The organism is Phytopseudomonas argentinensis, assembly GCF_900113905.1.
GTDB classification, from domain to species: domain Bacteria; phylum Pseudomonadota; class Gammaproteobacteria; order Pseudomonadales; family Pseudomonadaceae; genus Aquipseudomonas; species Aquipseudomonas argentinensis.
Window position 1 is genome coordinate 572,957 of record NZ_FORC01000003.1, and the last position, 57,671, is coordinate 630,627.

Consider the following 57,671-nt stretch of genomic DNA (forward strand, 5'->3'; position numbering starts at 1 on the left):
GACTGCGTGAATGGCCGGCGCTACCCACCAGCCCGTGCCCGGCGACCCTGGTGGATATCGAATGCGCGCCGATCCGCCTGGGCCGCGCCGTGCAGCTGGCCGACGAACTGGGCGCTGATTACAAGCATGTCGATGATCTGGCAGCCTGCTTGCCGCGGTCTGCCTGGCGAAGCGGGTGACAGCTCCGGCAGTGGCGATCGGCTCTGGCTGTCGCGGTCGATGAAACGCCAACCCGTCGCGTCATCTGCCATAGCTGCAGGTGCCAAGGGCCGTTAGCGGTCTGGCGGGCTGTAATCTGCAAAGCGAATGGGCGCATTGCGTGTCGCGGTCGTGACCTGATGGGCATCCATGACCAATGCCTCGGCATCAGGGTCCTCGCTGTCATTCGGAACCCAGTTCTCGAAGATGCGCTTGTGAAATACCCAGTCCTTCAGCTTGGTGTCGTAGCGGAAGGTGATGTAGTCAGTCCAGTGCTGACCGCAAGCGACACCGTTTTCGATGGTGAAGTAGCGCTTGTTGATGACCAGCCCCCTGCCGTCGTCGCCGTAGGGATCGCACTGGCCGCCTTCGTCGACTCTGAACACCACTTGGTCATTGCGTTTGCTGAGCGCGTAAGAGCCATCGGTGCGCTGTGTGAACAGCAGTAGTGGCCTCGCTGGCGCAGGCTGCTCGCTGCTCAGGGTTGCCTCTTGCGATTTGTGCACCACGACCAGGTAATCGGCCAACGCGTCATCATTCAATTCGCCGGACGCATGACGCAGAACCGAATAACCCTCGGGTATCTGTTCGAGAATGCTCGCCGGAAGCTCATGGGCACTGGCCAGGGAGGTGATCAGCAGCAAGCTGTAGACAAGGTTCTTCATGTTGGAGGTAGCTTCCTTGACGGTCTGCAGTCGCCTGTTCAGCTCGCCCCTGCAGCGATAGGGTGATGGACTGCAACAGCATACCCTGGCGAAACATTGCGTACACTGGCGCGCTAACTCCGCAACAAGGCCACTCCTCGATGCATACCCTCGACCAATTGCGTTCCGGCCAGCTCAAGGGCATCACCCGTCTGGATCTGTCCGCTTCGCTGGAGCGATTTCCCGAGGAAATCTTCACCCTGGCCGACAGCCTGGAAGTGCTCAACCTGAGCGGTAACCAGCTGAGCGACCTGCCCGAGGACCTGCATCGGCTGCATCGCCTGCAGGTGCTGTTCTGTTCTGAAAACCAGTTCGAGCACGTGCCGGAGTCGGTGGGCCGCTGCGAGGCGCTGCGCATGGTCGGCTTCAAGTCCAACCGCATTCGCGAGCTGTCCGCCAAGGCCCTGCCGCCGCGGCTGCGCTGGCTGATCCTGACCGACAATTGCATGCAAACCTTGCCCGACGAGCTGGGTGCCTGCACTGATCTGCAAAAGCTGATGCTCGCCGGTAATCGCTTGCGTGAGTTGCCGGCGACTCTGGCGCATCTGGAGAAACTGGAGCTGCTGCGCATCGCTGCCAATCAGCTACCCGCCTTGCCGGATTTCCTGCTGCAGCTGCCCAGCCTGGCGTGGCTGGCCCATGGGGGTAATCCCCTCGATGCCGACGCGCCGGCGTCACGCACGCCCGATGTGCGCTGGGCTGATCTGCAAATCGGTGAGGTGCTGGGGCAGGGGGCATCGGGGATCATTCACCGCGCGGATTGGCAACGGCCCGATGGCCAGCGCGAGGCCGTGGCCCTGAAGCTGTTCAAGGGGCAGATGACCAGCGATGGCACGCCGCAGAGCGAAATGGCCGCGTGCCTGACCGTTGGGCAGCATCCCAACCTGATCGGCGCGATTGGTCGCGTGGTCGAGCACCCGCAGGGTGAGCAGGGCCTGTTGCTGAGTCTGGTCGAGCCGCGTTTCAGCATTCTGGCCGGGCCACCGAGCCTGCAAAGCTGCAGCCGCGATAGCTACCCGAGCGAGTGGCGTCTGCCGTTCGCCCAGGCCCTGCGGGTGGCCAGCGGGATCGCCTCGGCGCTGCGCCACCTGCATGCCCGCGGCGTGACCCATGGCGACCTCTATGGCCACAACATCCTGATCGACACGGCCGGCAAGGCGCTGCTCGGCGACTTTGGTGCGGCGTCCTTCCTGCCCGCTGCCGCGCCATCTCAGCATGGGTTGCTGCAACGTATTGAGGTACGGGCGTTCGGCATCCTGCTCGAGGAGTTACTGCAGCGCTGTGAGGTGCCGGCTGAGCATGTCGCGCAATTGGCCGAGCTGGTGCGGCGCTGCCAGCAACCCCCGGTCAGCGCCCGCCCGGATTTCAGCGAGATCGATGCGGCGTTGGCAGGCCTGCTCTGACAACGCGCCTGCGCTACTCGGTATAGCGCAGCACCAGCAGCTCGCGTTCCAGGCTCGCGTTGAACAGCTCGCGAACCTGGGATTGGTTGCCGTCGCGGGCATACAGGCGCACGAGCAGGTCGAGTAGCGCCGCGGCCTGCTGCGCATCCAGAGCGCGTGTGCGGCGGAAGGCGATCAGGCTGGCACCAAGGCCGAGCAGGCGGTAGCCGTAGTGATCTTCCAGATGCTCGGCCAGGCGGAAGTTCTCCATGGGCGACAGGTCGCAGGAAAAGTAGCCATTGGCGAAACCGTAGAGCGATTCGCAGGGCCGCTGCACCGGGATGCGCAGCAGGTAGCACTCGCCATCGAGCTGCGAAACCAGGTCTGCGTTGGCTGCCGTCAGCTCCGCCAGGCTGTCTTCGTCGAGGCGCAGATCCTTGGCGAAGATGCTGTCGAACGAGGTTTGCGCTAACAGGCGCCCGAAGCCCAGGCGGCGAATGTGCAGGCGCTGCGCCACGGACAGGTCTTCACGCGGGTAGCCGTCTTCCAGCCAGCCTGGGTCGATGCCAGCGGCGAGTAGCCAGTCGCCGCTGTCGAGGTCGTGATAGTGGCTGGCGTGCATCGAGGTATAGAGCGCCTGGCCGAGATCCTCCAGGGTCAACAGGTGCTGATGGCCGGTTGGCGCCTCGTCGTAGGCCTTGAGCAGATCAGCCGTGCTGAACGGGCCGTGAACCCGGTAGCACTGGCCGAGCAGGCGGTCATCGGATTGGGGATCGAGTTCGAGACGCATGGCAGGCCCACCAAGATTGAGTGGGCGCATCATAACGTGGCTGTTACTTCATCGGCTCATCCAGCGAGCGCTTCGACGACTCCGGCAGCGACAGGCCGCCAGCCAGGGCCAGCAGGGCGATGGCGATCAGGTAGTAGGCCGGCGACATGCGGTTGCCGGTCACCTCGATCAGCCAGGTGGCGACCAGTGGCGCAGTGCCGCCGAACACCGTGTAGGCCAGGTTGTAAGTAAACGCCGAGGCGGTGTAGCGCACCCGGGTGGGGAACTGCTCGGAGAGCAGCACCGCCGTCACCACGCCGCAGATCACGGCACCGATGGCCAGTAATATCGCACCGACCGCCGAGGCCCACAGGGTGCCGGAGGCGGCCAGGGTAAAGGCGGGATACACCGCCACGATCAGCGCGATACCGGCAGTGAGGATGGTACGCCGGCGGCCGACACGGTCCGAGTAACGGCCCACCAACGGACATAGCAGCGCCGCGAAGAACAGCGCCACCAGGCTGGCGAGTAGCGCCGTCGGCCGTGCCGCACCGCCGACCACCTGCATGTAGGTGGTCAGGTAGGTGGTGAACATGTAGAACGACAGCGCCGTGGCGGAGATGAACGCCGACAGGCACAGCACGGTGCCGCCGTGTTCGCGCAGGGTTTCGCGCAGCGGCGAATGTTCGGGGTGGGCTTGCGCGGCCAGGGCCTGGAAGGCCGGCGACTCGTCCAGGCGCAGGCGCATGTACAGGCCCACCAGGCCCAGCGGTGCGGCGATCAGGAACGGCAGGCGCCAGCCCCAGGCCTGCATTTGCGCTTCGTCCAGCCAGACGCCCATGCCGAACACCAGCCCGGCCGCGCAGGCGAAGGCCGCGAAGGTGGACACCGGCACGAAGCTGCCATAGCGGGCTTTCTGCTCGGTGGGCGCATGCTCCATCACGAAGGCGCAGGCGCCGGCATATTCGCCACCGGCGGAGAAGCCCTGCAGGCAGCGCGCCAGGGCCAGCAGCAGCGGGGCGAGCAGGCCGATGCTGGCATAGGTGGGCAGCAGGCCGATCAGGGTGGTGGCGCCGGCCATCAGCAGCACGGTGATCGACAGCACGCGTTTGCGGCCGATACGGTCGCCGAGAATGCCGAAGACGATGCCGCCCAGCGGGCGCAGGGCGAAGGATACGGCGAACACCGCGAAGGTTTGCAGCAGCGCCAGTGTCGGGTTGCCTGGTGGGAAGAACAGCGAGGCGATGGTCACGGCGAGAAAGCCGTAGACAGCGAAGTCGAACCACTCGACGAAGTTGCCGATGGCCGACGCGGCAATCACCTTGCGCAAGGTGCGCAGATCGACCGGCACAGCCGGTTGTGGATAAGTCGTGATGCTCATGGCGGCCTCCGCGCGATTACTCCAACGTGCGGACGCGCCTGGCGTGGGCCTTGGCGTCCATCTGTGGATAACCTACGTGGCTGGCCGGCTGTGGCGGGATTCGAGTGCGACCTGGGTGTAGTCGTGAGCGACAGGGGTTGGGCGTAAGCGCTTTAGGGCTGTCGAGATAATTGATCTCGCGGCGTGGCCACTGGTGGATAAGCTTCGCGTTATCCGCCCTACGAGCTGGCACCATCATCTTGTGGGAGCGCGCCATGCGCGCGAATCGCGGGCATGGACTGGGCGTCCCCGCCCGCTCCCACACGAGATAGGTTCGGAACATCGTAGCCCCGGTTCGAGCGCATCGACATGAAAACGCCGCCCATAAAAAAGCCGACCCTGAGGTCGGCTTTCTAGCAACGCAGCGGGCGCTTACAACGCGTCGCGGCTGCTGGCACCATCTACCAGGCGGGCGATCTGCAGCGGGTTGGCGTTCTTCAACGCGTCCGGCAGCAGCGCATCCGGGCAGTTCTGGTAGCACACCGGGCGCAGGAAGCGGTCGATGGCCAGGGTGCCGACGGAGGTGCCACGGGCGTCGGAGGTCGCCGGGTACGGGCCGCCGTGAACCATGGAATCGCAGACTTCCACGCCGGTCGGGTAGCCGTTGAACAGCACGCGACCTACCTTCTGCTCGAGCAGTGCGAACAGCTCTTCGCTACCGGCCAGATCGCCCGGCTCGGTGAGCAGGGTGGCGGTCAGCTGACCGTGCAGGCCATTGATGGCCTTCAGCAGCTCGGCCTTGTCAGCCACTTCGACGACGATGGTGGTCGGGCCGAAGACTTCTTCCTGCAGCAGTTCGTCGCCATTGAGCAGCAGGCTGACGTCGGCCTTGAACAGTTGCGGATGCGCCTGGTTGCCTTCCTGCTTGGCACCGGTCAGGTGGGTAATGCCGGAGTGTGCGTTGAGCGCTTCCAGACCTTTCACGTAGCTCTTCAGGGTGCCGGCGTTGAGCATGGTTTGCGGCTGCTGCTCGGCCATCTTGGCGGTGAAGCTTTCCAGGAAGGCGCTGAACTCCGGCGAGCGAATACCGATCACCAGACCGGGGTTGGTGCAGAACTGGCCGCAGCCCATGACCACCGAGCCCGCCAGCTCGCCGGCGATTTTCTCGCCACGGGCCTTGATGGCTTCCGGCAGCAGAATGACCGGGTTGATGCTGCTCATCTCGGCGAATACCGGGATCGGCTGCGGGCGCGCCGCGGCCATGTCGCACAGGGCACGACCACCTTTGAGCGAACCGGTGAAGCCGACGGCCTGGATGGCCGGGTGCTTGACCAGTGCCTCGCCAACGCCCGAACCGTAGATCATGTTGAACACGCCCTTGGGCATGCCGGTTTTCTCGGCGGCGCGCAGGATGGCTTCACCGACGTGGGCGGCGGTGGTCATGTGGCCGCTGTGGGCCTTGAATACCACCGGGCAACCGGCGGCCAGGGCGGCGGCGGTGTCACCGCCGGCGGTGGAGAAAGCCAGCGGGAAGTTGCTGGCGCCGAACACGGCAACCGGGCCGAGGCCGATACGGTACTGGCGCAGATCCGGGCGCGGCAGCGGCTGGCGATCCGGCAGGGCACGGTCGATGCGCGCGCCGTAGAAGTCACCGCGGCGCAGCACCTTGGCGAACAGGCGCATCTGGCCGCTGGTACGGCCACGCTCACCCTGGATACGGGCGGTCGGCAAAGCGGTTTCGCGGGTTACGGTGGCGACGAATTCGTCGCCCAGGGCGTCCAGCTCATCGGCGATGGCGTCGAGGAACTCGGCGCGCTTGGCGGCGGGCAGGCTGCGGTAAGTCGGGTGGGCAGCGGCAGCTGCTTTGGCCGCGGCGTCGACTTCTTCAGGCGTGGCCTGGATGAAGTCGTAGGGCAGGGCTTCGCCGGTGGTGGCGTCATGACTCTTGTGAACGACGGAGCCGGCTGCGCTGAACGCGCCGCCGATGATGTTGTGGCCGATGGTAGCGGGCATTGTTAGCTCCTGTTGGGGACGTATGACACGTACGGAAAGGCTTTGATTGTACGATGTCTGATAAGTTGCGCAAGTCTGCTGGTGCAACTTGGCTGAGCAGGTAGTGGCTTGCCGGGGATTGGAGAGGCGCCTCAGGGGGAGCAGCTACCCGCGCTCGCAACGCCGGTAGCTGGCTGTCGCCGTGCTGTCAAAGCCCGACATCCGGCAGCGACGGCCGGCTGGCCAGCGCCTTGGCCATGATCGCTTCGACATGGGCACGATCCTCACCGCGCAGCGGCAGGCGTGGCGGGCGGGTCAGTTCGCGGCCACGACCGGCAATGGCCTCGCAGAGCTTGATGCACTGCACCAGGTCGGCACGGGCATCGAGGTGCAGGATCGGCATCAGCCACTCGTAGATCGGCATGGCTTCGGCGAAGCGGCCGGCCCGGCACAGGCGGAAGATGGTCTCGCCCTCTTTCGGAAACACGTTGCTCATTCCCGACACCCAGCCTTGCGCACCCACGGCCAGGCTTTCCAGCACCACGTCGTCGAGGCCGGCAAACAGCACGAAGCGGTCGCCGACCTGGTTGCGCACGTCGATGAAGCGTCGGGTATCGCCGGAGCTGTCCTTGAAGCAGACCACATTATCGCAATCGGCCAGGGAGATGAGGATGTCCGGCGTCACGTCGTTCTTGTAGATGGGCGGGTTGTTGTAGACCATCAACGGCACATCGGCATGCCGGGCCACATAGCGGAAGTGCTCGGCAGTCTCATGGGGCTTGGCGCCGTAGACCAGCGCGGGCATCAGCATCACCCCGTCGACACCGGCCTGGCGCACCAGGTTGGCGGTTTTCGCGGCGGTGACGCTGGTGAATTCGGCGACCCCGCAGATCACCGGCACGCGGCCCCTGGCGGCGTCCACCGCCACCTCGGTAACGGCGATCTTCTCGTCGGCACTCAGCGAGGTGTTCTCGCCCACCGAGCCGCACACCACCAGCCCGGATACGCCATCGCGAATCACGTTGGAAATCACTTGGTGGGTTTCTTCCAGATTGATCGAGAAATCGTCATTGAATTGTGTGGTAACGGCCGGAAAGACGCCGCTCCAGTTGACTGCTCTGTTCATGCCTTGCTCCAGTCCGCTCCATATTCGCAGCAAGCAATTGCCGCTTTTGTATTTCGTATACGATTTTCCAGCAATGTCCGTGCCTGCTCGATTTTTTCTCGCTGGCGCAGGTACTTAGGGGCTGCAGGTGGCACGTTCGATCCGCCGAGCTACACGCCGGTGTTACCCAAGGGAGCGTGGCACCCATGGCTGCACCTTGCTGGCGCGTAGCTCAACGCTGGTGGGAGAGGCGAAACTGGCTCGGGGTAAGCCCGGTAAGTGCGCGGAATTGCCGACTGAAGGCGCTGTGGTCGGTGTAACCGCAGCGCAGGGCGATTTCGGTAATCGGCAAATCATGCAGTAGCAGGCGACTGGCCTCGCCAAGACGTGCCTTGTGGATCATCTGGCGCGGGGTGAGCTGGAAGATGCGTTTGCAGTGACGCTCCAGTTGCGCCACTGACAATCCGGCCAGCTCGGTGAGCTCGGCCAGGCTGATCGGCCGGGCGAAGTGCTCACGGATATAGGCATCCACCGCGGCAAGCTTCGGGTAAGCCGGGTGGCCCGATTGCGGCAGCTGTACATCCCGGGAGATGCCGGCCAGGCCGATGATGTCTCCAGAGCGATTGCGCAGGGCCAGCTTGTGGGTCAGGCACCAGACCGGCTGGTTGCCGTAATAAAGGTGCAGCTCCAACTGGTCATCGAGCTGGCTACCCTCATCCAGTACGCGCCGATCCTGCGCGGTATAGGAAGGCCCGAAGTTGGCCGGGAACACCTGTTCGGCGGTCATCCCCACCAGCTTGTCTTTGCTCTTGAAGCCCAGCCGCTGGGCCAGGGTCTGGTTGACCAGGGCGTAGCGGGTCTGCGTGTCCTTGATGAAGAACACCACCTCGGGCATGGCATCGAGCAGCGGCTCGATCTGCATGAGGGTGCTGATCAATGTCGGCAGGTCCGGATGAGGAGAGTTCGGTAGCAGGCTGTGCATGGCTGGCTGCAGACAGTTTGAATAGCTGCAGAGCCTAGCGCGTTATCGCGAGGCGGGCAGCTATTGAGCCCGTGGGCCTGCAAGGATTTGTGGTGCGAGGGGAGGCGGCTGACGCGAACGCCAGAAAGCAGAAAGGGGAGCCGAGGCTCCCCTAAATCTTGTTCGAATCATCGTTCTTGTTAGTGCTAACGGCCTATTGTTCTTGTTTTAGCCGAGGCCTCCAAAGGAGGCCAAGAGCGAACGGATTTGTTTGGACGCTGATGTTGCCGTGATCCGTAGATCCAACCCGTCTGTCGCTGCCTTGCAAAGCAGTTTTATTGTTCTCGACCCGGTTGCGGTACAAGCCCGAGGGCGGTCCTCTCCAAAGAAATCAGTTAGCTGCGTCTCTGCGTTTTTGTCTTTCTTATGCTAGAGCCGTTGTCTTGTTCTTGTTATGGGGTGTGTCTTGTTATTTTTGTTGTGCGGGAGATAGAGCATAACCTGTGCCAATTTTGGAATATCTCTATTTATCAATGACTTAGATTTTTCAGCGTTTTTCTGCCTGTGCTGCGGAGCACAAAAGCGTTACCGCGCTACCCGTTTTGTTACCGTTTGAGGTGTGCGGCTCACTCGCGCTTGAAAGTGGCTGCACGTTCACGGCGAACTGCTCTGGGCCGCCTCTTCCAGCTGCATGAGGGTGCCGATTCGGGTTGGTGTGAAGGGCGGGCGGGGCGCGGCAGGCTGCCAATCGAACAGGTATTGCGTGGCACCGCCGCATATCCGTCCCTGGCAGGCACCCATTCCGCAGCGCGTCGCCAGCTTCGCTTCGCGCCAGTTGCGGTGTGCGGCCACGGCGGCGTAGGGGACGTCTTCGCAGCGGCATAGCAGGGTGTCTGGTTGCGCCAGGCGTTTGAGTGCGGGGTCCAGCGCGAAGTGTTTGTTCAGCGCATCGGCAAAGCGTTGCCAGCGGGCACGGGTTGCCCACACCCGCTGCGCGGCCTTGCGGTTGCCGGCGGCGGCGTGGCCGGCAATGCGGCCTTCGGCCAGGGCCAGTTCGCTGCCGCCGAAACCGGTACATTCGCCCGCCGCGTAGATGCCGGCCATATCGGTCGCCTGCCAGGCGTCGACCTTGATGGCAGCGCTGCCCAGCGCACAGCCGAGCGCCTGCCCTAGCTGCATGTTGGGGATCAGGCCGAAACCGCAGGCAAGGCGCGCGCACTCCAGCTCTTCGAGCTTGCCGTCACGCTGCAGGCGCACGCCTTCCAGGCGATCCTGCCCCAGTGCGGCGACGATGCGTGTACCAGGGCGATAACCGCCATCGAGCAGGCCGAAGGACTGCAACAGCTTGTGCGGCCAGCGCGGCAGTTGCAGGGCGAAGGCCGCGACTGCGCCTGTCGATGCCTGCTCGGCAATGCGTAACACCTGAGCGCCGGCCTGTTTCGCGGTGCTCGCGCTGGCCAGCAGCAACGGGCCGCTGCCGGCAACCACGATGCGTTCACCGGCCACCGGCAAGCCGCCCTTGATCAGCGCCTGCAGGCCGCCGGCACCGGTTACACCGGGCAACGTCCAGCCGGGAAACGGCAGTAACAACTCGCGTGCCCCGGTGCACAGGATCAGCTTGTGATAGGCGATCACCCAGCCGCGTTCGGCATCTTCCACCAACAGCCCATGGCTTCCGGCGCGGGCCACCACCCGGGTGGCGGCGTAACGCTGGATACTGGCGTGGTTATCCACAGCATCGCGCAGTCGGCGCGCCTGTGCAGGCACCTGCGCTCCTGCGCCATCGCGCCAGATCTGCCCGCCGGGCAATGGATTGTCGTCGAGCAGCACCACCTGCATACCGTCGCCTGCAGCGGCCAGCGCGGCGGACAGGCCGGCCGGGCCGGCGCCGATGATCAGTACGTCAGCCTGTTCGCTCATGGCCGTGTCTCCACCTGCATGCCATCGCGGCACAGGGTCTGGCAGGCCAGGCGGCGCAGGCCGTCGACGGTTACCCGGCATTCCTGGCAGATGCCCATGCCGCACAGCGGTGCCCGGCGCTGGCCGCTGACCGAGGTACGTGCGCTGCCGTCGCCGCCCAGGGCGAGCGCGGCAGCGACCGTGGTGCCCGGCGCTACGCTGAGCGGGCGCCCATCGAGGTACAGGTCAGGCATGGGCGGTTTCTCCAAGGTAACGCCGGGGCGCATAGGCGGCGGCCGGAATGGGTTCGGCCTCGTCCCACAGCAGCGCCGCGAGCAGGTCGGCGGTAGCCGGCGCCGCGGTAACACCCAGCCCCTCATGGCCGACCGCCAGCCATAAGCCGGGCTGTTGCGGGTGTTCACCAATTAGCGGCATGCCGTCTGGTGTGGCGGCGCGAAAGCCGGCCCAGGCGCGGATGCCGTTGAGTTGCGCCAGGCCCGGCGCATAGCCCGCGGCATGCCTGAGCATGCGCGCCAGCAACCAGCCGTCGACCTCGGGGTCGAGGGTGTCGAACTGCCGCGAGGTGCCGATGAACAGCTGGCCAGTCGGCCGCGGCTGGATGTTGCAGGCCACCGAGGCGCCACTGCTGTTGTGCACGCTGGTCAGGTAGCTCAGCTCGGTGATGGTATGGGTGACCGGGTGCGGGTAGCGGTCGGTGATCAGCAGGTGGCCCTTCTTCGCCGCGATGGGCAGCTCCGGGCAGAGCTCCACGGCTTGAATACCGTTGGCCAGCACCACGGCATCGGCGCCTAGCCAACTGCCGTCTTCGAGGCGCACGCGGTTGCCGTCCAGCTCCGTGACCTTGGCGCGACGCCCGGTGATGCGCGGGTTGTCGAGCATCCAGAGTGCAGTGTTCGGTGCGTAGAGAATGCCGTCGTCGGGCAGGCGCAGGGCGCCGTGCAAGCCGTCGCGCAGGATCGGTTCCATGGCCTGCAGCGCGTGGCCGGGCACCATCTCGCAGCGTATTCCCTCGGCGCGCAGGTTGCCGCTCTTGGCTTCTGCCGCCGCCAGCTCTTCTTCGTTGGCGGCCAACCACAGGGTGCCGTTGTTGCGATACGCGCAGTCGTCCGGCAATTGCGGGCCCAGCTCGCGCCAGCGGCTCAGCGAATAGCGGCTGATATCCAGTTCGGCCTGGTTGTCGTCGAGCACCAGCAAGTGGCCCATGCCGGCGGCGGTGGCGCCGTGCAGGCCGGCATCGATGACCAGCACTTGCTGACCGCGGCGGGCCAGTTCGCGGGCGCAGGCGGCGCCGATGATGCCGGCGCCGATGACGATCACATCGGCGACCCGCAGCGGGCTCACGGGCGGATGCCCCAGGCGAACGGATCGTCCTGTTCGAGCAGCAGGGTGGCTTCGGCGCTGATATTGGCGCGCCCGCGGATGGTCGGGATCACCTTGTCGCCCTGCCATTGGTAGGAGCCTTCGAACAGACTGCCGATCACGCTGGCCTGGCGCCAGATCTGTCCGGGTTGCAGCTTGCCCTCGGCGGCCAGGCAGGCCAGCTTGGCGCTGGTGCCGGTGCCGCAGGGCGAGCGGTCGTAGGCCTTGCCAGGGCAGAGCACGAAATTCCGGCTGTCGGCTCGCAGCGAAGCTGCTGCGCTCGATGATGCGGCGTTGGGAGCTGGCGAAAAATGCTCATTTACAGCCAGTAAACTGCGTTTTTTGGCCAGCTCCCGCCTTGCCTCCTCTTCGCTCGCGACGCTTGGCTGCGAGCCTTCCGGCTGTTCATTTTCCGCAAACAGCTCGATATGGTCGATCAGGCCGCCGTCCTCGCCACGAATGCCCTGGTCTTCCAGCGCCTTTTGCACGGCGTAGGTGTAGGCGGTCAGCGCTTCGACGTTGTCGCCGGTGATGCGCTGGCCGTGGTCGGCGATCAGGAAGAACCAGTTGCCGCCCCAGGCGATATCGCCCTGCACCAGGCCGTAGCCCGGAACCTGCAGTTCGACGGCCTGGCGGTAACGGTAGGACGGCACGTTGCGCACGCTGACCGAGCGATCCTCGTGCAAGGTCGCCTCGACCGTGCCCACCGGCGTTTCGATCTTGTGCACGCCAGCGCCGATGCGGCCCATATGGGCCAGCGACACCACCAGGCCGATGGTGCCGTGCCCGCACATGCCGAGGTAACCGGTGTTGTTGAAGAAGATCACACCGGCACAGGCGCTGGGGTCGACGGGCTCGCAGAGCAGGGCGCCGACCAGCACATCATTGCCGCGCGGTTCGAGAATGCAGGCGGCGCGCCAGGCATCGTGCTCACTGGCCAGCAGCTGTTTGCGCTCGGCCATGCTGCCCGTGCCGAGATCGGGAAAGCCGCTGACCACCAGCCGGGTCGGCTCGCCGCCGGTATGGGAGTCGATCACTTCGATGCGTTTCATGGGCGCTGCGCCTGTATGCCGATTGAATGGCTACAGGGTGACGCGAGGCAGGCCGGACGGCTTGAAGGATTTGCGCCGGCACGATGACGAAATCGGCATAGCGCCAGCGCCTCGCCGGGGTTTCAACACCAGCAGTGGCTGGTGCTGGCCACGGCGTCGTGGGCATGCAGGCTTTCGGCATGGGTAACCTGGATGTGGAAGCCGTTGATACCTGGCATTGCCAGCAATGCCTGGTGCACGCGGCGTGCAGCGTCCTCGCAGAACATCAGGTTCTGGCCGTTGGCCAGGGCAAAGGCCTGTTCGTCGGCGCGTTTGACGGCGGTCTGTACGGCGGTGCCCAGGGCGGCTTCGGCACCGTCGAGCAGCGCCAGGAACGGCAGGCTGTTCGCCTCGCTGGGCAGGCGCACGCGGATATGCGCCTCGCTGCGCTGGCTATGTGGGGTAGCGACGATCCCCGTGCTGCCAAGCCAGGCGTGAAGGGCGTCGTAGTCCAGCGGGCGATCGGCGAAGTCGTCGGCGAAGCGCTGCTGGATCAACTGCCGAGCCAGGGCGGCCGAGCAGGGGCAGGTCGACGAATAGTCCAGGCGCAGGCCCAGCTCGAGGTGGAAACCCGCAGGATCGAGCCGGGCGCTGAGGGTCAGCGGATAGGCCTTGTAGCCGGCGAGCGGACTGATCAGCGCCGGGCGCGGGATCAGCCAGTCGCCGCGCAGCTCCAGATGGGCGCAGTGCGACAGCCCCTGGTGGCTACGCAGGAAATCCTCCAGCACGCGGCGCAGCGTTGCCGGTGACAGGGGCTCCAACTGCAGGTCGGCCAGGGCCAGGTAAAGGCGTGACATATGGATGCCACGGGCCTGCCCGTCGTCCAGGCTGACCCCGGCATCTACCTGGGCATTGATCGGTTGCTCGCCCAGCCGCAGCGGCAGGGCGATACCGCGCATGCCCACCCAGTCGAGTGGTGCGGCCGGTTGCGTGCTGCGTTGTGCGGCGATATCGGGCAGCGTGGTCTGACGATTCATCGGTTTCCTCGGTGCGGAGCAGCATGACAATGGAATATTTAATGTTATGTTATAACAATTAAGTGATCCGTGAGCCCACCATGACCCCCGATGAATTGATCGCCCAGCCCCCCGAGGCCTACATGAACGATGCCCAGCAGGCGTTCTTTCGCGACCTGCTGGTTCGCCAGCGCGAGGAACTGCAGCAGCGTATCGACGGCGAGTTCGGCGAATTGCGCGAGCAGGAGCGGCCCGCCGACGAGGCCGACATCGCCAGCCGCGAGGAGCAACGGCAATGGCAACTGCGCCTGCTGGAGCGGGAAAAGAAGCTGCTCGACAAGATCGATCAGGCCCTCGATCGCCTGGCCCGTGGCGAGTACGGCTGGTGCCGGGAGACCGGCGAGCCGATCGGTCTACGTCGCCTGCTGCTGCGGCCCACCGCCACCCTGTGTATCGAAGCGAAAGAGCGCGAAGAACAGCGCGAACGCCACCAACGTGACCTGTGAACCCTGATGCTGATGAGGACCCCGCCATGCCCAACCGCCTTCCCGTGACCGTGCTTTCCGGCTTTCTCGGTGCCGGCAAGAGCACCCTGCTCAACCATGTGCTGAAGAACCGTGACGGCCTGCGTGTCGCGGTGATCGTCAACGATATGAGTGAAATCAACATCGATGGCAGCGAGGTGCAGAAGGGCGTCAGCCTCAATCGCGCCGAAGAGAAGCTGGTCGAGATGAGCAACGGCTGCATCTGCTGTACCCTTCGCGAGGACCTGCTCGACGAGGTCAGCAAGCTGGCCCGCGACGGCCGCTTCGACTACCTGCTGATCGAGTCCACCGGCATTTCCGAGCCGCTGCCGGTGGCCGAGACCTTCACCTTTCGCGACGAACAGGGCCAGAGCCTGGCCGATCTGGCACGCCTGGATACCCTGGTGACGGTGGTCGACGGGGTGAATTTCCTGCCCGACTTCCAGGCCGCGCAGACCCTCGCCAGCCGCGGTGAAACCCTGGGCGAGGAGGACGAGCGCTCGATCACCGACCTGCTGATCGAGCAGATCGAATTCGCCGACGTGCTGCTGATCAGCAAGATAGACCTGATCAGCCGGGCCGAGCGCGAAGAGCTGACCGCCATCCTGCGCCGCCTCAACACCCGCGCCAGGATCGTGCCGATGAGCATGGGCGCGGTGCCGCTGAACACCATTCTCGACACCGGCCTGTTCGACTTCGAGCGCGCCGCCGAGTCGCCCGGCTGGCTCAAGGAGCTGCGTGGCGAGCACCTGCCGGAGACCGAGGAGTACGGCATCGCCTCCAGCGCTTACCGGGCACGGCGGCCCTTCCATCCGCAGCGGTTCTTCGATTTTCTCAGCCGCGAGTGGACCAACGGCCGGCTGCTGCGCTCCAAGGGCTTTTTCTGGCTGGCCAGCAAGTATCAGGAGGCGGGCAGCTGGTCCCAGGCCGGCGGCCTGATGCGTCATGGCCTGGCCGGGCGCTGGTGGCGCTTCGTGCCGAAGAGCCAATGGCCCCAGGACGAGGACGAACTCAAGGGCATCATCCGCCAGTGGGACAAGGCCAGCGGTGATTGCCGCCAGGAGCTGGTGTTCATCGGCCAGCACATCGACTTCGACAAGCTGCATGCCGAGCTGGACGCCTGCCTGCTCAGCGATGCGGAAATGGCCGCCGGCGTCGAGACCTGGCTGCAGCTGCCCGATCCATTCGGCCCCTGGCAGGAGGCCGCGTGATGCTGGAGCTCAAGGTACAGCCGGCGCCGCTGCAGGTCAGCAGCGAGCGCATCGAGATCCTCGGCGACGCCCTGCGTGACGAGGTCAACCTGGCGGTCTGGCAGCGCCAGCTGCCCGAGCATCTCGCTGCGTTCGCCAGCAGCTTGCTGGCCCAGGGCGAGCCGCTGGCCGAATCCCTGAGCATCGAGCTGGCCGATCCCGATGCCGATCCCGATCTGCACGGGCTGCTGAGCGGCTATAGCGACCTGCCCGGCCAGGCGGCATTCCTGGCGGACGTGGCCTGGCTGTTGCGCGCCTATGCCTGCCTGCTCGATGCGCGGCGGATCGGCCTGCGCCTGCGCGCGCTGGATGGTGCCATGTGCCCGCGCTTCCACGTCGATCATGTACCGCTACGGCTGATCACCAGCTATGCCGGCCCCGGCAGCCAGTGGCTGGGCGAAGGCAACCTGTCGCGTCAGCTGTTGGGTGGTGCGCAGGCGTTGCCCAGGGACGGCGCCTTAGTCGAGCAGATCGACTGCGGCCACGTGGCGCTGGTCAAGGGTGAGCGCTGGGTCGGTAACGAAGGACGCGGGCTGATCCACCGCTCGCCCGCCTTGCCTGCCGGTGAGCGTCGCCTGCTGCTGACCTTGGATTGGCTGGCGTGATGGCCGAAGCGCGGGCAAAAAAATGCTGCGCCTGAGCGCAGCAACATCGCCACCGGGCCTGTCCGGCAGCCAAGAGAGGCTGTATTAACGCCGAAAGAGATGACGATTGAATGACGGCTTGGAGCCTGCTCGCGATCTGCATGTGCATGAAGCGGCACCTACAAGGCAAAAGCGGCCGGTCGTGCTGCGATTCAAACCTGCTCATATTGGTGGGCTGAAGCGGATCGCCGCCCGGCCCACCCTACGAGGCTGGCACGATCTGTAGGGTGGGCCGCCCCGCCACTTAGCTGTCAAAATCGACGCATCTGGGCAGAAAAACTATGAACAGGCTTTCAGTAAGCCATCCACACGCCCTTGCTTTGCCCTTCGCAGAACGGCTTGAGGTAGGCGGCGTCTTCGGCCACGCCGTAGTAGTGGATGTCCTGCTGATACGGGGTGCCGCCGATCCGGGCGTTGCGGCACACGCCAAAGGCGCCCACCGGGCACTGCTCGACGAAGCTGACATCGACCTTCTGGCCCTTGAGCTGCGGCTGGCAGAAGCCGCTGCGGAACAGGTTCGGCGGGATGCTGCGGTTCTGCTGGCAGACCTTCACGTCCAGCCGCTCGGCCTGGCTGTGCACCACGCAGGCTTCGCCCCAGGCCAAGCCGGACAGACCACACAATAGCAGGGGCAGCAAACGGCGCATTGAGCCAACTCCAGAAAAGATGCGGCGATTTTAGGGGCTGTTGACGTTTCGCGGCAACGCGGCTCGCATTGAAACGCCGGCAGACTCTCGCCTTTCGCTCGATCAACGCCCACCGGGCTTTCCCCCACGTCGCCAAGCCTTCACCATAGCGCCATGCTCAAACTGATACCTACCCACCTGATCGCCGGCTCACTGGGCGCCGGCAAGACCAGCCTGATCCGCCAGCTGCTGGCGCAACGGCCCGCGGCTGAGCGCTGGGCGGTGCTGATCAACGAGTTCGGCCAGATCGGCCTGGACGCCGCCCTGCTGGCCCGCGACGAGGAGGGTCTGAGTTTCAGCGAAGTGGCCGGGGGCTGCCTGTGCTGCGTCAACGGCGTGCCTTTCCAGGTCGGCCTGGGCCGGCTGCTGCGCAAGGCCAAACCGGATCGGCTGTTTATCGAGCCGTCCGGCCTGGGGCATCCCCTTGCGCTGCTGGAGCAACTGAGCCAGGTGCCCTGGAAGGGCGTGCTCGCCGTGCAACCGCTACTGATGGTGCTCGACGCCGCAGCCCTGGCGGCCGATCAGCCGCTTGCCGACACCCAGCGTGACGCCCTGGCTCACGCCGGGCTGCTGGTGCTGAACAAGAGCGAAGGGCTGGATACGGCAACGCGCGCGCGTCTCGAAGCGGGCTTCCAGCAAGCCCGCTTCTGGACGAGCCAGGGCGTATTGCCGTTCAGCCAATTACCGAAGGCATCCGCGATAGCCGATGTCGCGGCTGGCGGCCTCCTGCCGGACGGTCCACCGCCGCCTGCGCTGGTGTGGCGCAGTGCCGATAAGCCGATCTGCCTGATTCAGGATCAGCCCGAAGGCTGGAGCATCGGCTGGCGCTGGCACCCCAGCCAGCGCTTCGACCTGATGGCGGTCCAGCAATGGCTGGCGACACTGCCCTGGCGGCGCGCCAAGCTGGTGTTGCACACCAACGCCGGCTGGCTGTCGGCCAATGCTCTGGAAGGCCAGGTATTGCACTGGCAGAACAGCGAGTGGCGCAAGGATTCGCGGCTGGAACTGATCTTCACCGGCCCTCAGAACGAGGCGGCGTTGCAGGCCGGCATGGCGGCCTGCCGACTGTAAGAGCCTGTTGGCGATCTTTTTAGGCGATATAAAGAGGCTGCTACAAGGCAAAAGCAGCCGTTCGCGGAACTCGTGGGAGGGGCTTTAGCCGCGAGCTCTTTACGTCCCGCACGCTATGCGTGGCCTTTGGTTTGCCAGCGTTATCGCGTTGTGGATACGTTCGGTTCCGCTCTGTCGAGCGGGTTTCTTTTGGCATCGCCCGGATGGCCGGCCCCGCCAAAAGAAACCAAAAGGTCTAGCCCCGGCATACGGCCCCAGCTTCGCTGGGGTTCCCTCGCTCCATCATTGTTCCAAGGGCCCGACCTAGGCGGCCCCCCACGAAGGGCCGTCTCTGGCCCATCGCGGCTCTCGCGACATCCATGTCGCTCAACCCTCTTCACAACGATTCCGCTCGGCCTCCTGAAGGGGCGATTGGTGTCGTCTGATAATTCTGTGGCATGAGGAGCACCTTAAAGGCAAAGCGGCCGACCGCCGCTTTCGCCACTTTGCAGTCAGAGCGCTGAAGTCGAGCCGAAGGGTCGTGAACAGGCTCCAAGCGGGGCGCCGCGTAGGGCGCCCGGCATGGCAGGTTTAGTCCGTGGTGATCCGCGAATGCGTGCGGGTGTCCTTCATGGTGATGTACACCAGCAGCGAGCAGGCGATGCAGCCGGTCACGTACCAATAGAAGCCGCTCTCCATGCCCACGCTCTTGAACCACAGCGCCACGTACTCGGCGGTGCCACCGAAGATCGACACGGTCAGTGCGTATGGCAGGCCGACGCCCAGGGCGCGGATCTCGGTGGGAAACAGTTCGGCCTTCACCACCGCGTTGATCGAGGTGTAGCCACTGACGATGATCAGCGCCGCCATGATCAGGAAGAACGCGCCCCACCAGCTCTGCACCGTGTGCAGGGTGGTCAGGATCGGGTAGGTGAACAGCGTGCCCAGTACCCCGAAGGCGATCAGGATCGGGCGGCGGCCGATCTTGTCGGACAGCGCGCCGACCAGCGGCTGCAGCAGCATGAACAGGAACAGCGTGGCGGCCGAGATCATGGTCGAGTCGTTTTTGCTCATGCCCACGGTGTTGACCAGGTACTTCTGCATGTAGGTGGTGTAGGTGTAGAAGGCCAAGGTGCCGCCCATGGTAAGGCCGACCACGGTGAGCAGTTCCTTGGGATGGCGCAGCAGGGTGCGCATGATGTTTTCCTTCGGCGCCTCGGTCTTCTTGAACGAGTCGGTCTCCTCCATGCCACGACGCAGGTACAGCGCTACCACCGCGCACATGGCTCCGATCACGAAGGGTACGCGCCAGCCCCAGGTTTCCAGCTGTTCGACGGTCAGTGTCTGCTGCAGGATGATCAGCACCGCCAGGGCGATGAGCTGGCCGGAGATCAGCGTCACATACTGGAAGCTGGAGAAGAAGCCGCGACGTTCCTTGGTGGCCATCTCCGACAGGTAGGTGGCCGAAGTGCCGTACTCGCCACCCACCGACAGGCCCTGCAAGAGACGCGCGACCACCAGCAGCACCGGCGCGGCGACGCCGATGGTTTCATAGCTGGGGGTCAGGGCGATGATCAGCGAGCCGAAGCACATCAGCAGCACCGAGGCCAGCAGCGCCGCCTTGCGGCCCTTGCGGTCGGCATAGATGCCCATCAGCCAGCCGCCGATCGGGCGCATCAAAAAGCCCACGGCGAAGATCGCGGCGGTGTTAAGCAGCTGGGCAGTCAGGTCGCCTTGCGGGAAGAAGGCCTTGGCGAAGTACAGCGAGAAGGCGGCGTAGACGTACCAGTCGTACCACTCGACCAGATTGCCGACCGAACCGCTGAAAATCGATTTGATGCGTTGGGACGTGGTGCGCGTAGGCGCAGAGGCAGACAGCGTGCTGGTGCTTTCCATCAGGGGGAACCTCGATATCGTCATTATTCTTGTACGCCCGTGCAGGCGCTGGCTGGACCATTGCAGAAGCTGTGCCAGGCGCTGAAAGGCCCGCCCTTTGGGCGTTGTGACGAAATCGGAAAGGTGGTTTCTAGCGAAAATCCGCTAGCACTGCAGGTAGGCTGGCGGAATCTTGCCAGGCGACTCAGCCGACGCCGGGTACATCGCTGTCGAGAAAGTCGGTACGCAGCAGACCGTGGCGCTGCATCTTCTCGTTGAGGGTGCGGCGTGGCAGTTGCAGCAGCTCGGTGACCCGCTTCATGTCGCCGTGGCAACTGGCGAGGGCTTCGCGCAGGCACTGCGCCTCGAAGGCCTCCATGCGTGCGCCGAGGGAGTTATCCACAGCGGCCGGCTGGCTGGCGGAACCGGACAGTGCCAGCACGTGGCGCTCGGCGGCGTTGACCAGTTCGCGCACGTTGCCCGGCCAGTCATGAGCCAGCAGATGGGCCAGCAGCGTCGGCGTGATCGGTGGTAGCGGGCGCTCGAAGCGCTCGGCGATCTGCCGGGCGTGGTACTCGAACAGCAGCGGCACGTCCTCGCGATGCTCGCGCAGCGCCGGCAGCTGCAGCTCGGCGACGTTGAGGCGATAGAGCAGGTCCTGGCGGAAGCTGCCCTCACGCACGCGCTCGTGCAGGTCCGGCTTGGTGGCGGTGACCACGCGCAGGTCGAGGCTGATCACCTGGTTGGAGCCGAGTCGTTCCAACTGACGCTCCTGCAGCACACGCAAGAGCTTGACCTGCTGGCCCAGGGGCATGCTTTCGATCTCGTCGAGAAACAGGGTGCCGCCGTTGGCGTGTTCGATCTTGCCGATACGCTTGCCCTGGGCGCCGGTAAAGGCGCCGCTCTCGTGGCCGAACAGCTCGCTCTCGAACAGGTTCTCCGGGATCGCCGCGCAGTTCAGCGCCACGAACGGGCCCTTGGCCCGCGGGCCGAAGTCGTGCAGGCAGCGGGCCACCAGCTCCTTGCCGCTGCCGGTTTCGCCGCGCATCAGCACGTTGGCCGGCGTCTGCGCCAGCTCCAGCACCTGGCGGCGCAGTTGCACCATGGTGGCCGACGAGCCGAGCAGGCGCCCGGCCAGTTCGTCCTTGTGCTCGACCTGCTGGCGCAGCTGGCGGTTCTCCTGGGTCAGCTGGCGCTTTTCCAGAGCGCGGCGCAGGCTGCCGAGCAGGCGCTCGGGGGTGAAGGGCTTCTCGATGAAGTCGTAGGCGCCCAGGCGCATGGCCTCCACTGCCTGGGGCACGTCGCCATGGGCCGACACCAGCAGGAATGGCAGCCCGGCATCGCGTGCCTGCACCTGCTCGAGCAGCGCCATGCCGTCCATGCCCGGCATGCGCAGGTCACTGATCACCACACCGGGGTAATCCTCCGGCAGCCGCTCCAGGCATTCGCGGCCACTGGCGCACAGCTGCACCTCGAAGCCGGAGCGCTCCAGCCACTGGCGCACCGCGTCGCGGATCGGTGCCTCGTCGTCGACGAACATCACGCTGGGTTTCATGGCAGCTCCTGTGGGGCGGTGGCGGCGGGCAGGTGCAGGGTAAAGCGTGCGCCGCCTTCAGGGCGGTTGGCAGCCTGCAGGTCGCCGTCCAGTTCGCGGACGATGGCGTAGGACACCGCGAGACCAAGGCCCAGGCCATCGCCCACCGGTTTGGTGGTGAAGAACGGGTCGAACAGATGGGGCAGGTTCTCGGCGGCAATTCCGCTGCCGATGTCGTCGACATGCAGCAGCCAGTGATCGCCGTCGAGCACCAGCTCCAGATTCATGCGTGGCGCCGGGCAATTCTGCATGGCATCCAGGGCGTTGCGGATCAGGTTGACCAGCACCTGCTCGAGGCGAATCGCATCGCCAGCCACCCAGGCTGGCTGCTCGGGCGTACGGCGGATCTCAACCTCGACATCACGCAGGCGCGGTTCCAGCAGCTGCAGCGCCTTGTCGAGCACGGCGCCCATTTCCAGGGTCTCGCGCAGGCCGCCGGGGCTTTTGCGGGCGTAGGTCTTCAGGTGGCCGGCCAGCGCCGCCATGCGCTGCAGCAGTTCTTCGTGGCGTACGAGGGACTGGCGCGCCTCTTCCAGTTCGCCATCGGCGAGGATCATCCGGAGGGTGCCGAGGTGCACCTGCAGGGCAGTCAGTGGCTGGTTGATCTCGTGGGCCAGCGCCGCCGACATCTGCCCCAGAGCGGCCAGCTTGGCGGCCTGCACTAGCCCCTCCTGGGCGGTGCGCAAGGCGGCGGTGCGCTGTTCGACCAGTGCCTGCAACTCATCGCTGGCGCGCTGGCGCAGACGGGCGATGCGCCAGCGCTGGTGCAGCACAAGGCCCAGCAGGAACAGCGCCAGCCAGGCGCCACCAGCGGCCAGCGCCGCGGTGTAGCTGCTGCCAGCCAGGCTGCGGGTGTCGCGCAGCAGGTGCAGGGTCCAGCCTTCGCTGGCCAGCTCGCGGGTTTCCCACAGGTAGTCGCCGGCCAGCTCGCGGTCATCGATTCGCACCAGGCGACCGTCATCGGCCAGCGACTGGCGCTGTTGATAACTCAACGGCGCCAGGGGCTTCTTGTCGTACTGGCGGGTGGCGGCGAGGGTCTCGCGCAGCGCCGCGGAAATCGGCTGCAACTCGCGGTAGCGCCAGGCCGGCCGGTTGGCGATAAAGGTGATGCCCTGGCGATCGCTGACCAGCAATACGTGGGGGCTCTGGCTCCAGGCCTGCTCGATGCCCGGAAACTCCAGCTTGACCACCACGGTGCCAAGGAACCGCCCGCGGCTGTCGCGCACCGCGTGGGACAGGAAGTAGCCGGGAATGCCGCTGGTCACACCTACTGCGTAGAAGCGCCCGGTGTCGTGCTCACGGGCTTCGCTGAAGTACGGGCGAAAGCTGTAGTCGTGGCCGACGTAGCTGGTCGGCAGGCGCCAGTTGCTGGCGGCGACGCCGAGGCCATCGGCATTCATCACCTGCAATGTGGAGGAATGGGCCGCGGCATTGATGGCTTCGAGCTTGATGTTCAGGCGGTGTTGCAGCACCGGGGTGAGCGGACGTTGCAGCGCCTCCACGAGCTCTGGATCGAGCGCCAGTACGGCGGGCAGGGCGCGGTAGCGGTCGATCAGGGTTTGCAGGGTACCGGCATAGGCGGCCAGCTGTTCCTGGGCCTGCTGCCCGGCTTCGGCAAGGCGCTGGCGCTCGGCCTGGCGTTCGGCCAGGTAGGCGCACAGGCACAGGCCCGCCAGCAACAGGGCAGTCAGTAGGGCAATGCGCAGGGGGCGGGAGGAAATCAAGCGGGTCAACCTGGCCGGAGAGCGGCCGACGATAGCACAGACCCTAAGCCAATCAGTCCCGCGAAGTGGGGTGGTCGCGGCGCCATTGCTGCAGTTCGATCACCTGGCCAGATTGCCGTGGGGCAGGGGCAGGCTCGCTTGCGGGGGCAAGGGCCGCCGGCGGTTCGCGGAACGGGTAGGGGTCCAGCTCGATGTTGCCCAGATGCGCGCCGAACATGACCACCCGCCCACTGTGGCGCTGCTCGCCGGTCACGGTGAACTCGAACCCGTAGATCCGTGCGAAGCGCCGGTTACCGCGGCCATCGCGCACGACGGCGAAGCGCTGGAAGGCCACGTTGCCGTCGAGCAGTTCGATATCCAGTTTGGTGCAGTGCTGCTTGACCCGCGTCAGCGCACGCTCGCGAATGCCGTGGCCATGCCACAGCCAGGCGGCGCCGGCGGCGAGCAGCATGAGGATGAACAGGTTGCCGAGGGTCAACATGGCGGACGAACTCGCGACGAGGAGCGCTCAGCTTACCCGATCCACGGTGACAGTTGCCGCCGTGAATCGGTTGTCAGGCAGCTTATCGCTGCCTTCGCCTCAGCTGGCCATACCATGGGGATTGATCGGCAGCGGCGTAACCGGCGCGGGCGCCTGAAGGCCGAGCCGCTCGAACATCACCCGGGCGATTTCGCGCTCGCCCATCACCACCAGATCGGCTTCGTGGGTCTGCAGGTAGTCGACCTCGTCGTCGAAATGGGCGCGGGCGATGATGTCCAGATCGGCATTGGCCTGGCGGCCGTGAATGGCGATCTGCCCGGCCTCCAGGCTGTTGGGGATGGCGATCATCAGCCAGCGCGCCGAGGTGACGTTGGCCAGCTCCAGTACATGGGTGCTGGCGGCGTTGCCAAGCACCACGCTGAAGCCTTCCTCGCGCAGTTCCTGGGCGCGGGTACGGTTGTCGTCGATGATCACCAGCGGCACGCCTTCACCGCGCAGGCGCCGGCTGATACGGCTGCCCACACGGCCGTGACCGATAAGGATGGCGTGGCCGGTTTCGGTGATCGGGTGCAGGTCGTTGTCTTCACTGTCCGCCACGCTGACCTGGTCGGCCGGTGTGGTGTTCTCGCGGCGGTCCAGCCACGGCTGCAGGCGGTCGATCAACAGGAACAGCAGGGGGTTGCACAGGATCGACAGGATCGCGCCCGCCAGCACCAGGTCGCGCGCCGCTTCCGGCACCAGGTTCAGGCCGATGCCCAGGCCGATGAGGATGAACGAGAACTCGCCGATCTGCGCCAGGCTCACCGAAATGGTCAGCGCGGTGCTCAGCGGTTTGCGGAAGGCCAGCACGATGAGCATCGCCGCCAGCGACTTGCCGAGCACGATGACCAGGAAGGTGCCCAGCACCAGCAGCGGCTGCTCGAGCAGAATCGCCGGGTTGAACAGCATGCCTACCGAAACGAAGAACAGCACCGCGAAGGCGTCGCGCAGCGGCAGCGAATCTTCGGCGGCCTTGTGGCTGTACTCCGACTCGTTGAGGATCATCCCGGCGAAGAAGGCGCCGAGGGCAAAGGACACGCCGAACAGTTGCGCCGAGCCGTAGGCGATGCCCATGGCGATGGCCAGCACGGCAAGGGTGAACAGCTCGCGCGAACCGGTGCCGGCGCTGCGCTCCAGCAGCCAGGGAATGACCCGTCGGCCAACCACCACCATCAGCACCACGAAGGCGCTGACCTTGCCGAGGGTAATCAACAGCTGCATGCCGATGCTGCTGGAGCCGTCGCCCTGGGGAATGCCGCCGAGCACGCCGGACAGCGCCGGCAGCAGCACCAGGGCGAGGACCATCACCAGGTCTTCGACAATCAGCCAGCCGACAGCGATCTTGCCGCGGCGGGTGTCGATCAACTGGCGCTCTTCGAGGGCGCGCAGCAACACCACGGTACTGGCCACTGAGAGCGCCAGGCCGAATACCAGGCCGGCGCCCCAGCCCCAACCCATCGCCCAGGACAGGCCCATGCCCATCAGCGTGGCCACGGCGATTTGCACCACGGCGCCAGGGATGGCGATGTGTTTGACCGACATCAGGTCTTTGAGGGAGAAGTGCAGGCCCACGCCGAACATCAGCAGGATCACGCCGATTTCGGATATCTCGTGGGACAGCTCCTTGTCGGCAACGAAGCCGGGCGTGAAGGGGCCGACGATCACGCCGGCGAGCAGATAGCCTACCAGTGGCGACAGGCGCAGGCGGTTGGCCAGGCTGCCGAACAGGTAGGCCAGCACGAAGCCGGCAGCGATCGTCGCAATCAGGGGTGTGTGATGCGGCATGCGGTCTCCTTGGTGAGAGGGCCTGGCATGCCTGCGCGGCAGCGGATACCGCGCAGAACAGCGTAACGGCCAGGGTCGGATTGCCCGACCATAAAGACCAATATTTTATATTAAAAATTTACTTATAACTAAAACGTCTTTATACAAAATATGTCGTTCCCCTTCGGCATTGCTGCGCGCCTTGTCACGCCTCGCCTTTGAGTGCGCGGTAGCGGCTTTCCAGCTCCTGACGGATCTCGCGGCGTTGGCGGCCCTGCTCGAAACGGCGACGCTCCTCGGAGCTCTCCGGTTGACGCGGCGGCACTTCGGTGGACTTACCGTTTTCATCGACCGCCACCATGGTGAAGAAGCAGCTGTTGGTGTGGCGTACCGAGCGCTCACGGATGTTCTCGGTGATCACCTTGATGCCGACTTCCATGGACGTGCGACCGGTGTAGTTGACCGAGGCCAGGAAGGTCACCAGTTCGCCGACGTGCACCGGCTCGCGGAAGGTCACCTGGTCCACCGACAGGGTGACCACGTAGCGGCCGGCGTAGCGACTGGCACAGGCGTAAGCGACCTCGTCCATGTACTTGAGCAGCGTGCCGCCGTGTACATTGCCGGAGAAATTGGCCATGTCCGGGGTCATCAGCACGGTCATCGACAGTTGGGCGTTTCCGGGTTCCATAAGGTCTGGCTCATCAGGTGGATTGGGGCGTGATTGTCGGCAGTCTGCGCGGCCTTGGCTGGTCGATTGTGTCTATGCCTGCGATTGCTGCAACGTATGTACCGGCATTTCACTCCTAGAGCCATAGTCTTTCACTCATTCAGGACGTTCCCATGACGCGCCCCATTATTTGTCTGGCCCTGTTGCCGCTGCTCGCCGGCATCGCCCAGGCTGCACCGCAGCCCTGCGACAGCGTCAGCCTGTGCAACGCTGCCGGCACCGCGGCCTACCAGGCGGGCCGCTACGAGGAGGCGGACGAAGCCTTCGAGCGCCAGCTGCGCCGTGCCGAACTGGAACAGGACAGCCTCGCCGCCCGTGAGCTGGCGCTGAACAACCTTGTGGTCACCAGCCTGCGCCTCAAACAGCCCGGCCAGGCCCGTGCCTGGCTGAACCTCGCATTGGCCGAAGGCATGCAGGGCAACGCCACCCGCAATAACCTGCGTTCCGTGGCCGCGGCGGTGGACTACCCGCAACTGGCAGCCAGCATCGAAGGCCGTTATCTACGTTACGCCGGCGCGGCGGTGTGGAGCAGCCTGGATATCAGCCGCCAGGCGGACGGCAGCTATCGCGCGAATTTCTCGCCACTGCGCGCCGGTGGCAAGGTCGAGGAATACGGCCCGGCGGCCATCGGTAGCCTGCAGGGCGTATTGCAGGGGGGCAAGGCCTACTTTCAGCTGGCCGCAGCGGAGTTGCCCAGGGGCTGCTCGGTCCAGCTGCTCCACGAGGGGCTGGATATCCAGGTACTGGAAGTGCTCGACCAGGGCTGCCAGGCGTACGGCGGGGCCGGCATCAGCGTCGCCGGCAGCTACCTGAAGGTCAGCGCCGAGCCCCTGGAGCCGATGCGCTGATCGGTTGCTGGCATCCACGACGCGGTTAGTGCCCTGAGGTGACCTAGGAGAGGTGCCCGGCGTCACTTCCGGGCACTGCTTTAACACGCACCACCTCGCGGTTTGCAGCAAATATTTCTGAATATTTCCACGCCGTGACGTGCCAGGCGCGAATGTTAACCTGCGGTCAATGTGGTCCAGCAACGGGCCGATCTTCCCCCTTTCCAGCAGGTTCCAACGAACCATCGAGCAGCCGCCCGCGCGCGTTCGTGCCTGCCCAAAACAAGGAGCCGTTTCCTCATGCATGCCATCAGCTTCATCCAGGATCTAGCGGTGATCATGCTGGTAGCCGGCGTGGTCACCGTGCTTTTCCACCGTTTCAAGCAGCCGGTGGTGCTCGGCTACATCCTCGCCGGTTTCCTGATCGGCCCGCATACGCCGCCGTTCGGCCTGATCCACGATGAAGAGACCATCCGTACCCTCGCCGAGCTGGGGGTGATCTTTCTGATGTTCTGCCTGGGGCTGGAATTCAGCCTGCGCAAGCTGTTCAACGTCGGCGCCACGGCGTTCATCGCCGCGTTCCTGGAAATCATCCTGATGATCTGGATCGGTTTCGAGATCGGTCGCTACTTCGGCTGGAGCACCATGGATTCGCTGTTCCTCGGCGCGATCCTGGCGATTTCCTCGACCACCATCATCATCAAGGCGCTCGGCGACCTGAAGATGAAGAACGAGCGCTTCGCCCAGCTGATCTTCGGTGTGCTGATCGTCGAGGACATCCTCGGCATCGGCATCATCGCGCTGCTCTCCGGTATCGCCCTGAGCGGTACGGTAGAGACCGGCGAGGTGTTCGCCACCGTCGGCAAGCTGTCGCTGTTCATGATCGTCGCGCTGGTCATCGGCATCATCCTGGTGCCACGCATCCTCGCCTACGTGGCGAAGTTCGAGAGCAACGAGATGCTGCTGGTGGCGGTACTGGGGATGTGCTTCGGCTTCTGCCTGCTGGTGGTCAAGCTGGAATACAGCATGGTGCTGGGCGCCTTCCTGATCGGCGCGATCATGGCCGAATCGCGCCAGTTGGTGCAGATCGAGCGGCTGATCGAGCCGGTGCGTGACATGTTCAGCGCGATCTTCTTCGTCGCCATCGGCCTGCTGCTCGACCCCAACGTGCTGGTCGAATACGCGTGGCCGATCGCGGTAATCACCGTGGCGGTGATCGTCGGCAAGGTGCTGTCGTGCAGCGTCGGCTCCTTTATCGCCGGCAACGACGGGCGCACCTCACTGCGCGTCGGCATGGGCCTGTCGCAGATCGGCGAGTTCTCCTTCATCATCGCCACCCTGGGCATGACCCTGCAGGTGACCAGCGACTTCCTTTACCCGGTCGCGGTAGCCGTGTCGGTGATCACCACCCTGACCACGCCGTACCTGATCCGCTCGGCCGACCCGCTGGCGGTGAGCCTCGGCAAGGTCATGCCGCAGCGCGTATCGCGGGTGTTCTCGCTGTACGGCGAGTGGCTGCGCAGCATCCAGCCGCAAGGCCAGGGCGCGATTCTGGCGGGGATGATTCGCAAGATCGTCCTGCAGGTGCTGGTCAACCTGGCCTTCGTGGTGGCGATCTTCCTCGGCATCGCCTTCTTCGCCGCGCAGATCGGCACCTGGCTGGCCGAGTGGATCGACCAGGAGAACCTGCGCAAGGCGGTGATCTGGGGCGCCGCGCTGATCCTCTCGCTGCCGTGCCTGATCGCCGCGTACCGCAAGATCAAGGCGCTCTCCATGCTGCTCGCCGAGATGGGCGTGCGCCAGGAGAAGGCCGGTCGCCATACGGCGCGGGTGCGCAAGGTGATTTCCGAGGTGATCCCGCTGCTGTCGCTGGTCGGCATCATGGTGCTGCTCACCGCGCTGTCGTCGAGCATCCTGCCGTCCAACGACATGCTGCTGCTGGTTGGTGTGGTCGCCGCTGGTGTGGTGGCGGTGCTGTGGCGCTGGTTCATTCGCGTGCACACCCGCCTGCAGATCGCCCTGTTCGAGACCCTCGACAAGCCGGAAACACCGGGGCATCACTGAAACGACAAGGGCGCCAATCGGCGCCCTTGTCGTATTCCATCGCTCAATTTGCACCCGGGTATCGCTGTGCTCAACCCAGGCTACAGGAGCAGTTCGCCTTGGGTAGCCTGGCTTTGAGCAAAGCGATACCGAGGGGCGGCGCTTGCCGAATGCCTGTGGATCACTCCTCCAGCCACACTTCCCGCACCCAGTGCCACACCGAGTCCCAGCTGTCGTCGGTGAGGTCTTCTTCTTCACCGTCCCAGAGCAGCACGGTGCCGTCCTGCTCGACGCAGTAGTAGTTGCCCTGGTCTTCACAGATCGGCACCAGCTCGCGCGGCACGCCCAGCGACCAGGCCACCGAGGCTACTTCCGGCAGGTAGGTGTGCGACTGCGGGTCGGTGACGGTGACCGGCTCCAGGCGGCCGTAAACCACGTCGCTGACCTTGAGCAGAAACTCGCGCAGCTCGAACGGCAGGTTGATGAGGATCTGCTCCTCGATCTCCACCAGCAACTCCTCTTCGGGCAGCTCCAGCGGCACCGGCACCGGCTCGTTCAGTTCACGCAGTTGTTCGATGACTTCTTCCACGGCGGCTCCACCTGAGTTCGACGATTCTCATCAGATTCTGGAAAGCACGAAGCGGACGGGCGTTCGATGGCCGCCGTCTGCTCTACTGCTCCTTGATAACGCAGCTTTTTACGCTGAATGGAAAATACTCACAAGCGGCGAAGGGCAAAAAGCCATCCCGCGTCTGCGATCTACCGACTGCTTTAGGTGCTGCGCCGGCATAGGTTGCAAAGCCAAGTGCCGGAAAAACAAAACCCGGGCAAGCCCGGGTTTTGTTATTGCATGAGGGATCAGCCGTTCTGGCGGATGCCGGCGACCAGCCAGGGCTGGTTGTCGCCAACAGCACGCTCCAGGCGCCAGCTTTCGCTGAACACTTCGCCCTGATCGAAGCGCGAGGTCTTCGATACACCGCTGAAGGTCAGGGTGGCGATGGTCTTGTCGGCATGGTCGTCGACGCCATCGAGCTGCACGTCGAGGTTGTCGATGTAGGTGGACTGGAAGCCATCACCCAGGTCGGCGCGCTCGCGCTTGAGGAACTCCAGCAGTTGCGGTGTCACGAACTCGGCGATCTTGTCCATCTCGTTCGCGTCCCAGTGCTGCTGCAGGCTCAGGAAGTGCTCACGACCTGCATTGATGAAGCTCTGCTCGTTGAACCAGGCAGGTGCGTTGATCACCGGCTTGCTCGCAGCAGCGCTGCTGCCACCGAAGATCGAAGGCTGAGCCGGCTGCGGCTGGCCATGGGCCTCACGCTGGAAGGGTGCACCACCAGCGGCGGCCACGTTCGGCTGCTGCTTCTGGCGGCGAGCGGCCAGGAAGCGGAACAGCAGGAAGGCGATCAGGCCGAAGATCAGCATGTCCATGATCTGCAGGCCTTCGAAGCCATCACCCATGAACATCGAGGCCAGCAGGCCACCGGCGGCCAGGCCGGCCAGCGGGCCGAGCCAGCGCGATGCACCGCTGGCGGCAGCAGGGGTACGGCCAGGCGCTGCCGCGTTGGCGTTAGGTTGGGAAGGCGGCGTGGCCTGACGGGTCTGGTGGCTCGGCGCGGCGCCGAAGGATTTGCCGCCGCCCATACGCTTGGCGTCGGCAGTGAAACTGAAGGACAGGCCCAGGCAAACTACCAGGGCAATGCTGAGGAAACGCTGCATTATCGGTTTTCTCTCGGTTATTGAAACACTGAAGGGCATCTTGCCCGTGGCGGGTCGGCATGACCAGCAACAGAATGTTTCGAGCTTTTGCCCAGCGAGGCGGCTTGCGCCGCGCCGGTTCAATGGAGGTGGGAGGTGAAACGGAACCAACAGGTTCCGTTTCAGTGCTCGGCGGCTGGTGCCTTAGCGCCATTTCACGATCTTCATGCCAGGCTTTATCTGCTTTGACTGCAAAAAAAGGCAGAAGCGGCCGTTCGCCACGTAGCTGCCCGTACGCATAACCGTAGGATCGTGAACAGGCTCTTAGTTAGATAGCCTCAAGCTTGGCATAGGCCAGCATCAGCCACTTGCTGCCTTCGCTCTCGAAGTTCACCTGCACCCGTGCCTGGGGGCCCGACCCCTCGAAGTTGAGGATGGTGCCTTCGCCGAACAGCGAGTGCTGCACGCGCTGGCCGAGGTTGAATGGCGTGTCCGGTACGGCGCTGCCGGCGAACAGGCTGCTGCCGCTCATGCTGCGGCTGCCACTGCCGTAGGGGCGGCTGACGCTGTTGGACAGGCGCACTTCCTGCACCAGGTGCGGCGGCACTTCGCGCACGAAGCGCGACACCTTGTTGTAGGTCTCGTTGCCGTACAGGCGGCGGGTTTCCGCGTAGCTGATCACCAGGTGGCGCATGGCCCGGGTGATGCCCACATAGGCCAGGCGGCGCTCCTCCTCCAGACGGCCGGGTTCTTCCAGGCTCATCTTGTGGGGAAACAGACCCTCTTCCATGCCGACCAGGAACACCCGCGGGAACTCCAGCCCCTTGGCGCTGTGCAGGGTCATCATCTGCACGCTGTCTTCATGCTCGGCGGCCTGGGTGTCGCCGGCCTCCAGGGAGGCATGGTCGAGGAAGGCGGCCAGCGGCGTTTGCGCGTCGTCGCCTTCCCCACCTTCGTAGGAGTCGAACGCGCGGGCGGCGGACACCAGCTCCTCGAGGTTTTCCACTCGCGCCTGGGCCTTCTCGCCCTTCTCGTCGCGGTGATAGGCGAGCAGGCCGGACTGTTCGATCACCAGTTGCGCGGTGCTGTGCAGCTGCAGGCCCTCGACCTTCAGCGCCAGGGTATCGATCAGCTCGACGAAGCTGTTCAGGGCGCTGGCGGCGCGGCCGGCGATCACCTTGGTGCCGACCGCCTCGTGCAGTGCGGCCCACATCGACAGGTCGTTGGCACGGGCGAACTGACGCAGGGTTTCCACCGTCTTCTCGCCGATGCCGCGGGCCGGCACGTTGATCACCCGCTCCAGTGCCGCGTCGTTGCCGCGCTGGTGGATCAGGCGCAGGTAGGCCATGGCGTTCTTGATTTCCGCGCGCTCGAAGAAGCGCTGGCCGCCATAGATGCGGTAGGGAATCTTCTCCCGCAGCAGGGCCTCTTCCAGCACCCGCGACTGGGCGTTGGAGCGGTAGAGGATGGCGATGTCGCTGCGCCGCAGGCCGTCCTTGCGCAGGGCGTCCTCGATGGTCTCGACCACGTAGCGCGCTTCGTCGTGTTCGTTGAAGGCGGCGTACAGGCTGATCAGGTCGCCGTCGCCGACATCGGTGCGCAATTCCTTGCCCAGGCGCCCCTGATTGTTGGCGATCAGCGCGTTGGCGGCGTTGAGGATGTTCGCCGTGGAGCGGTAGTTCTGCTCCAGGCGGATGATCTCCGCGTCGGCGAAGTCGCTGTCGAACTGCTGGATGTTCTCGATCTTCGCGCCACGCCAGCCGTAGATCGACTGGTCGTCGTCGCCCACCACCATCAGGCTTTCGCCGCCCATGGCGAGAAAGCGCAGCCAGGCGTACTGCACGGCGTTGGTGTCCTGGAACTCGTCGACCAGGATGTGCCGGAAGCGCTTCTGGTAATGCGCCAAGAGGCCCGCGTTATTGCGCCACAGGTCGAGGGCGCGCAGCAGCAGCTCGGCGAAGTCGATCACCCCGGCACGGGCGCAGGCCGCCTCGTAGGCCTCGTAGATGCTGCGCATGGTGGCCAGGAACAGGTCGCCACTGGCCTGGATGCCGGCCGGGCGGATGCCTTCGTCCTTCTGGCCGTTGATGAACCACTGGGCCTGCTTGGCCGGCCAGCGCTGTTCATCCAGGCCCAGCTCACGGATCACCCGCTTGATCAGCCGTTGCTGGTCGTCGGAATCGAGAATCTGAAAGTTCTCGACCAGCCCGGCCTCCTGCCAGTGTGCGCGCAGCAAGCGGTGCGCCAGGCCGTGAAAGGTGCCGACCCACATGCCCGCCGGGCTTTGCCCGAGCACGTCCTCGATGCGATGACGCATCTCGGCCGCCGCCTTGTTGGTGAAGGTCACCGACAGGATGCTGTGCGGCGAGACATCCAGGCGCTGAATCAGAAAGGCAATGCGGTGCACCAGCACGCGGGTCTTGCCGGAGCCGGCACCGGCCAACACCAGTTGATGACCAGGCGGCGTGGTAACCGCGTGGTGCTGGGCTGGATTGAGAGAACTGAGTCGCTGATCGAGGTCATTTTGCATCGCGGCATTCTAGGGGGCCGGGGCAGGTTGGGCAAACGCTGCTGATCGTGGGCATGACCAATTGCCGATGGGCCACGTCGGGCGGCTGCGGTCAGTGTGCAGGCTGGTCGTCGACGCTTTTGTGGAACAGCCCGCCAATTGGAATAAGCATGCTCGGACGAGATGTTCGGTTGAGGGCTAATTGCCAGCTAATCGCCATTTTTCTGCCATAAAAAATGACCGTTCAGCAGGTTTTCGAGCCATGCCGGAACCCACCCTGCGCCAGGCCGTCGTAGCGACGAACGGTTTTTTACGACGGGTAGGGATGCATGGCGGTGCGCAATGGAGCTGCAGTTGTAGGATTCTGTCTGGCCGTTTTTCCTGTGTGGGTGAACGCCCAGACACCGGGTGAGCGCGAGCTGCAGCGCGATCGGCAGGAGCGTATCCTGCAGGAGCAGCAGCAGCGTTTGCAGGAGCTGCAACGGCTCCCCGGCCGCGAGGCGCAACAGCCTGCCGAGCCTGAACCGGGCGACGAACGTTGTTTCGCCATCGACGATATCGAGATCAGTGGTGCCAGCCTGCTGTCGGAGGCCGACCGCGCCGCGATCCTCGCGCCGTTCGCTGACGATTGCCTGGGCGTCAGCCAGCTCAACGCGCTGCTCAAGGCCATCACCAATCACTACATCGACCGCGGCTATGTCACCACCCGTGCCTACCTGCCGCAGCAGGATCTTTCCGCCCGCACCCTGAAGATCAACGTGGTCGAAGGCCGCCTCGAAGGCCTCGACAGCTCCGCCCTGGCCAGTGATCGTGAGCTGGCGATGAGCTTTCCCGGCAAGACCGGCGAGGTGCTCGACCTGCGCGAACTGGAGCAACTGGTCGAGAACCTCAATCGCCTGCCATCGCGCTTCGCCAAGCTGGAGCTGGTGCCCGGCGAGCAGGTGGGTGGCAGCCGCGTGCAACTGCAGGGCGAGCGCAGCAAGCCGTGGCGCGCCAGCCTGTCGCGCCACAACGACGGCCAGCTCAGCACCGGCGAGCAGCAGTGGGGCGTTGGCCTGGACTGGGACAGCCCGCTGGGCCTGGCCGACCAGCTGAGCCTGCGCGCCAGCCGTGATGCGGTCAGCGACAGCTACCGTCATTCGCACAGCCAGAGTCTCTACTACAGCCTGCCCTACGGCTGGTGGACCTTCAGCTACAACTACGGCCAGTCCTACTACCGCAACAAGACCGATTTCAACGGCTTCCTGGCAGAGACCGATGGCGACTACCAGAGCCATAACCTGTTGGCAGAGCGGGTGCTGCACCGCGACAGCGTCAGCAAGACCGCTTTCAGCACCGGCCTGAGCCACGTTCGCACCAATAACTTCATCGAAGACAATCGCATAGGTATCTCCAGCAATCGTCTTAGCGAATGGCAGCTGGGCTTCAATCATGGCCGTCGCGTGGGCAGCGCCTTCGTCAACGCCGACATCGGCTGGCAGCGCGGCATCGGTGCCTTCGACGCCCAGGGCAACGGCCATCCCCGTGGCCAGGATCCGGTCGCCGGCTACAACAAGTACACCCTGACCCTCAGCTACCTGCAGCCCTTCAGCCTGGGTGGCGAGCGCTTCAGTTTCGAGAGCCTGGCCACCGGCCAGAAGAGCGAAGACCAGCTGTTCAGCCCGGCGCGCATCAGCGTCGGTGGTTTGAATTCGGTGCGCGCCTACAAGGATCAGTCGCTGTCCGGCAACAGCGGCGGCTACTGGCGCAACCAGCTGCGCTGGACGCGGCCGGTGACCTGGGCGCCGCTGCAACCCTTCGTGCAGCAGTACGGCGCCGCCCTGGCCTATGACGTCGGCGTGATCAGCCATGACGACCACAACAGCGGCGCCAGCGGCCGCCTGAGCGGCCACGCCCTGGAGCTCAGTGCCCGTGGCGAGCACCTGGCCGCGAGCGTGACCTTCGCCCATTCCCTGGAACGCCCCGACGCCTTCACCGAGGGTGAGCGACCGGTGTACTTCCGCCTCGATGTGTTCTTCTGATTTCAACGCGTAACGGAGTTATCCACATGGACGTTCGCAGCCCCCTGAACCGTGCCATCGCCCGCATCCTCATCGGCGTCATGCTGTTCGATCCGGTCAAGGCGCTGGCCGCCGACCTGGCGGTCGACGCCGCAGCCGGCGGCAACACCAGCATCGGCCAGGCCGGCAATGGCGTGCCGGTGGTGAATATCGCCACGCCCAATGGCAGTGGCCTGTCGCACAACAAGTTCACCGACTACAACGTCGGCCAGCAGGGGCTGATCCTCAACAATGGCGCCCAGGCCTTCGTGCCGAGCCAGCTGGGTGGCTATATCAACGGTAACCCCAATCTCAAGGGCGGGGCCGCGGGCGTCATCCTCAACGAAGTGACCGGCAGCAACCGAAGTCAGCTCAAGGGCTATACCGAGGTGGCCGGGCAGGGCGCCCATGTCATCGTCGCCAACCCCCATGGCATCACCTGCGATGGCTGCGGTTTCATCAACACCCCGCGCGCGACCCTGAGCACCGGTGCACCGCAGATTCAGGATGGCCGCCTCAAGGGCTTCGACGTCGACGGCGGCGACATCGCCATCGAAGGCGCCGGCCTGAATGCCAGTAACGTCGACCAGTTCGACCTGATCACCCGCACGGCCAAGATCAACGCCGATATCCACGCCAAGCGCCTGAACGTCATTGCCGGCCGCAACGAAGTTGACGTTGCTACCCTGCAAGCCACCGCCAAGGCCGACGACGGCAGCGAAAAGCCCCAGGTGGCCATCGACAGCTCGGCCCTGGGCGGCATGTATGCCGGGGCGATCCGCCTGGTTGGCACTGAGGCGGGCGTGGGCGTGAAGCTGGCCGGCGACATGGCGGCCACTGCCGGTGATATCCAGATCGATGCCGGCGGCCAGCTGACCATGAACCGCAGCGCGGCCAGCGGCAATACCACCCTGGTGGCCGATAGCGTCGACCTCAAGGGCGATACCTATGCGGGCGGCACCGCCCGTGTCGAGGCCAGGCAGGTGGACGTGCGCGAGAGCCTCGCCGCCGGTGAGCAGGTCAAGGTACAGGCCGAGCGGCTGAACAACGCCGGTGCCATCGAGGCCGGCGTGCGCGCCGACGGCAGCACCAACAGCGCCGGGCATTTGCAGTTGGACGGCGGCAGCGTGCGTAACGACGGTCAGCTCGTCAGCCATGGCAGCCTGAATACCGACCTGCAAAAACTCGACAACGCCGACGGCCAGATCGCCGCGGCAGGCAGCGCCACGCTCAAGGCCAAGGAACTCGACAACCAGAAGGGCCAGGTCGTCGCCCAGGGCAACCTGACCCTCGACACCGATACGCTAGACAACCGCCAAGGCAGCGCCCTGGCGGGCCAGGCCATGGTGGTCAACGCCCAGGCTGTGGATAACCGCGCCGGCACCCTGGCGGCCGGTGGCACCATCACCGTGAAGGCCAGCAACGCACTGAACAACGACGGCGGCCTGGTGGAGGCCGGCGCTCATCTCGATATGCAAGCCGACAGCCTGAGCAATGCCGGTGGCCGCCTGCGTGCCCTGGGCAGCGGCGGTGAAAGTCGTTTCGCCATCGGCACCGCGTTGAATAACGACAGCGGCGTGCTGGAGGTGGCCAGCGCGGCATTGACTTTCGACACCCCGGCCCTGAGCAACCGTGGCGGTGTAGTGCGTCACCTCGGCAGCGCCGGGCTGAATCTCGACATGGATCTACTCGGCCAGGCCGGTGGTGAGTTCATCACCAACAGCGCGGTGAGCCTGAGTGCCGAAGAGTGGGTCAACAACAGCCTGTTGCAGGCCGCCTCCATCACCCTGAACATCGACCGCCTCACCCAGACCGCCGGCGGCGGCCTGCTGGCGGTCAACAGCCTCAGCACCACAGGCGAAAGCTGGATCAACGATGGCCGTATCGAAACCAACGGCAACCTCGACCTGCGCCTGAGCGGTGATTACCGTGGCAACGGCAGCCTGCTGGCGCTCGGCAACCTCGACCTGCAGGCCGGCAACATCGGCTTCGGCGCCGACGCCCAGTTACGCAGCGGTGGCTATGGCCGCCTGGCGGCACTGGGCGAGCTGGTCAGCCAGGGGCGGATGACCGCTGGCGCCTGGCTGAGCATGGCGGCGCAGAAGATCGACAACCGCGGCACCCTGGGTGCCGGCGCCGACCTGCTGTTGCAGGCCAGCACTATCCGCAACGATGGGGGGCTGATATTCAGCGGCGGCAACCTGCAGCTGCTGGCCGACCGTTTCACCAATCGTCTCGCCGCCCTCTACAGCCTGGGCCACCTGAGCATCGCCAGGGATGCCCAGGGCAGCCTTGCCAGCCTGATCGAAAACCGCTCCGGCACCTTCGACAGCGCGGGCGACATGAGCCTGCGCGCCGCGGTCATCGCCAACGTGCGCGACGAGTTGCAGACCGAGCAGGGCAAGTACGATGCCGTGTTCACCGAGCTGGCCTGTCATGGCCCTTACAACCTTCATGGTGACTGCAATCTGGGCGGCAACGGGCGCAAGGTCGGTGTCTGGCAGCTCAAGGAATACGACCGTCTGATCGTCACCGCCGACAGCGGCGCCTCGCATATCACTGCCGGCGGCTCGCTGAACGTGCTGGGCGACAGCCTGACCAACAGCAGCAGCACCATCGCCTCGGCTGGCGACCTGCAGATGCAGCTCGGCAGCCTGGACAACATCGGCCTGGAAACCGGCGAGGTGCACACCACACGGGTGCTGGTGTCCGGCCGCAAGCCTAGCTACTACTACTATCGGGGCCTGGTATACGGCTTCAACGACAAGCATGCAGGCTCGCGCAACCTCGATACGCTGGAATCGGATCTCAACCGTGTCATCGGCGCCATGGAGCGCGAGTACCTGCCGGCCAATACCGTCGAGCGGGTCAATGTCGACGGGCAGACCTACGCGGCGGTCATCCAGAGCGGCGGCGATGTGCGCGTCGACACCCGCGACGATTTCGACAGCCGGGTCATTCGCCCCAGCTATGCCTACCTCGGCGGCGGCACGCGGGTCGACACCACCACGCCCGGTAGCGATATCGCCACCGCCATCACCCTCAACCCGCAACTACCGCCGGATCTGGCTCAGCAAGCCGTCGACCCGCTGGGGCTGCCGAGTTTCAAGCTGCCCACCGGCCAGAACGGCCTGTTCAGCCTCAACACCAATCCCGATCACCCCTACCTGATCGAGACCGATCCGCAATTCGCCGAGCTGGGCAACTTCCTCAATTCCAGCTACCTGCTCGGCCAGCTCGACTACGACCCCGATCACGCCCAGAAGCTGCTTGGCGACGGCCTCTACGAACAACGCCTGATCCGCGATGCAGTGCTGGCCCGCACCGGCCAGCGCTTCCTGGCCGGGCTGAACAGCGACGAGGCGCAGTTCCGCTACCTGATGGACAACGCCATCGCCAGCCAGGAGGCACTGCAGCTTTCCGTGGGCGTCGGGCTGTCTGCCGAGCAGGTGGCCGCCCTGACCCACGACATCGTGTGGATGGAAGAGCGCGAAGTGAACGGCCAGAAGGTGCTGGCACCCGTGCTCTATCTGGCCCAGGCTGAAGGCCGCCTGGCGCCCAATGGCGCCCTGGTCCAGGGCCGCGACTTGACCCTGATCAGTGGCGGTGGCCTGAGCAACGCCGGCACCCTGCGCGCCTCGGCCAACCTTGGCATCCAGGCCGAATCCATCGGCAATAGCGGGCTTATGCAGGCCAATCAGCGCCTGCAACTGCTGGCCACCGAAAGCATCCGCAACGCCCAGGGCGGCATCATTGCCGGTCGCGACGTCAGCCTGCAGGCCGGCAGCGACATTCTCAACGAGCGCAGCGTCGCCACTCACCAGTCCGCCAACGGCAAGGCATACGAGCACCAGCGACAGATGGCCGACAGTGCCGCACGTATCGAGGCCGAAGGTGACCTGAGCATGGCTGCCGGGCGTGACCTGCTCAACGTCGGCGGCGCCCTGTCCGCCGGCGGCGATGCCAAGCTGCAGGCCGGCCAGGATCTGCTGCTCGCCAGCCAGCAAACCGAGAACAGCACCTCGCGCTATTACGATGCGCGCAACTACAACAATCGCCAGCAGATCGACCAGTACGGCAGTGATGTAAAGGTCGGCGGTGACCTGCAAGCCGCTGCCGCGCGAGACATGGCCATCGTCGGTAGCCAGGTCGCGGCAGAGGGCGACATGGCCCTGCAGGCCGGTGGCAGCATGACCATCGCTTCCGCTGCCAATGAGTACCACTACGACGCCAAGCGCAAAGGCGGCGGCAAGAAGGTCGAGGCCGTACAGGACAGCGTCACCCAGATCGCCAGCGAGCTGAGCGCTGGCGGTGATTTCCGCGCGGTGTCCGGCCAGGACATGAACCTGAGCGCCAGTCGCATCGACGCGGGTGGTTCTGCCTACCTCTACAGCGGCGGGCAACTCAACCTGCTGGCTGCGCAGAACAGTGACTACTCGCTCCACGACAAGCAGTCCAAGGGCTCCTTTGGCGCCAAGGCCACGCGCCGTGACGAAGTCACCACCATTCGCCATATCGGCACCGAGATCACCACCGGCAGCGACCTGACCCTGGCCAGCGCTGGCGACCAGCTGTACCAGCGCGCGCGCCTGGACAGCGGCGCCGACCTGACACTGCAAAGCGGCGGTGGCATCACCTTCGAGGCGGTGAAGGATCTGGATCAGGAGAGCCACGAGAAGAGTAGCAACAGCCTGGTATGGACCTCCGCAAAAGGCAAGGGCACCACCGACGAAACCCTGCTGCAGACGCAGATGATCGCCCAGGGCGAAATCGCCATCAAAGCGGTGGAAGGCCTGAACATCGACATCAAGGATGTCGACCAGCAAACCGTCACCCAGACCATCAACGCCATGGTCGAAGCCGACCCGCAGCTGGCCTGGCTGAAAGCCGCCGAGCAACGCGGTGATGTTGACTGGCACCGGGTCAAGGAGATTCACGACAGCTTCAAGTACAGCCATTCGGGGTTGGGCGGCGGCGCTGCCATCGTGATCGCCATTATCGTGGCGTATTTCACGGCGGGGGCGGCGAGTGGGCTGATAGGCAGCGCCGCCGGAGCCGGGGCGGGTAGCGGGTCGGCAATGGCTGCTGCTGGTTCTTCTGCAATGGTTTCTGCGGGAACGGCTGTGGGGACTGCCAGTGCTGGTTGGGCAAATGTGGCGCTCACTGCAGTCGCAACATCTGCAGCTAGCGGCGCTGCTATCAGTACCGTGAACAACCGGGGCAACCTCGGCGCAGTTTTTAAGGACGTCACCTCCAGCGATGCATTGAAAGGCTACATGGTGGCGGGAGCGACCGCAGGTCTAACGGCGGGTCTTTATGACAGTTGGACAGGCACGGAGACAACCAACACCAGCACTAGCAGTGCGGTCGGCGCAAATACCCCGCTGAGCAACTCCGGCACCGTAAGTGTTGCGAACTCGGGATCAAGTTTGAGCACTTGGTCGGGAGTCGGGAGGTTCGCGGCTAACCAAGCCTTGCAGAACAGCACCTCTGCCGCTCTGAGCAAGCTCGTCGGCCAAGACGGCAGCTTCAGCGATGCATTGCAGAGTACCTTGGCTAATACGTTTACGGCAGCTGGTTTCAACTGGGTTGGAGATGTTACCGCGCCTGGCGGCAAGTTAGAGATGAAAGATGGAACTCTCACGAAGGCCGGGTTACATGCCGTTATGGGTGGTCTTGCCGCTGAAGCCATGGGGGGCGATTTTAAAAACGGCGCGCTAGCAGCTGGTGTGAATGAGTTGCTTGTGGAGAAACTGGCTGGACAATATGGGAAGATGCCGCCTGACGAGAAGCAGCGCCTGTTGGTTATGAACTCGCAGCTAATTGGCGTGATGACCGCCGGACTACAGGGTGGCGATGTAAAAGATATGCAGGTGGCCTCTGCCGTGACAGGAAGTGCTACCAATTACAATCGCGGACTACATATTCAGGAGTGGAATGCCATCGCCGAAGAGTTGAGTCATGGTGATTTCGAAGATGAAAAGTTAATACGTGCGGCGTGTTATGAGGTTAAGTGCTGGGCTGAATATGTACCTGGTAGTAAAGATTACAACGAAAAATTCGTAAGTGACCTTGAAGCGTCTTATCTAGGTGGTGAATTAAGCTGGGTCAGAGCAAAGAAATATGATGGTCTGTTTGAATATTCTTGGATAGACAAAACGTCTGATTTTGGAAGCGGTCATGTGGTTCCTGTTGCCAGCAATAGCTTGCTAATAGTCGGCGGCGGTGTGGCTACAACCAGCGGTGTCGGATTGTGTACTACAGGCTTAGGCTGTACTGTTGGTGGCGGGATGGTGGTTGTTGGGACCAGCAGCGTAACTGAGGGGGTAACGGGATTGTCCAGTTATATTAACGGACAGGGGGGGGTGGGCTTCAATCCAGGGCGATATGCTGCAAAACAAATTTTCCCCGATTATGGTGAGTTGGTATATTCAGGATTGGATATAGCTCTAACTTTTGGCGCTGCAGCGTCAAAGGTACCTTTGGCAATGGGAGTTGCTGACGGGTTAAATCGCCCGACATCAATCTTTGGAGTTATGCAGAGGCAAATAGATAATCCTACGCTGGTTCCTAAGTTTGGTTATAAGTTACCTTCGCCAACGACAGAAGGACTTCTAATTCTGGATCTAAGTGGGAAAGGAAATGACTTCTACAACAGATGGCGGGGGACAGATGAGTAAATTTAATGGTTCAGATATCAGGAAGTTTATACTGGGTTGTGTATTGATTTTCGGAGCGGCTGGTTTTTGGGCATTAGTAATTGCTGGGTTAATTAAGTATATTTTCGATTTGGAAGAGATTTTTGCATTGAGGTACATAGGTGGCGGAGTGTTTTTCTTGTTTTCTATATGGGGGATGGTTAGGTATTCGAGAGACCTGAAACATCATATAAGATGATGCTGGTCTTTATAGGAGGAGAAAAGGGGGCAGATTTATTTTTGGCTTAGGCTGAATAAATAAAACTGTCCCCTTTTTCTTAGATGCGCATATGCCGGGAGGGTTTAGATATAATCCAGGCGGCCCCGGATCAGCACTTCCAGCATACCCTCCGAAGAAAGGTATTGAGTAATGCACGCCATGCCGCTAGATCATGCAAAGCAGAACTTAATCTTCTATGTGGCTCAGGATTTGGATCAGACTATTAAGTCTGCTGTGCAGCAGCTTGTGAAAGAGCTTGCGGCGTCAAGGGTATGGAGCATTGCACCACCAAGCCTGATTGATGAGATAGACGAGAATGGCTTGGAGGTGGTAGGTGGGATGTTGGAGATTTATTCAGCTTTGCCGCCGAACATACTTCCTCTTGATGTGGACTTGAAAAATCTAGATGAAGTAGAAGAGCTGATTAGTGCTGTTAGAGGCTTGTCTGAAAAAGTAAGCCTTTCTTTTGAATTTCAATTAGATGCTACTTATGTTGGTAGTATTGAGGATGGTGTCGTTGATCGAGTCCTTCAGGAAGGCTTGCTTGTGCCGTGGAGAGATAATCTCAGTGGGAAGAGTTGAACCAAGGAATCGATGGGGTCAGGGTCATTGATTTAGCTGCATGCTCGAATCAATGACTCTGATTCCATCGATTTTAAAGTATTGCTTTTAAAGTACATAAAGTTACGCCTGCTGAGGCTGAGCAGCTAATGAGAGTAGTCGCTGAGTCAAGGTCTAGGTATTAATAATGAACTTAGAACGCGTCATTAGGGATTACATCCAGCTACAGTCTTCGCTCTTGGGTGCGTTTAAGGTTTCTTATCCAGATGCAAGTGATTACAGTTGGTTGCTAGACTTCCCTAAGGGCGGGTCGATTGTTGTAGGTAACGATGTTTGGGTTTTTAAAAAGCATGGAGCAGGTCTAAAATTTTCAAGAGAAACCTCTGAGCCATATTTAGTAGTTGATGTTCATCAGGCAGTAGATAAAGGATATCTGTTCGATGAATGGAGAGTTCTTCAGTTTTTAGAATCGTGTGGCCAGGTGGTGAGTTTAGAAAAGATTAAGTCTGAGGTTGCTCTTCTTAGCTGCAATGACGGTCCATTTATTAGGGAAGGTACTCTATTGAGCTTACGCGGCGAAAAGTAGGCTTGAGGTATTTAAGATGAAAGAGTGGTCATTTTTGTGCAAGTCAAAGGTTTGGGCCGCTGCTGAAGTACAGGAGCAACACGTTCTCGCCATGGAGGATGGGGCTTACAAAATTTCAGATAATCAGTATTTTTTAGCTGACGTTTTTTCTGATGAAGGAGAGGAAAAACTACGTTTGCTATCCCTGTACTGGGCCTGCAGTGAGTCTGCATTCCGAAGAGCCTACTACAGGGATGTTGAAAATGATGATATGACAGTATGTCAGCCGCCGCCTGAGTTGCTTCCAGCTGGAGCGGGATCGACTTATAGTCAGATAAAAAATGCCCTCAGTTCTCTTGGGGCTGACAAACTCATGGAGTATGCCTCTTACCGTATTATGTACGATGGTGCATTTGTTCATAAGGGTTTAGAAAGCTCATCTGCTATTTGTTATTTTCGTTTGCAAGATATTGTTGATGATGAGTTGCCGTATGCAATATTGTGGAAGTTATATTAAATGATAATAAATGGGAAAGGAGGCAGATTTATTTTTAATCAATGGGGTCACATAATCAATGGACGGGAAAAGGGGACAGATTTATTTTTGGCGCATAGCAATTGCTGAATAAATAAATCTGTCCCCTTTTCTGCAATTACGATAAAGGAGGCTCTTCTGGGCTCATATATACAAAAGATGGCCGTCAAGGGAGCGCAAATTGGACGTTAAGCTCCGAGCGACTCGAAAATGCTGTTGGCCAAGATAGAGCAGCAGACATAGTAGACGCCATTCAGATGGGGCGTACGGAGACCTGGGTAGTCACAACCACGCGTAACGGATCCACCGAGATTCAGGTTCTTGATTCGCTTGGACGAGTGAAGCCAGTTGATACATCTAGTATATTGCGTGCTAAAGACAATATTGCTGGAGCGAAGCCATGATTCGTGACGCCTTGGCTGGAATTGATTACTGGGATGATCGGATCAAAAAAGATTGTCTAAGGTTGGAGAAACGTTCGGCAATGCTTTTTGCTGAATCAAAGAACCCAGAATATGATCCTCAGTTTACATTTGATATTTCGAAAGACATTTTGCGATTGATTTTTCGGAATTACTCTAGGGGAAATCATGTATCAAAGCTAAAGGATTTATATCCAATGTTGCTCGATATGTGGGAGCTTTCTGATAGGCTTTCTGCTGAGGTATGTGCTAAGCACAATTTGAAAGTCTGCCGTTCTTGGATATTCAGCTTGTCGGTTCTTAACCACTATAATTGGTGCTTTTGGCTGGTTGGGCTTGCACTTGCGCTTGATATTGCTGACGAGCAATGGCAGCGCCTGTTGGTATTGATTGGCGGTGAGGGAGAGGACGCATTACTGGATCGTATAATTTCCAGCCGGCAGTCCGATAGGAAAATTGGTACGCAGCTTCTACATCCAAAACCCTATGCGTGCCTGCTGAAGGCGATAAATGCACCGGAAGAACAGCAGGCCGTATTATTGCGTGACTTCGTCGATCATTGGTACGCGGAGTTGAAGCGCAAGGGTAAGGATGAACTGTGGTGGTACATTTATGGTGATCCGGAAAAACACCCCTTAGAGAAGGGCAGCTACTTCGGCCGCTGGTGCATTGAGGCAGTTGCTGCCGTCAAGGCATTCGGGCTGGACGACAGTCTTTGCCTTGGGCATCAGCACTACCCTGGAGACCTGCTGCGTCCGGATGGGCCAAGTACTCACCCAGCACGCCCTGAAACCAAATCGAAGCCAGGATTACTTGCCCGGTTATTCGGAAGATAAAAGCCAATAGGGAGCAAATGAATGGGGGCAGAGTCTGAGAAATCCCCCAAATCTACTCCAGTGCCTGAGCCTTCCTGATGATGATGCACGACGTAACATCATTGCCGATCCAACGCGTGGAAACGCGTAGCGGCGCGCTCGGCGTCATCGTCGAGGGGCAAGCTGGGCGACTGGAAAAGGGGACAGATTCTGAGGAATCCCCACAAAATATTAATACAGATCAAATGGATAGCTTGAAGATGCCTGCATGAGTCGGGCAGTTTGGTAGTCGCCAAACCAACCAACCCCCGAGACTCATGCAGGCAATACGATTCTTATACAAGGCATTTTCCCAAGCACTCCCCACGATCCACAGTAAGCGACTGCGCGCCTTGATGAATACCTCAGGCGATCAACCAACGATTTACCCTGCTCGGCGCTCACCAAAATGGAGCTATTGCTACGCGAGGAGGTTCACCGGCAAGCTCAGGCTCTGGGGGTAGATTTGCAGAGATTCCTCAGACTCTAACTCCTTTGATTCCTTTGATTTCTTGATTCTGGTGGCGACGCCGGCGTTGTGCCAGTTCCTGGGCATGGCTGTATACACCTGGGCCATCCCGAAGTTGGAGGGCGTCGATGGTAAGCGGTCCAGGGACGTCATTGTGCTTGAGAGCTGGTTCTACGACATGAACAACTGGGGCGATGGCGGCCGGAGGGAGCAGACTCGACGTCGGTGCCGGCTGGGAATTCGCTCAGTGTTGGAGGAAATGCTGAAGGAGGCAGAGCAGGTTGCAGAGCAGGTTCTGCTGGAGGAGGGCTTGTGCTCGGGAGTGCGGGATAGCCTATTGCATTGAATGAGCGTGTGAGCGATTATTTTTCCATGCTACAGATCTTGCGTATGAAGGATCAGTAATCAGAAGCCCAGCTAACAAGCTGGGCTTTTTGTTAATGACGGAACGCTATTCAGCTCAAGGATGCTCATGAAGAAGATTACCCTGATCGTGCTGGCAGCCGCACTCGCTGGCTGCGGCGGTATTTCCTCTGTCCCCTACGTGGAGCCAGCCCAGTCCGCTGGAACTGCAAAGGTCCGTGTGATCACCAACTCAACGGTCTATGGCAACAGTATCCCCTCCCATTGCATGCCCAAGGTTTGGCAGAAGATGGCCGAGGCAGGTCGCCAGACGGAACAAGGCCGAGTATCTGAGAAGTACCCCCAGTTTCCACTGCAACCCAAGAAGGTTGGGGGCATGCCTGATCGCAAGGCCCCGAAGCTGATGAAGGTTCCGCCGCAGATTGTTCGGTCGGAAGGGATGAACGTAGAGGTAGAGACTGAATATCTGGTGCCGACCAATGCGCCCTTCTTGGTTTCGACGAACGGCATATTCTTGGGAAACACCAACTCGTTTTGCCCTAGGGCCTCGTCTGCATTCGACCTTGAGGCCGGTGCTAGCTATGAGATCGTCGTAGGGATGCAATACATCCCTACGGTGGCTGGTAGTACCTTGATGTGCCCTATGATGGTGAGAAAACTTCTCCCGGCAGAACAGGATTCGAAGAGGCTTCCCTTGATTGTTACGCCGAAGCCGCCACCCACTGAAACTTGCAGCAGTTGATATCAGGGCCTCGCCTACGAGCTTGGCCTTTTCTTACCGATGGAGCGCTTTACAGCTCAAGGACGTTCATGAAAAAAATCAGTTTTATCCTATTGGCCGGTGCGCTCGCAGGCTGCAACAGCATCTCCTCCGTCCCGTACGTAGAACCGAGCCCGTCTGCCGATACCGCCAAGGTTCGGGTGATCACGAATTCGAGCGTCTACGGCGACAGCCTCACCGAAAACTGCATTCCGAAGATCCGCCACAAGATGGCGGTGTCTGGCCGGCAGTATGAAAGCGGACGCATGCACGAGACGTATCCCCAGTTTCCGCTGCAGCCGAAGACGGTAGAGGGAATGCCGAAGCGTATGGCGCCGAAGATGATCGATCTGAAGCCCGGCATCCGCATGGCGGAAGGGATGTACGTTGAAGTCGCTACCGAGTATCTCGTGCCGACTAACGCACCCTTCATGATCTCAACCCTAGGCGCGGTGATGGGCAGCTACGGCAGCACCCAGCCGACTTGCCCTATGGATGAGAAGGTCTTCGACCTTGAGGCGGGAAATAGCTACGAGGTCTTCGTGGGCATGGGGCCAGGGCAGACCCCAGAGGGAACGAAGTTGTTCTGTGCCCTGGCTGTGCGGAAGATGCTACCAATCGGGAACACTGGAGAGGCGTTGCCTTTAGTGGTCGAGCCCAAGCCGGCGCCGAAGGCGAAGTGTAAAAGTTAATCGTCGAGCCCCGACATTGTGCGGGACTTTTTTACTTATCATCTATTACGTAGAGTTTGTAACAACTCAACTTGGAGGGCCAATAAGGGGCAGACCACGTTTATAGCTCCAGGTAAAAGGACAGATTTATTTTGGCTCATGGAAAATGCTGAATAAATTCCAGTGAGTTCGAGTCAGACGCCTACTTGCTCGCCTGCTGTCGCTATATCGGGTTGAACATGGGATGTAGCCGAAAAGAATAGGGGCAGATCTAAATCTGCCCCTTTCTCGTTATAAACGCCTTTCCTTACTTCACCGAAAACTTGAACACCGTGTTCTGCGTATAGGTCTGCCCCGGATCCAGCCGTGTTGAGGCGAATGTCGGCTGGTTCGGTGCATCCGGGAAGTGTTGGGTTTCCAGGGTGAAGGCGCTCCAGTGGGCGTAGGTCTTGCCGGCTTTGCCTTTTACCGAACCGTCCAGGAAGTTGCTGGTGTAGAACTGTACTCCCGGCTCGGTGGTGTAGAGCTGCAGGAGGCGGCCGGAGACGGGGTCGTGGACTTCGGCGGCGAGTTGCTTGATGTCGCCTTTGGTATCCAGCGCCCAGTTGAAGTCGAAGCCGCCCTGTTTGGCTTCGGCGAATTTGAGCTGCTCGTGGTCGTCCTTGATGTGCTGGCCGATGGGCGTCGGTTTGCTGAAGTCCATCGGTGTGCCTTTGACCGGGGCCAGTTCGCCGGTGGGGATCAGCGTCTTGTTGACCGGTGTGTAGTGGCTGGCGTGCAGGGTGGCGACCTGTTTGAGCATGTCGCCGTTGCCGGCCCCGGCAAGGTTGAAGTAGCTGTGGTTGGTGAGGTTGACCACGGTGGGCTTGTCGGTGGTGGCCTTGTAGTCGATGTGCAGTTCGTTGTTGTCGGTAAGGCGGTAGGTGACTTCGGTTTTCAGGTTGCCGGGAAAGCCCATCTCGCCATCCTTGGAGAGGTAGGTGAGGGTTACGCCGACCGAGTCCTTATCCTTCATCGGTTTGGCTTCCCAGACCTTCTTGTCGAAGCCCTCGGCGCCGCCATGCAGGGCGTTTGGCCCGTCATTGAGCGGCACCTGGAAACGCTTGCCATCGAGTTCGAAGGCGCCGCCAGCCAGGCGATTGCCAAAGCGGCCGATGGTGGCGCCGAAGAAGGCAGTACCGGCCTCATAACCCTGCACGTCATCGAAGCCCAAGACCACGTCTTCGACCTTGCCGTTCTTGTCCGGCACTGCCAGGGCCTGCAGCACGCCGCCATAGGTGATGATGGTGGCCTGCATGCCATGGCTGTTGCGTAACTGATACTGCTCCACGGGCGTGCCGTCGCGGGTCTTGCCGAAGGGCTTGTGTTCGCTGGTCAGCCCGGCAGCGTTGGCGCCTGTGCTGGCGATCGCCAAGGAGAGGGCCAGGCCGGACAACAGATGGTGAGGGTGGGTCATGGTCGAACTTCCTTTTATTGTTGTGAGAGTCGTTCTAGCGAGCAGCGGCTTAGGACAGCGAGATGCCAGGCCGAATAATCCTGATACGAAAAAACAGCTTAGCTGTTATCTGACAACCAGCTAGGCAGTTCGTCATGGCTCCGGTGTGCTAGGGGGCGTTCGGAACCCCCGCTATCCGCTTGCTGCCTTCAAGCGACCGGTGACAGCCGCGCGTACGCATCCCCAGGCGATGGCGCCGATGATCAACACTTCGGCATAGCCAACCAGCAGGTTGAACGAGAACACCAGGGGTTGTTCGCTCCAGTAGAAGCTATGCGCTCCCGTTCGGAAGCCGCTGACACGCAAACGGCCAGTAAACAGCGCAGGCAGCAGCGTGGTGAGGTGGCTCAGTTCGAATACCGCCAGAAAGGTGCCCAGTAGTGCGCAGAAGGCCCGGGCAGGCGTGCTGAGGGTGGTACTTTTCTCGGCAGGCGGTGCCGCGGCCTTGTGTTTCGCCTGCGCCGCAGCTTTGGCTGCACGCCTGCTGATGGGTTTGTAAGGCACCGGCGCTTTGACTGTCGCCGGATCGATAATGGCTATCGGCACCTTAAGTTGCAGATACTCGGCCAGTTCTTGCAGCCAGCGGTCGGTGCGTTGGCTGCCGGGTATGACCGGCACGTTGTCGGTGGTCAGCCGGTGCTCGCTGCCGTCACGCATCACCAGCCACAGCTGGGTGCGGGCGGGCTCGGCGCCTTGGCGACGGCGCAGTTCGAGGCGCTGGGTCCTGTCGAGTCGAAACACCTCGGTGATCCGCTCGCGACGACCAAAGAAGTTTCGTGTACGGCGTTTGCCTTCGCCGTCGAGGCGTGACAACAGCAAGGTCTCGCGCATGCCGGTGTAGACCGTTATCACCAGGCCAAGGGCTGGAAACAGCAGCAGCCCGAGCATGATCAGCAACATCGTCAGTGGGTCCAGGCTGGCCGATGGCGAGGAGTCGCTGGCAACCGCGATGGCCACGAATGCAACCGGGGCGGCAAAGGCGATCGCGCCCATCAGCGGCGCGACGATGTTCATCACCCCGTTGTGCGAGTGAATGTGCAGATCGCCCCGTGGGGTGCGTTCGAAGCGATGGCCAATCAGCATGCAGGCTTCCTTTAGCGCCACGGGCGGGCGCGCCTCTGTCATTCGCGCAGCATAACCCGAGGCCAGGCTGACGAGCTGCTGCCAGCCCGTCGCTAAAGGGCGTGCGACAGGTGCCGCAACGTCGGTCCGGGAGAGAGGTGAGCTAGGCGACATGGCATTGGTCAGTGGATTCGGCCGCTGCCTGTCCACCGCGTTGACGAAGCGTCAATCCTGCCTGGCGGCACCGCCGGGCAGAGCCTGCGCCTGCCACTGGCTGATCGCCTGCAGCACCTGCTCTTCGTAGCCGCGCAGCTTGCGCGCCTTGTAGGGCGAGGTGCTGATCGCCAGGATCGGCGCACTGTAATGAATGGCTTGGGCGAGGCGATCCAGGTAGGCGTGGCCGTCGCGCCGGTACTCGGCCAGCTCTTCATCATTCAGGCGGATCAGCACGCTGCAACTGACGGCGCCGTGATGGCATTCCACGTCCAGCAGCAAACCGCTGTCGTCTTCCAGCAGCAACCAGGCGTGGGGTTGGTGATCGATGACCTGCATGGTTCGTCCTCCGCCGGGCTGAGCGCGATCAGCCCTTGCCGATCATCTTCTGGGAGAACAGCGTGCGAATCGCCTCGCGGTATTCGCGGCTGCCGGTGCGCATGCTGTTGTTGTGGTTGCCGCCGTCGATCAGCAGCAGGCGCTTGGGCTGGTTGGCCGCCTGGTAGAGGCTTTCGCTGAAGCGCGCCGGCACGTAGCGGTCGCCTGTGCCATGGGCGATCAGCACCGGTACCTTGATGTCGCCGATCTTGCTCAGGGAGTCGAATTTCTGCGACAGCAGCCAGCGCACCGGCAGCGAGGTGTACTCGGCGGCTACAGAGGTGGCGGCATCGGCCAGGTTGGTGAAGGTCGACTCGATGATCAGCCCGGCCAGCGGCGGCGTATGGCGATCACGGCCCAGGGAGTCGGCCAGGTTGACCGCCACGGCGCCGCCCAGGGAGTGCCCGTAGATAAAGCGCTTGGCCGGATCCGGCTGTAGCTCGGTGAGGCGTTGCCAGGCGATCTCGGCGTCTTCGTAAAGGGTGCGCTCGGAAGGCAGCTCGCCGCGGCTCTCGCCAAAGCCGCGGTAGTCGATGGCCAGCACCGAGAAGCCCATGGCGTGCAGCTGTTCGATGCGAAACAGCTGGCCGGTCAGGTTCCAGCGCGAACCGTGCAGGTACAGCAGGGTTGGCGCGTCCGCCTTGCGGGCTGGCCACCACCAGGCGTGGATGTTCTGGCTGTCGCCGAACTCGGGCACGCTGAGGGTCATGTTTTTCACTCCGGCAGGCAGGCCGTGAAACCAGCTGGCGGTGCCCGGCTCGATGCGAAACACCAGCTCGCGCTCTTTTTCTTCCAGCTTGGCGCAGCCGACCGGCAGGCCGACGGCCAGGCACAGCAGCAAGCCGATGCTGAACCAGCGACGACGCAGGGTGTGGGTAAGTGTGGTGGCCATGGTTCTCCGCGGAGTTTGCAAACGTAACGCGCGCCGCGCTTTGCTCACGGGCGGCGCAGGGGCGGGGGGAAGTGATAGGCGAATAGACCGAAACACCACGCCGGCGTTCGCCGCCGAGACTGGTTTCGGGTATCGAGTTGTAACCGCAGCATGCTGGCGTTTTCAAGCCTGCGCTATGCTGCGCCGCTGAATTACTGCGGACGCCACCATGACGCCCACTCCTGCCGATTTGCGCCGCCCGGCCGGTACCACCTTGGTGCTGCTGGCCTCACTGTATTGCGCCCAGGGTCTGCCGTCGGGGCTGATCGCCCATGCGCTGCCGGTGCTGCTGCGCCAGCATGGCGTGGACCTGGCGGTGATCGGGCTGCTCAAGCTGCTGGCGTTGCCCTGGCTGCTCAAAGTGCTATGGGCGCCGTGGGTGGACCGCCTGTCGTCGCGGCGCCTGGGCCATCACCGCGGCTGGATTCTGCCGCTGCAGGGCGCGGTGGTGGCGATCCTGCTGGCCTTGGCGCTGCTGTCGCCGGACTCCCTGTTCGGCGCGCACCTGCCGCTGCTGCTTGGCCTGCTGGTGCTGGTCAACCTGGCGGCGGCAACCCAGGATATCGCCACCGACGGCCTGACCGTGCGCCTGCTGCCCGAGCGCTGGCGCGGGTTGGGCAACAGCCTGCAGGTGGGCGGCTACAAGGTGGGCATGATCATCAGCGGCAGTGGCCTGCTGCTGGTGATCGACCGCGCTGGCTGGAACCTGTCGCTGCTGGCGCTGACCCTGCTGGTCGCCCTGATGCTGCTGCCGGTATGGCGCTTCGCCGAAACACATCAATTGCCGCCTGCCAACGTGGCGGCCGAGCCACTGGGCGTCGGTCTGCTGTGGCGCCATTACCGCGGCCTGCTGGCGTTGCCGGGCATGGGCCTGTGGCTGGCCGTGGTGCTGACCTTCAAGCTTGGTGACGCCCTGGGCTCGCCGATGATCAAGCCGATGCTGGTGGATCAGGGCTGGAGCAATGCCGAGCTGGGCCAGCTGACGTTGATCAGCAGCCTGGTCGGCATCGGAGGTGCGCTGTTGGGCGGTTTGCTGTATGCCCGCCTCGGTGTGCTGCGTGCACTGCTGGCCTTCGGTGCGTTGCAGGCGCTGAGCCTTGCCGCGCTGGCGCTGTTGGTCAGTCGTGGCGGCGATGCATCGCTGGTATATGCCTTGACCCTGAGTGAGCAGGCGGCCGATGGTTTATCCACAGTGGCGCTGTTCGCCGCGATGATGCGCCAATGCCGCCCCGGACACGAAGGTGCGGACTTCACCCTGCAGGCCTCGACGCAGATTCTGCTCGGCGGCTTCGTCGGTGCCGCCAGCGGTGTGCTGGCCAAGGCACTGGTTTACGACGGGTTATTCCTGTGTGCCGGTGCCTTGGGGCTGGCGGCATTGCTGCTGGTGGGGTGCTACTTTCGCCGGTATGGCTGGCGGTAGCCTGGCGGCTCATTCCTCGAACTGCACCGGGCAGGTAGGGCCTTCGAGCTTCTGGATTTCCTCGACCACGTGGGGGCGGGCGTGGCGCAGCACCAGCTGGCGGTTCTGCGCCTGCAGGCGGCGCGCCTCCAGGTGGAGCATTTCCACGCCGGCGTAATCGATGAAGTTGATGTGCCGGGCGTCGACCACTACCCGCTCACCATGGCTGAGCTGCAGGATCTGCTGCACATAATGGCAGGCGCCAAAGAAGATCGAGCCTTCCAGGCGCAGCAGCTCGTCGTCGCCGTCGCGGGTGTATTTGAAGCGCGGCTGCGAGGTGCGCTTGAGGTAGAAGAACAGCGAGGCCAGCACGCCGGCGTAGATCGCTGTTTGCAACTCCAGCACCAGGGTGGCGAGCAGGGTCAGCAGCATCACCACGAACTCCGCGCGGCTGACCCGCAGCAGCGCGCGCACGCCTTCGACGTCCACCAACCCCCAACAGATCAGCAGGATCGCCGCGCCCATGCTGGGCAGGGCGATATGGGCGATCAATGGCGCGCAGAACAGCGCAAACGCCGCCACCAGCAGCGCCGAGAACACCCCTGCCATGGGCGAGGTGGCGCCGCTCTGCAGGTTCAGCGCCGAGCGGGTGAAGGAGCCGGCCGACAGCGAGCCGGAGAACCACGGGCCGACCAGGTTGGACAAGCCTTGGGCGCGCACCTCCTGGTTGGCATCCAGCAGTTGTTGGGAGCGGGCGGCCAGGGAGCGGGCGATGGACAGGCTGGTGACCAGCCCGAGCATGCCGCAGGCAATGGCAGCGGGCAGCAGTTCGAGCAGGCTGTTGACCTCGAAGTGCAGCAGGGTGAAGGGCGGCAGCGAGCCCTCGAAGGCATCGACCAGGCGAATGCCCGCGAAGAAACCGGGCAGGGCGGCGACCAGCAGGCTGCCTGCAATCACCCCGATCAACAACGCCGGCAGGCGCGGCCACAGGCGCCTGCACAGCAGGCTGGCCGCCAGGGTGAAGGCCGCCACCAGCAGGGCGTGCCAGTCGGCCTGGTGCAGGTGCTGGCCGAGTTCGAGCAGGGTCGCTACGGCGGTGCGCTGGCTGTCCAGCTCCAGGCCCAGCAGGTTGGGCAACTGGCCAAGGGCGATCACCAGCGCCGCGCCCAGGGTGAAACCGAGAATCACCGACGGTGATACGAAGTTGACCAGGTTGCCGAAGCGCAGCAGCCCGAGCAGCCACTGGAACAGCCCGGCGAGAAAGGTCAGCACCAGCACCAGGGCGACGAATTCCTCGCTGCCGGGGCGGGCCATGGGGCTGACGCTGGTGAACAGCACAATGGAAATCGCCGCCGTCGGCCCGCCGATCAGGTGCCACGACGAGCCCCACAGGCAGGCGATGATCACCGGCACGATGGCCGCATACAGCCCGTACTCGGCCGGCAGCCCGGCGATCAGCGCGTAGGCGATCGATTGCGGCAGGGCGAGGATGGCGCCGCTCAGCCCGACCAGCAGATCCGTGCCCAGCGTGCGCCGGGTGACATTTGGCCACCAGAGCAGAAAGGGCAACAGGCTGTATCGGCTGGGTAGACGCATGCGGTTTTTCGTTAAGTGGGTCGGGTGGTGGGCAGGGTAGCAGAGGTGTTGGTCATCACGTCTGCGGCTTGAGAAAGTCAGGAACGGGCAGTTGCATAACTTGTGTGAGGGGCCGGGCGGTGATCCGCTTTAGCCGCGAGTTCTTTAGGCCTAGTAAAACCAGTCCGTAGGATGGGTGAAACCCATCAATGGCCGATGGGTTTCACCTATCCTACGGACTGCAGGCAAGCCCATACCTGTTGGAGCGGGCTATGCCCGCGATTTCGCGCGCATGAACTAGGCGTCCCCGCGCGCTCCCACGTTTGACTTCCGCAACCAGGCCTATAGCTTGGCCTTCACCGCGGCCAGCGCATCGCCGCCCTCGCGGGTGGTCACGCCCTCGAGCCAGCCGTCGATCACCTCGGGGTTGGCCTTGAGCCAGTCTTTCACGGCCTGGTCGTTGCTGGCCTGTTTGCTCAGCACCTTGTCCATGATGGCGTTCTCCATGTCCTGGGTGAACTTCAGGTTGCTCAGCAGCTTGCCGACGTTCGGGCACTGCGCTGCGTAGCCCTTGCGGGCCAGGGTATTGACGCTGCCGCTGTCGCCAAAGTACTTCTCGCCACCCTTGAGGTACTTCATGTCGTACTGCACGTTCATCGGGTGCGGCGTCCAGCCGAGGAAGGCGACGAATTCGTCGCGCTTCACTGCCCGGCCGACTTGCACCAGCATGGCCTGCTCGCTGGACTCGACCAGTTTCCAGTCCTTCAGACCGAATTCGTTGGCGGCGATGATTTCCTTGATCGACTCGTTGGCCGGCGCGCCGGAGGCGATGCCGTAGATCTTGCGGCCGAACTTGTCGGCGTGTTTTTCCAGGTCGGCGAAGGTCTTCACGCCAGCGTCATAGGCGTAGGTCGGCACGGCCAGGGTGTATTCGGTGCCGCTGAGGTTTTCCGCGACCTTGTCGACCACGCCGGTGGCGACGAACTTGTCGTAGTTGGCCTGCTGCGCCGGCATCCAGTTGCCGAGGAACACATCGACCTGACCTTTCTGCAGGCCGGCGAAGATGATCGGCACGCCCAGGGTCTGGGTCTTCACCTCATAGCCCAGGCCATCGAGCACCAGGCTGGCGATGCCGTTGGTCACGGCGATATCGCTCCAGCCTGGATCACCAAGTGTGACGGTGGCGCAGCTGGCGTCTTCGGCGTGGGCCTGGCTGGCCAGGGTGGCGGCCAGGAGCAGGCTGCCCGCGACGGCTTTCTTGAATGTGTTCATGCCTATTCCTTATGTTGGTTTTCTGTTGGGCAGGTCATGCGACGCAAGCGAGCGCGCCAGGTTCCCGCTTTCTGGCGGGTCACCCGGCGTGCGACGTCACGGTTGGGGGAAGCGGGCGCGGCGCTCCAGGTCATCGAGGTCGATGTGGTTGCGCATGTATTGCTCGCTGGCGTCGACCATCGGTTGGTGATCCCAGCTCTTCAGCTTGCCCTGGGTCAACGCCTCGGCGACCAGGCGCCGCCGGCGCTGGCTGGCCAGGGTGGCGCCGTGGATGGCGGTCATGTCCCAGCGGCTGCGCGCCTCGGCGAGAAACGCCTCGAGCTGCTCGCGATGATCGGGCGAGGTGGCGAGGTTTTCGCGCTCTTGCGGATCGTTGGCGACGTTGAACAGCAGTAGCGGGTCTTCCTCGCTGTAGACGAATTTCCACTCGCCACGGCGAATCATCATCAGCGGGCTGGTGGTGCCTTCAGCCATGTATTCGCCGAGCACTTCATCATGGCCGCCGTTACCTTGCAGGTGCGGCAGCAGTGAGCGGCCATCGAGCGCCAGGCCCGGCTCGACCTGGCCGCCGGCCAGCTCCACCAGGGTCGGCAGCAGGTCGACGGTAGATACCGACTGGCTGACCCGATGCGCCGCGAAACGTGCCGGGGCATGGACCAGCAGCGGTACCCGGGCGGCCATCTCGAACCAGTGCATCTTGTACCAGAGGCCACGCTCGCCAAGCATGTCGCCGTGGTCGCCGGAGAACACGATGATGGTGTCGTCGGCCAGCTTGCAGTCCTTGAGGGTTTTCAGCAGCTTGCCGATGTTGTCGTCGATGTAGCTGCAGGCGCCGAAGTAGGCGCGCCGCGCATCACGGATCTTGTTTTCCGGCAGCGGCTTGTCCCACAGGTCGATGACCTTGAGCAGGCGCTGGGAATGCGGATCCTGCTCGGCCTGGTCGATTACCTGGCGGGGCAGGGGAATGTCGTCATCGCTGTAGCGATTCCAGTATTCCTCCGGGATGGTGTAGGGGTCGTGGGGGTGGGTCATCGACACGGTCAGGCAGAACGGCTGGTCGGGCGTCACCCGCACGTGGTCGTAGAGGTACTGCTGGGCCTTGAACACCACCTCCTCGTCGAAGTCGAGCTGGTTGGTGCGCACGCACGGGCCGGCCTGCAGCACCGAGGACATGTTGTGGTACCAGCTGGCGCGTACGTCGGGCTCGTCCCAGTTCACCGCCCAGCCGTAGTCGGCAGGGTAGATGTCGCTGGTCAGGCGTTCTTCGTAGCCGTGCAGCTGGTCGGGACCGCAGAAGTGCATCTTGCCGGACAGCGCGGTGCGGTAGCCGAGGCGGCGCAGGTAGTGGGCGTAGGTGGGCACGTCGGCGGGGAAGTCGGCAGCGTTGTCGTAGGCGCCGATCTGACTGGGCAACTGGCCGCTGACCAGGGTGAAGCGCGATGGCGCACACAGTGGGCTGTTGCAGTAGGCGGAGTCGAACAGCACGCCCTCGGCGGCCAGGCGCTGCAGGTTTGGCACCTTGATCGGGGAGTTGGCGTCGTGCAGCGGCAGCAGCGGTGCGGCCATCTGGTCGGCCATGATGAAGAGGATGTTGGGGCGTTTCATGGCGGCGTATTCCATATCGTTGTTTTATGCGAAATTGATCATCCGATGATCAAGGCTAGAAGAACAGGGGTAAACCCGAATGCAGCACATGGCTCGGATAAGTAGTGCTTATGTTTGAAGCGCTCGAGGGTATCTCACTGGACACCCTGCGGGTGTTCGAGTCGGCGGCGCGCCATCTGAGCTTTACCGCCGCAGCGGCCGAGCTCGGCAGCACCCAGCCGGCAGTCAGCCAGCAGATCAAGCGGTTGGAGGCGCAATTGGTGACCCGCCTGTTCGACCGCGTGTATCGCGGAATCGTGCTGACCGATGCCGGCGAGACGTTGCTGTGGCCCGTGCAGGAGGGCTTGGCGGCGAT

General features: G+C 62.9%; 47 protein-coding genes (2 of these 47 running past the window's edge). 19 read left to right on the forward strand and 28 right to left on the reverse strand.

The annotated features are described in order from the left end of the window. Positions 1-179: the 3' end of a vWA domain-containing protein gene (locus BM154_RS17120; RefSeq protein WP_083414596.1), read on the forward strand. The gene continues 511 nt to the left of window position 1, outside the view; the window shows 179 of its 690 coding nt (coding positions 512-690); the start codon falls outside the window, past its left edge; its stop codon occupies positions 177-179. Between the two features lie 93 nt (positions 180-272). Here BM154_RS17120 and BM154_RS17125 read toward each other — a convergent pair whose 3' ends face one another. Then, positions 273-863: a hypothetical protein gene (locus tag BM154_RS17125; RefSeq protein ID WP_074886761.1), complete on the reverse strand. Its 591-nt coding sequence runs from the start codon at positions 861-863 to the stop codon at positions 273-275. 140 nt (positions 864-1,003) lie between these two features. On the opposite strand from BM154_RS17125, the gene BM154_RS17130 reads away from it, so the two are divergent. Then, positions 1,004-2,305, forward strand: coding sequence for a leucine-rich repeat-containing protein kinase family protein (locus tag BM154_RS17130; RefSeq protein ID WP_074886763.1), 1,302 nt, complete (start codon positions 1,004-1,006; stop codon positions 2,303-2,305). Positions 2,306-2,318: 13 nt separating this feature from the next. Here BM154_RS17130 and BM154_RS17135 read toward each other — a convergent pair whose 3' ends face one another. The 10 genes from BM154_RS17135 to folE2 form a co-directional block, all read right to left on the reverse strand. Further along, positions 2,319-3,074: a hypothetical protein gene (locus BM154_RS17135; RefSeq protein ID WP_074887167.1), complete on the reverse strand. Its 756-nt coding sequence runs from the start codon at positions 3,072-3,074 to the stop codon at positions 2,319-2,321. Positions 3,075-3,117: 43 nt separating this feature from the next. Then, a complete protein-coding gene (locus BM154_RS17140; protein WP_074886765.1) occupies positions 3,118-4,434 on the reverse strand; it encodes an MFS transporter in 1,317 nt (438 codons plus the stop codon). Between the two features lie 411 nt (positions 4,435-4,845). Next, positions 4,846-6,426 carry an aldehyde dehydrogenase (NADP(+)) gene (locus BM154_RS17145; RefSeq protein ID WP_074886768.1) on the reverse strand — a complete coding sequence of 527 codons (1,581 nt, stop codon included), beginning with the start codon at positions 6,424-6,426 and terminating at the stop codon, positions 4,846-4,848. A 187-nt stretch (positions 6,427-6,613) separates the two neighbouring features. Continuing rightward, on the reverse strand, positions 6,614-7,531 hold the full coding sequence (locus tag BM154_RS17150) for a dihydrodipicolinate synthase family protein (RefSeq protein WP_074886771.1): 918 nt from the start codon (positions 7,529-7,531) through the stop codon (positions 6,614-6,616). Between the two features lie 211 nt (positions 7,532-7,742). Beyond that, positions 7,743-8,492, reverse strand: coding sequence for an AraC family transcriptional regulator (locus tag BM154_RS17155; RefSeq protein ID WP_074886774.1), 750 nt, complete (start codon positions 8,490-8,492; stop codon positions 7,743-7,745). Between the two features lie 633 nt (positions 8,493-9,125). Beyond that, on the reverse strand, positions 9,126-10,391 hold the full coding sequence (locus BM154_RS17160; RefSeq protein ID WP_074886777.1) for an NAD(P)/FAD-dependent oxidoreductase: 1,266 nt from the start codon (positions 10,389-10,391) through the stop codon (positions 9,126-9,128). Beyond that, entirely contained in the window at positions 10,388-10,624 is a 237-nt protein-coding gene (locus BM154_RS17165; RefSeq protein ID WP_074886780.1) for a (2Fe-2S)-binding protein, read from the reverse strand. Before BM154_RS17165 ends, BM154_RS17160 begins: the two co-directional genes overlap by 4 nt. Continuing rightward, positions 10,617-11,732 (reverse strand): NAD(P)/FAD-dependent oxidoreductase, encoded by a 1,116-nt coding sequence (locus tag BM154_RS17170; RefSeq protein WP_074886783.1) that lies wholly within the window; start codon positions 11,730-11,732, stop codon positions 10,617-10,619. Before BM154_RS17170 ends, BM154_RS17165 begins: the two co-directional genes overlap by 8 nt. Next, positions 11,729-12,802, reverse strand: coding sequence for a proline racemase family protein (locus BM154_RS24445; RefSeq protein WP_083414598.1), 1,074 nt, complete (start codon positions 12,800-12,802; stop codon positions 11,729-11,731). Before BM154_RS24445 ends, BM154_RS17170 begins: the two co-directional genes overlap by 4 nt. Before the next feature lie 122 nt (positions 12,803-12,924). Continuing rightward, positions 12,925-13,818, reverse strand: coding sequence for a GTP cyclohydrolase FolE2 (gene folE2, locus BM154_RS17185; RefSeq protein ID WP_074886784.1), 894 nt, complete (start codon positions 13,816-13,818; stop codon positions 12,925-12,927). Between the two features lie 80 nt (positions 13,819-13,898). Here folE2 and dksA point away from each other — a divergent pair, with 80 nt between their 5' ends. From dksA to BM154_RS17200, 3 genes are read left to right on the forward strand one after another with little or no spacing between them, the layout of a single operon-like run. Further along, entirely contained in the window at positions 13,899-14,303 is a 405-nt protein-coding gene (dksA, locus tag BM154_RS17190; RefSeq protein WP_074886787.1) for an RNA polymerase-binding protein DksA, read from the forward strand. Positions 14,304-14,329: 26 nt separating this feature from the next. Next, positions 14,330-15,532, forward strand: coding sequence for a zinc metallochaperone GTPase ZigA (gene zigA, locus BM154_RS17195; protein ID WP_074886790.1), 1,203 nt, complete (start codon positions 14,330-14,332; stop codon positions 15,530-15,532). Next, positions 15,532-16,176 (forward strand): DUF1826 domain-containing protein, encoded by a 645-nt coding sequence (locus BM154_RS17200; RefSeq protein ID WP_074886795.1) that lies wholly within the window; start codon positions 15,532-15,534, stop codon positions 16,174-16,176. The genes zigA and BM154_RS17200 overlap by 1 nt, the downstream gene beginning before the upstream one ends. A gap of 332 nt (positions 16,177-16,508) precedes the next feature. Here BM154_RS17200 and BM154_RS17205 read toward each other — a convergent pair whose 3' ends face one another. Further along, positions 16,509-16,862 carry an NADH:ubiquinone oxidoreductase gene (locus tag BM154_RS17205; protein ID WP_074886798.1) on the reverse strand — a complete coding sequence of 118 codons (354 nt, stop codon included), beginning with the start codon at positions 16,860-16,862 and terminating at the stop codon, positions 16,509-16,511. A gap of 153 nt (positions 16,863-17,015) precedes the next feature. Here BM154_RS17205 and BM154_RS17210 point away from each other — a divergent pair, with 153 nt between their 5' ends. Further along, positions 17,016-17,972, forward strand: a complete 957-nt coding sequence (locus BM154_RS17210) for a CobW family GTP-binding protein (protein ID WP_074886801.1) — start codon at positions 17,016-17,018, stop codon at positions 17,970-17,972. A 570-nt stretch (positions 17,973-18,542) separates the two neighbouring features. Here the strand turns inward: BM154_RS17210 and BM154_RS17215 are convergent. The 6 genes from BM154_RS17215 to BM154_RS17240 all read right to left on the reverse strand — a co-directional run bounded on the left by BM154_RS17215 (position 18,543) and on the right by BM154_RS17240 (position 26,116). Continuing rightward, positions 18,543-19,847, reverse strand: a complete 1,305-nt coding sequence (locus BM154_RS17215; RefSeq protein ID WP_074886805.1) for an MFS transporter — start codon at positions 19,845-19,847, stop codon at positions 18,543-18,545. A 184-nt stretch (positions 19,848-20,031) separates the two neighbouring features. Continuing rightward, complete coding sequence (locus BM154_RS17220) at positions 20,032-21,381, reverse strand: sigma-54-dependent transcriptional regulator (RefSeq protein ID WP_074886808.1); 1,350 nt, start codon at positions 21,379-21,381, stop codon at positions 20,032-20,034. Beyond that, on the reverse strand, positions 21,378-23,144 hold the full coding sequence (locus tag BM154_RS17225) for an ATP-binding protein (protein WP_167364697.1): 1,767 nt from the start codon (positions 23,142-23,144) through the stop codon (positions 21,378-21,380). Before BM154_RS17225 ends, BM154_RS17220 begins: the two co-directional genes overlap by 4 nt. Before the next feature lie 52 nt (positions 23,145-23,196). Further along, positions 23,197-23,625 carry a DUF3301 domain-containing protein gene (locus BM154_RS17230; RefSeq protein WP_074886811.1) on the reverse strand — a complete coding sequence of 143 codons (429 nt, stop codon included), beginning with the start codon at positions 23,623-23,625 and terminating at the stop codon, positions 23,197-23,199. Positions 23,626-23,724: 99 nt separating this feature from the next. Further along, complete coding sequence (ybaL, locus tag BM154_RS17235) at positions 23,725-25,449, reverse strand: YbaL family putative K(+) efflux transporter (RefSeq protein WP_074886814.1); 1,725 nt, start codon at positions 25,447-25,449, stop codon at positions 23,725-23,727. Positions 25,450-25,633: 184 nt separating this feature from the next. After that, the gene (locus BM154_RS17240) at positions 25,634-26,116 is read right to left on the reverse strand and encodes an acyl-CoA thioesterase (protein ID WP_027903132.1); all 483 of its coding nucleotides are present in this window, start codon (positions 26,114-26,116) and stop codon (positions 25,634-25,636) included. Positions 26,117-26,268: 152 nt separating this feature from the next. On the opposite strand from BM154_RS17240, the gene BM154_RS17245 reads away from it, so the two are divergent. Both BM154_RS17245 and BM154_RS17250 read left to right on the forward strand, forming a co-directional pair. Further along, on the forward strand, positions 26,269-27,003 hold the full coding sequence (locus BM154_RS17245; protein WP_074886816.1) for a tetratricopeptide repeat protein: 735 nt from the start codon (positions 26,269-26,271) through the stop codon (positions 27,001-27,003). Positions 27,004-27,282: 279 nt separating this feature from the next. Continuing rightward, positions 27,283-29,046 carry a cation:proton antiporter gene (locus BM154_RS17250; protein ID WP_074886819.1) on the forward strand — a complete coding sequence of 588 codons (1,764 nt, stop codon included), beginning with the start codon at positions 27,283-27,285 and terminating at the stop codon, positions 29,044-29,046. A gap of 160 nt (positions 29,047-29,206) precedes the next feature. Here the strand turns inward: BM154_RS17250 and BM154_RS17255 are convergent, their stop codons facing one another. The 3 genes from BM154_RS17255 to uvrD all read right to left on the reverse strand — a co-directional run bounded on the left by BM154_RS17255 (position 29,207) and on the right by uvrD (position 33,250). Then, positions 29,207-29,614 carry an SMI1/KNR4 family protein gene (locus BM154_RS17255; RefSeq protein ID WP_074886822.1) on the reverse strand — a complete coding sequence of 136 codons (408 nt, stop codon included), beginning with the start codon at positions 29,612-29,614 and terminating at the stop codon, positions 29,207-29,209. Between the two features lie 269 nt (positions 29,615-29,883). Then, positions 29,884-30,741, reverse strand: a complete 858-nt coding sequence (locus tag BM154_RS17260) for a Tim44 domain-containing protein (protein WP_074886824.1) — start codon at positions 30,739-30,741, stop codon at positions 29,884-29,886. A 307-nt stretch (positions 30,742-31,048) separates the two neighbouring features. Next, entirely contained in the window at positions 31,049-33,250 is a 2,202-nt protein-coding gene (gene uvrD / locus BM154_RS17265) for a DNA helicase II (protein ID WP_074886828.1), read from the reverse strand. 308 nt (positions 33,251-33,558) lie between these two features. On the opposite strand from uvrD, the gene BM154_RS17270 reads away from it, so the two are divergent. The 9 genes from BM154_RS17270 to BM154_RS17305 all read left to right on the forward strand — a co-directional run bounded on the left by BM154_RS17270 (position 33,559) and on the right by BM154_RS17305 (position 47,407). Further along, positions 33,559-35,250, forward strand: a complete 1,692-nt coding sequence (locus tag BM154_RS17270) for a ShlB/FhaC/HecB family hemolysin secretion/activation protein (RefSeq protein ID WP_074886830.1) — start codon at positions 33,559-33,561, stop codon at positions 35,248-35,250. A 26-nt stretch (positions 35,251-35,276) separates the two neighbouring features. After that, positions 35,277-41,948: a two-partner secretion domain-containing protein gene (locus BM154_RS17275; protein ID WP_074886833.1), complete on the forward strand. Its 6,672-nt coding sequence runs from the start codon at positions 35,277-35,279 to the stop codon at positions 41,946-41,948. Positions 41,949-42,336: 388 nt separating this feature from the next. Then, complete coding sequence (locus BM154_RS17280; RefSeq protein ID WP_074886836.1) at positions 42,337-42,768, forward strand: hypothetical protein; 432 nt, start codon at positions 42,337-42,339, stop codon at positions 42,766-42,768. Between the two features lie 166 nt (positions 42,769-42,934). After that, the gene (locus BM154_RS23965; protein ID WP_139225473.1) at positions 42,935-43,333 is read left to right on the forward strand and encodes a DUF6896 domain-containing protein; all 399 of its coding nucleotides are present in this window, start codon (positions 42,935-42,937) and stop codon (positions 43,331-43,333) included. A gap of 16 nt (positions 43,334-43,349) precedes the next feature. After that, positions 43,350-43,829, forward strand: a complete 480-nt coding sequence (locus tag BM154_RS17285) for a hypothetical protein (RefSeq protein WP_074886839.1) — start codon at positions 43,350-43,352, stop codon at positions 43,827-43,829. 418 nt (positions 43,830-44,247) lie between these two features. Next, the gene (locus BM154_RS17290) at positions 44,248-45,105 is read left to right on the forward strand and encodes a PoNe immunity protein domain-containing protein (protein WP_074886842.1); all 858 of its coding nucleotides are present in this window, start codon (positions 44,248-44,250) and stop codon (positions 45,103-45,105) included. Between the two features lie 77 nt (positions 45,106-45,182). Next, positions 45,183-45,356, forward strand: coding sequence for a hypothetical protein (locus BM154_RS24200; RefSeq protein WP_167364698.1), 174 nt, complete (start codon positions 45,183-45,185; stop codon positions 45,354-45,356). A gap of 708 nt (positions 45,357-46,064) precedes the next feature. Continuing rightward, positions 46,065-46,697 carry a hypothetical protein gene (locus BM154_RS17300; RefSeq protein ID WP_074886847.1) on the forward strand — a complete coding sequence of 211 codons (633 nt, stop codon included), beginning with the start codon at positions 46,065-46,067 and terminating at the stop codon, positions 46,695-46,697. Between the two features lie 68 nt (positions 46,698-46,765). Next, on the forward strand, positions 46,766-47,407 hold the full coding sequence (locus BM154_RS17305; RefSeq protein ID WP_074886850.1) for a hypothetical protein: 642 nt from the start codon (positions 46,766-46,768) through the stop codon (positions 47,405-47,407). A 286-nt stretch (positions 47,408-47,693) separates the two neighbouring features. Here BM154_RS17305 and BM154_RS17310 read toward each other — a convergent pair whose 3' ends face one another. The 4 genes from BM154_RS17310 to BM154_RS17325 form a co-directional block, all read right to left on the reverse strand. Beyond that, the gene (locus BM154_RS17310; RefSeq protein ID WP_074886853.1) at positions 47,694-48,842 is read right to left on the reverse strand and encodes an aldose epimerase family protein; all 1,149 of its coding nucleotides are present in this window, start codon (positions 48,840-48,842) and stop codon (positions 47,694-47,696) included. 171 nt (positions 48,843-49,013) lie between these two features. Further along, on the reverse strand, positions 49,014-49,964 hold the full coding sequence (locus BM154_RS17315) for a hypothetical protein (RefSeq protein ID WP_074886857.1): 951 nt from the start codon (positions 49,962-49,964) through the stop codon (positions 49,014-49,016). A 204-nt stretch (positions 49,965-50,168) separates the two neighbouring features. Further along, a complete protein-coding gene (locus BM154_RS17320; RefSeq protein ID WP_074886860.1) occupies positions 50,169-50,495 on the reverse strand; it encodes a hypothetical protein in 327 nt (108 codons plus the stop codon). Between the two features lie 28 nt (positions 50,496-50,523). Then, positions 50,524-51,426, reverse strand: a complete 903-nt coding sequence (locus BM154_RS17325) for an alpha/beta hydrolase (RefSeq protein ID WP_074886863.1) — start codon at positions 51,424-51,426, stop codon at positions 50,524-50,526. Between the two features lie 208 nt (positions 51,427-51,634). On the opposite strand from BM154_RS17325, the gene BM154_RS17330 reads away from it, so the two are divergent. After that, positions 51,635-52,885, forward strand: coding sequence for an MFS transporter (locus BM154_RS17330; protein ID WP_074886866.1), 1,251 nt, complete (start codon positions 51,635-51,637; stop codon positions 52,883-52,885). A gap of 9 nt (positions 52,886-52,894) precedes the next feature. Here BM154_RS17330 and BM154_RS17335 read toward each other — a convergent pair whose 3' ends face one another. The 3 genes from BM154_RS17335 to betC form a co-directional block, all read right to left on the reverse strand. Then, positions 52,895-54,460: a SulP family inorganic anion transporter gene (locus BM154_RS17335; RefSeq protein ID WP_074886869.1), complete on the reverse strand. Its 1,566-nt coding sequence runs from the start codon at positions 54,458-54,460 to the stop codon at positions 52,895-52,897. Positions 54,461-54,781: 321 nt separating this feature from the next. Next, positions 54,782-55,711 (reverse strand): choline ABC transporter substrate-binding protein, encoded by a 930-nt coding sequence (gene choX, locus BM154_RS17340; RefSeq protein ID WP_074886871.1) that lies wholly within the window; start codon positions 55,709-55,711, stop codon positions 54,782-54,784. Positions 55,712-55,807: 96 nt separating this feature from the next. Beyond that, positions 55,808-57,316, reverse strand: a complete 1,509-nt coding sequence (betC, locus tag BM154_RS17345) for a choline-sulfatase (RefSeq protein WP_074886874.1) — start codon at positions 57,314-57,316, stop codon at positions 55,808-55,810. A 110-nt stretch (positions 57,317-57,426) separates the two neighbouring features. On the opposite strand from betC, the gene BM154_RS17350 reads away from it, so the two are divergent. Beyond that, positions 57,427-57,671, forward strand: partial view of a choline sulfate utilization transcriptional regulator gene (locus BM154_RS17350; RefSeq protein ID WP_074886877.1) — the start only. The gene runs 709 nt beyond the window's last position; only the first 245 of its 954 coding nucleotides appear in the window; its start codon is at positions 57,427-57,429; its stop codon lies off the right edge, out of view.

What these genes read in the sequence shown, in the direction of transcription:
- BM154_RS17125 (WP_074886761.1), bottom strand. Translation starts at nt 863, where the DNA reads ATGAAGAACCTTGTCTACAGCTTGCTGCTGATCACCTCCCTGGCCAGT.
- BM154_RS17130 (WP_074886763.1), top strand. Translation starts at nt 1,004, where the DNA reads ATGCATACCCTCGACCAATTGCGTTCCGGCCAGCTCAAGGGCATCACC.
- BM154_RS17135 (WP_074887167.1), bottom strand. Translation starts at nt 3,074, where the DNA reads ATGCGTCTCGAACTCGATCCCCAATCCGATGACCGCCTGCTCGGCCAG.
- BM154_RS17140 (WP_074886765.1), bottom strand. Translation starts at nt 4,434, where the DNA reads ATGAGCATCACGACTTATCCACAACCGGCTGTGCCGGTCGATCTGCGC.
- BM154_RS17145 (WP_074886768.1), bottom strand. Translation starts at nt 6,426, where the DNA reads ATGCCCGCTACCATCGGCCACAACATCATCGGCGGCGCGTTCAGCGCA.
- BM154_RS17150 (WP_074886771.1), bottom strand. Translation starts at nt 7,531, where the DNA reads ATGAACAGAGCAGTCAACTGGAGCGGCGTCTTTCCGGCCGTTACCACA.
- BM154_RS17155 (WP_074886774.1), bottom strand. Translation starts at nt 8,492, where the DNA reads ATGCACAGCCTGCTACCGAACTCTCCTCATCCGGACCTGCCGACATTG.
- BM154_RS17160 (WP_074886777.1), bottom strand. Translation starts at nt 10,391, where the DNA reads ATGAGCGAACAGGCTGACGTACTGATCATCGGCGCCGGCCCGGCCGGC.
- BM154_RS17165 (WP_074886780.1), bottom strand. Translation starts at nt 10,624, where the DNA reads ATGCCTGACCTGTACCTCGATGGGCGCCCGCTCAGCGTAGCGCCGGGC.
- BM154_RS24445 (WP_083414598.1), bottom strand. Translation starts at nt 12,802, where the DNA reads ATGAAACGCATCGAAGTGATCGACTCCCATACCGGCGGCGAGCCGACC.
- folE2 (WP_074886784.1), bottom strand. Translation starts at nt 13,818, where the DNA reads ATGAATCGTCAGACCACGCTGCCCGATATCGCCGCACAACGCAGCACG.
- dksA (WP_074886787.1), top strand. Translation starts at nt 13,899, where the DNA reads ATGACCCCCGATGAATTGATCGCCCAGCCCCCCGAGGCCTACATGAAC.
- zigA (WP_074886790.1), top strand. Translation starts at nt 14,330, where the DNA reads ATGCCCAACCGCCTTCCCGTGACCGTGCTTTCCGGCTTTCTCGGTGCC.
- BM154_RS17200 (WP_074886795.1), top strand. Translation starts at nt 15,532, where the DNA reads ATGCTGGAGCTCAAGGTACAGCCGGCGCCGCTGCAGGTCAGCAGCGAG.
- BM154_RS17205 (WP_074886798.1), bottom strand. Translation starts at nt 16,862, where the DNA reads ATGCGCCGTTTGCTGCCCCTGCTATTGTGTGGTCTGTCCGGCTTGGCC.
- BM154_RS17210 (WP_074886801.1), top strand. Translation starts at nt 17,016, where the DNA reads ATGCTCAAACTGATACCTACCCACCTGATCGCCGGCTCACTGGGCGCC.
- BM154_RS17215 (WP_074886805.1), bottom strand. Translation starts at nt 19,847, where the DNA reads ATGGAAAGCACCAGCACGCTGTCTGCCTCTGCGCCTACGCGCACCACG.
- BM154_RS17220 (WP_074886808.1), bottom strand. Translation starts at nt 21,381, where the DNA reads ATGAAACCCAGCGTGATGTTCGTCGACGACGAGGCACCGATCCGCGAC.
- BM154_RS17230 (WP_074886811.1), bottom strand. Translation starts at nt 23,625, where the DNA reads ATGTTGACCCTCGGCAACCTGTTCATCCTCATGCTGCTCGCCGCCGGC.
- ybaL (WP_074886814.1), bottom strand. Translation starts at nt 25,449, where the DNA reads ATGCCGCATCACACACCCCTGATTGCGACGATCGCTGCCGGCTTCGTG.
- BM154_RS17240 (WP_027903132.1), bottom strand. Translation starts at nt 26,116, where the DNA reads ATGGAACCCGGAAACGCCCAACTGTCGATGACCGTGCTGATGACCCCG.
- BM154_RS17245 (WP_074886816.1), top strand. Translation starts at nt 26,269, where the DNA reads ATGACGCGCCCCATTATTTGTCTGGCCCTGTTGCCGCTGCTCGCCGGC.
- BM154_RS17250 (WP_074886819.1), top strand. Translation starts at nt 27,283, where the DNA reads ATGCATGCCATCAGCTTCATCCAGGATCTAGCGGTGATCATGCTGGTA.
- BM154_RS17260 (WP_074886824.1), bottom strand. Translation starts at nt 30,741, where the DNA reads ATGCAGCGTTTCCTCAGCATTGCCCTGGTAGTTTGCCTGGGCCTGTCC.
- uvrD (WP_074886828.1), bottom strand. Translation starts at nt 33,250, where the DNA reads ATGCAAAATGACCTCGATCAGCGACTCAGTTCTCTCAATCCAGCCCAG.
- BM154_RS17270 (WP_074886830.1), top strand. Translation starts at nt 33,559, where the DNA reads ATGGCGGTGCGCAATGGAGCTGCAGTTGTAGGATTCTGTCTGGCCGTT.
- BM154_RS17275 (WP_074886833.1), top strand. Translation starts at nt 35,277, where the DNA reads ATGGACGTTCGCAGCCCCCTGAACCGTGCCATCGCCCGCATCCTCATC.
- BM154_RS17280 (WP_074886836.1), top strand. Translation starts at nt 42,337, where the DNA reads ATGCACGCCATGCCGCTAGATCATGCAAAGCAGAACTTAATCTTCTAT.
- BM154_RS23965 (WP_139225473.1), top strand. Translation starts at nt 42,935, where the DNA reads ATGAACTTAGAACGCGTCATTAGGGATTACATCCAGCTACAGTCTTCG.
- BM154_RS17285 (WP_074886839.1), top strand. Translation starts at nt 43,350, where the DNA reads ATGAAAGAGTGGTCATTTTTGTGCAAGTCAAAGGTTTGGGCCGCTGCT.
- BM154_RS17290 (WP_074886842.1), top strand. Translation starts at nt 44,248, where the DNA reads ATGATTCGTGACGCCTTGGCTGGAATTGATTACTGGGATGATCGGATC.
- BM154_RS24200 (WP_167364698.1), top strand. Translation starts at nt 45,183, where the DNA reads ATGATGATGCACGACGTAACATCATTGCCGATCCAACGCGTGGAAACG.
- BM154_RS17300 (WP_074886847.1), top strand. Translation starts at nt 46,065, where the DNA reads ATGAAGAAGATTACCCTGATCGTGCTGGCAGCCGCACTCGCTGGCTGC.
- BM154_RS17305 (WP_074886850.1), top strand. Translation starts at nt 46,766, where the DNA reads ATGAAAAAAATCAGTTTTATCCTATTGGCCGGTGCGCTCGCAGGCTGC.
- BM154_RS17310 (WP_074886853.1), bottom strand. Translation starts at nt 48,842, where the DNA reads ATGACCCACCCTCACCATCTGTTGTCCGGCCTGGCCCTCTCCTTGGCG.
- BM154_RS17315 (WP_074886857.1), bottom strand. Translation starts at nt 49,964, where the DNA reads ATGCTGATTGGCCATCGCTTCGAACGCACCCCACGGGGCGATCTGCAC.
- BM154_RS17320 (WP_074886860.1), bottom strand. Translation starts at nt 50,495, where the DNA reads ATGCAGGTCATCGATCACCAACCCCACGCCTGGTTGCTGCTGGAAGAC.
- BM154_RS17325 (WP_074886863.1), bottom strand. Translation starts at nt 51,426, where the DNA reads ATGGCCACCACACTTACCCACACCCTGCGTCGTCGCTGGTTCAGCATC.
- BM154_RS17330 (WP_074886866.1), top strand. Translation starts at nt 51,635, where the DNA reads ATGACGCCCACTCCTGCCGATTTGCGCCGCCCGGCCGGTACCACCTTG.
- BM154_RS17335 (WP_074886869.1), bottom strand. Translation starts at nt 54,460, where the DNA reads ATGCGTCTACCCAGCCGATACAGCCTGTTGCCCTTTCTGCTCTGGTGG.
- choX (WP_074886871.1), bottom strand. Translation starts at nt 55,711, where the DNA reads ATGAACACATTCAAGAAAGCCGTCGCGGGCAGCCTGCTCCTGGCCGCC.
- betC (WP_074886874.1), bottom strand. Translation starts at nt 57,316, where the DNA reads ATGAAACGCCCCAACATCCTCTTCATCATGGCCGACCAGATGGCCGCA.